The organism is Ruegeria sp. YTSA226, assembly GCF_059609905.1.
In genome coordinates this window covers 57,075-113,895 of the sequence record NZ_JBXWMQ010000007.1, presented here as the reverse complement: position 1 = coordinate 113,895, position 56,821 = coordinate 57,075, and the positions used below count along the sequence as shown (strand labels likewise).

The 56,821-nt window shown below is 55.8% G+C and carries 56 protein-coding genes, 1 tRNA gene and 1 pseudogene (2 of these 58 only partly in view); 19 read left to right on the top strand and 39 right to left on the bottom strand.

From position 1 onward, the window contains the following. The 3 genes from AC2FFF_RS11940 to AC2FFF_RS11930 form a co-directional block, all read right to left on the bottom strand. A protein-coding gene (locus tag AC2FFF_RS11940) for a lytic murein transglycosylase (protein ID WP_281973131.1) crosses the window boundary here: on the bottom strand, positions 1-377 show its 5' end (the start). It extends 754 nt beyond the left edge of the window; the window shows 377 of its 1,131 coding nt (coding positions 1-377); its start codon is at positions 375-377; its stop codon lies off the left edge, out of view. A gap of 111 nt (positions 378-488) precedes the next feature. After that, positions 489-1,136 carry a GntR family transcriptional regulator gene (locus AC2FFF_RS11935; protein ID WP_271950069.1) on the bottom strand — a complete coding sequence of 216 codons (648 nt, stop codon included), beginning with the start codon at positions 1,134-1,136 and terminating at the stop codon, positions 489-491. A 30-nt stretch (positions 1,137-1,166) separates the two neighbouring features. After that, a complete protein-coding gene (locus AC2FFF_RS11930; protein WP_142637879.1) occupies positions 1,167-1,862 on the bottom strand; it encodes a M48 family metallopeptidase in 696 nt (231 codons plus the stop codon). 100 nt (positions 1,863-1,962) lie between these two features. On the opposite strand from AC2FFF_RS11930, the gene AC2FFF_RS11925 reads away from it, so the two are divergent. After that, positions 1,963-2,289, top strand: a complete 327-nt coding sequence (locus AC2FFF_RS11925; protein WP_271950067.1) for a TIGR02300 family protein — start codon at positions 1,963-1,965, stop codon at positions 2,287-2,289. A gap of 141 nt (positions 2,290-2,430) precedes the next feature. Next, a tRNA-Ala gene (locus AC2FFF_RS11920) sits at positions 2,431-2,506 on the top strand. 566 nt (positions 2,507-3,072) lie between these two features. On the opposite strand, the gene AC2FFF_RS11915 is transcribed toward AC2FFF_RS11920, so the two are convergent. The 13 genes from AC2FFF_RS11915 to ehuR all read right to left on the bottom strand — a co-directional run bounded on the left by AC2FFF_RS11915 (position 3,073) and on the right by ehuR (position 16,487). Continuing rightward, on the bottom strand, positions 3,073-4,446 hold the full coding sequence (locus tag AC2FFF_RS11915; RefSeq protein WP_142637875.1) for an aspartate aminotransferase family protein: 1,374 nt from the start codon (positions 4,444-4,446) through the stop codon (positions 3,073-3,075). Between the two features lie 11 nt (positions 4,447-4,457). Next, complete coding sequence (locus AC2FFF_RS11910) at positions 4,458-5,933, bottom strand: NAD-dependent succinate-semialdehyde dehydrogenase (RefSeq protein WP_496693018.1); 1,476 nt, start codon at positions 5,931-5,933, stop codon at positions 4,458-4,460. A gap of 112 nt (positions 5,934-6,045) precedes the next feature. Next, on the bottom strand, positions 6,046-6,528 hold the full coding sequence (locus tag AC2FFF_RS11905) for an Lrp/AsnC family transcriptional regulator (RefSeq protein ID WP_142637871.1): 483 nt from the start codon (positions 6,526-6,528) through the stop codon (positions 6,046-6,048). A gap of 23 nt (positions 6,529-6,551) precedes the next feature. Then, complete coding sequence (gene doeB, locus AC2FFF_RS11900) at positions 6,552-7,544, bottom strand: N(2)-acetyl-L-2,4-diaminobutanoate deacetylase DoeB (protein ID WP_281973141.1); 993 nt, start codon at positions 7,542-7,544, stop codon at positions 6,552-6,554. A 3-nt stretch (positions 7,545-7,547) separates the two neighbouring features. Further along, positions 7,548-8,735 (bottom strand): ectoine hydrolase DoeA, encoded by a 1,188-nt coding sequence (doeA, locus tag AC2FFF_RS11895; protein ID WP_142637866.1) that lies wholly within the window; start codon positions 8,733-8,735, stop codon positions 7,548-7,550. Between the two features lie 15 nt (positions 8,736-8,750). Continuing rightward, entirely contained in the window at positions 8,751-9,743 is a 993-nt protein-coding gene (gene eutC / locus AC2FFF_RS11890) for an ectoine utilization protein EutC (protein ID WP_281973142.1), read from the bottom strand. A gap of 1 nt (position 9,744) precedes the next feature. Then, the gene (eutB, locus tag AC2FFF_RS11885; RefSeq protein WP_271950054.1) at positions 9,745-10,734 is read right to left on the bottom strand and encodes a hydroxyectoine utilization dehydratase EutB; all 990 of its coding nucleotides are present in this window, start codon (positions 10,732-10,734) and stop codon (positions 9,745-9,747) included. Positions 10,735-10,754: 20 nt separating this feature from the next. Further along, on the bottom strand, positions 10,755-11,519 hold the full coding sequence (eutA, locus tag AC2FFF_RS11880; protein WP_281973143.1) for an ectoine utilization protein EutA: 765 nt from the start codon (positions 11,517-11,519) through the stop codon (positions 10,755-10,757). Between the two features lie 8 nt (positions 11,520-11,527). Beyond that, positions 11,528-11,965 carry a universal stress protein gene (locus AC2FFF_RS11875; RefSeq protein WP_496693013.1) on the bottom strand — a complete coding sequence of 146 codons (438 nt, stop codon included), beginning with the start codon at positions 11,963-11,965 and terminating at the stop codon, positions 11,528-11,530. A gap of 12 nt (positions 11,966-11,977) precedes the next feature. After that, complete coding sequence (locus AC2FFF_RS11870; protein ID WP_496882949.1) at positions 11,978-13,264, bottom strand: TRAP transporter large permease; 1,287 nt, start codon at positions 13,262-13,264, stop codon at positions 11,978-11,980. Positions 13,265-13,266: 2 nt separating this feature from the next. Further along, positions 13,267-13,839: a TRAP transporter small permease gene (locus AC2FFF_RS11865; protein WP_281973146.1), complete on the bottom strand. Its 573-nt coding sequence runs from the start codon at positions 13,837-13,839 to the stop codon at positions 13,267-13,269. A 138-nt stretch (positions 13,840-13,977) separates the two neighbouring features. Then, positions 13,978-14,997 (bottom strand): TRAP transporter substrate-binding protein DctP, encoded by a 1,020-nt coding sequence (gene dctP, locus AC2FFF_RS11860; RefSeq protein WP_281973147.1) that lies wholly within the window; start codon positions 14,995-14,997, stop codon positions 13,978-13,980. 95 nt (positions 14,998-15,092) lie between these two features. Next, positions 15,093-16,487: a MocR-like ectoine utilization transcription factor EhuR gene (ehuR, locus tag AC2FFF_RS11855; protein ID WP_281973148.1), complete on the bottom strand. Its 1,395-nt coding sequence runs from the start codon at positions 16,485-16,487 to the stop codon at positions 15,093-15,095. Between the two features lie 143 nt (positions 16,488-16,630). Here ehuR and AC2FFF_RS11850 point away from each other — a divergent pair. Further along, positions 16,631-16,887, top strand: a pseudogene (locus tag AC2FFF_RS11850) (site-specific integrase); the annotation flags it as partial. A 160-nt stretch (positions 16,888-17,047) separates the two neighbouring features. Further along, positions 17,048-17,995 carry a DMT family transporter gene (locus AC2FFF_RS11845; RefSeq protein WP_345741812.1) on the top strand — a complete coding sequence of 316 codons (948 nt, stop codon included), beginning with the start codon at positions 17,048-17,050 and terminating at the stop codon, positions 17,993-17,995. 103 nt (positions 17,996-18,098) lie between these two features. Here AC2FFF_RS11845 and AC2FFF_RS11840 read toward each other — a convergent pair whose 3' ends face one another. Continuing rightward, complete coding sequence (locus AC2FFF_RS11840; protein ID WP_142637846.1) at positions 18,099-18,494, bottom strand: hypothetical protein; 396 nt, start codon at positions 18,492-18,494, stop codon at positions 18,099-18,101. A gap of 862 nt (positions 18,495-19,356) precedes the next feature. On the opposite strand from AC2FFF_RS11840, the gene AC2FFF_RS11835 reads away from it, so the two are divergent. The 4 genes from AC2FFF_RS11835 (at position 19,357) to AC2FFF_RS11820 (ending at position 21,455) form a co-directional block, all read left to right on the top strand. Then, on the top strand, positions 19,357-19,788 hold the full coding sequence (locus AC2FFF_RS11835) for a c-type cytochrome (RefSeq protein WP_142637844.1): 432 nt from the start codon (positions 19,357-19,359) through the stop codon (positions 19,786-19,788). A gap of 10 nt (positions 19,789-19,798) precedes the next feature. After that, positions 19,799-20,140, top strand: a complete 342-nt coding sequence (locus AC2FFF_RS11830) for a copper resistance CopC family protein (RefSeq protein ID WP_281973150.1) — start codon at positions 19,799-19,801, stop codon at positions 20,138-20,140. Beyond that, on the top strand, positions 20,137-21,009 hold the full coding sequence (locus AC2FFF_RS11825) for a CopD family protein (protein ID WP_281973151.1): 873 nt from the start codon (positions 20,137-20,139) through the stop codon (positions 21,007-21,009). The genes AC2FFF_RS11830 and AC2FFF_RS11825 overlap by 4 nt, the downstream gene beginning before the upstream one ends. A gap of 92 nt (positions 21,010-21,101) precedes the next feature. Continuing rightward, on the top strand, positions 21,102-21,455 hold the full coding sequence (locus AC2FFF_RS11820; protein WP_496882948.1) for a c-type cytochrome: 354 nt from the start codon (positions 21,102-21,104) through the stop codon (positions 21,453-21,455). 79 nt (positions 21,456-21,534) lie between these two features. On the opposite strand, the gene AC2FFF_RS11815 is transcribed toward AC2FFF_RS11820, so the two are convergent. After that, complete coding sequence (locus tag AC2FFF_RS11815; protein WP_142637838.1) at positions 21,535-22,626, bottom strand: NAD(P)/FAD-dependent oxidoreductase; 1,092 nt, start codon at positions 22,624-22,626, stop codon at positions 21,535-21,537. A gap of 87 nt (positions 22,627-22,713) precedes the next feature. Here AC2FFF_RS11815 and AC2FFF_RS11810 point away from each other — a divergent pair, with 87 nt between their 5' ends. Next, entirely contained in the window at positions 22,714-23,073 is a 360-nt protein-coding gene (locus AC2FFF_RS11810; protein WP_142637835.1) for a winged helix-turn-helix transcriptional regulator, read from the top strand. A gap of 53 nt (positions 23,074-23,126) precedes the next feature. Here the strand turns inward: AC2FFF_RS11810 and AC2FFF_RS11805 are convergent, their stop codons facing one another. The 5 genes from AC2FFF_RS11805 to AC2FFF_RS11785 all read right to left on the bottom strand — a co-directional run bounded on the left by AC2FFF_RS11805 (position 23,127) and on the right by AC2FFF_RS11785 (position 28,815). Then, complete coding sequence (locus tag AC2FFF_RS11805) at positions 23,127-24,437, bottom strand: TRAP transporter large permease (RefSeq protein WP_281973153.1); 1,311 nt, start codon at positions 24,435-24,437, stop codon at positions 23,127-23,129. Next, a complete protein-coding gene (locus tag AC2FFF_RS11800) occupies positions 24,434-24,973 on the bottom strand; it encodes a TRAP transporter small permease subunit (RefSeq protein ID WP_281973154.1) in 540 nt (179 codons plus the stop codon). The genes AC2FFF_RS11805 and AC2FFF_RS11800 overlap by 4 nt, the downstream gene beginning before the upstream one ends. A 65-nt stretch (positions 24,974-25,038) precedes the next feature. Next, on the bottom strand, positions 25,039-26,103 hold the full coding sequence (gene dctP / locus AC2FFF_RS11795; RefSeq protein ID WP_281973155.1) for a TRAP transporter substrate-binding protein DctP: 1,065 nt from the start codon (positions 26,101-26,103) through the stop codon (positions 25,039-25,041). A 198-nt stretch (positions 26,104-26,301) separates the two neighbouring features. After that, the gene (locus AC2FFF_RS11790; protein ID WP_281973156.1) at positions 26,302-27,840 is read right to left on the bottom strand and encodes an aldehyde dehydrogenase (NADP(+)); all 1,539 of its coding nucleotides are present in this window, start codon (positions 27,838-27,840) and stop codon (positions 26,302-26,304) included. Positions 27,841-27,849: 9 nt separating this feature from the next. Beyond that, entirely contained in the window at positions 27,850-28,815 is a 966-nt protein-coding gene (locus AC2FFF_RS11785; protein WP_425595600.1) for a dihydrodipicolinate synthase family protein, read from the bottom strand. A 256-nt stretch (positions 28,816-29,071) separates the two neighbouring features. On the opposite strand from AC2FFF_RS11785, the gene AC2FFF_RS11780 reads away from it, so the two are divergent. The 8 genes from AC2FFF_RS11780 (at position 29,072) to AC2FFF_RS11745 (ending at position 37,886) form a co-directional block, all read left to right on the top strand. Beyond that, entirely contained in the window at positions 29,072-29,773 is a 702-nt protein-coding gene (locus tag AC2FFF_RS11780) for a GntR family transcriptional regulator (protein WP_281973158.1), read from the top strand. Positions 29,774-29,931: 158 nt separating this feature from the next. Continuing rightward, on the top strand, positions 29,932-30,537 hold the full coding sequence (locus AC2FFF_RS11775; RefSeq protein WP_281973159.1) for a helix-turn-helix domain-containing protein: 606 nt from the start codon (positions 29,932-29,934) through the stop codon (positions 30,535-30,537). A 133-nt stretch (positions 30,538-30,670) separates the two neighbouring features. Next, positions 30,671-32,254 (top strand): ABC transporter substrate-binding protein, encoded by a 1,584-nt coding sequence (locus tag AC2FFF_RS11770; protein ID WP_281973160.1) that lies wholly within the window; start codon positions 30,671-30,673, stop codon positions 32,252-32,254. A 57-nt stretch (positions 32,255-32,311) separates the two neighbouring features. Next, positions 32,312-33,253 (top strand): ABC transporter permease, encoded by a 942-nt coding sequence (locus tag AC2FFF_RS11765; RefSeq protein ID WP_142637818.1) that lies wholly within the window; start codon positions 32,312-32,314, stop codon positions 33,251-33,253. Continuing rightward, positions 33,250-34,107, top strand: coding sequence for an ABC transporter permease (locus AC2FFF_RS11760; protein ID WP_281973161.1), 858 nt, complete (start codon positions 33,250-33,252; stop codon positions 34,105-34,107). The genes AC2FFF_RS11765 and AC2FFF_RS11760 overlap by 4 nt, the downstream gene beginning before the upstream one ends. Before the next feature lie 2 nt (positions 34,108-34,109). Continuing rightward, complete coding sequence (locus AC2FFF_RS11755; RefSeq protein WP_281973162.1) at positions 34,110-35,102, top strand: ABC transporter ATP-binding protein; 993 nt, start codon at positions 34,110-34,112, stop codon at positions 35,100-35,102. Next, positions 35,099-36,094 (top strand): ABC transporter ATP-binding protein, encoded by a 996-nt coding sequence (locus AC2FFF_RS11750; protein WP_142637811.1) that lies wholly within the window; start codon positions 35,099-35,101, stop codon positions 36,092-36,094. The genes AC2FFF_RS11755 and AC2FFF_RS11750 overlap by 4 nt, the downstream gene beginning before the upstream one ends. Further along, positions 36,087-37,886 (top strand): aminopeptidase P family protein, encoded by a 1,800-nt coding sequence (locus tag AC2FFF_RS11745; protein ID WP_281973164.1) that lies wholly within the window; start codon positions 36,087-36,089, stop codon positions 37,884-37,886. Before AC2FFF_RS11750 ends, AC2FFF_RS11745 begins: the two co-directional genes overlap by 8 nt. Positions 37,887-37,901: 15 nt before the next feature. Here AC2FFF_RS11745 and AC2FFF_RS11740 read toward each other — a convergent pair whose 3' ends face one another. The 14 genes from AC2FFF_RS11740 to AC2FFF_RS11675 form a co-directional block, all read right to left on the bottom strand. After that, positions 37,902-38,414: a hypothetical protein gene (locus tag AC2FFF_RS11740; protein WP_142637807.1), complete on the bottom strand. Its 513-nt coding sequence runs from the start codon at positions 38,412-38,414 to the stop codon at positions 37,902-37,904. Between the two features lie 309 nt (positions 38,415-38,723). After that, positions 38,724-39,119 carry a RidA family protein gene (locus AC2FFF_RS11735; protein WP_142637805.1) on the bottom strand — a complete coding sequence of 132 codons (396 nt, stop codon included), beginning with the start codon at positions 39,117-39,119 and terminating at the stop codon, positions 38,724-38,726. After that, positions 39,116-39,523, bottom strand: coding sequence for an acyl-CoA thioesterase (locus tag AC2FFF_RS11730; RefSeq protein WP_142637803.1), 408 nt, complete (start codon positions 39,521-39,523; stop codon positions 39,116-39,118). Before AC2FFF_RS11730 ends, AC2FFF_RS11735 begins: the two co-directional genes overlap by 4 nt. Beyond that, entirely contained in the window at positions 39,523-40,209 is a 687-nt protein-coding gene (locus AC2FFF_RS11725; protein WP_271950007.1) for an ABC transporter ATP-binding protein, read from the bottom strand. The genes AC2FFF_RS11730 and AC2FFF_RS11725 overlap by 1 nt, the downstream gene beginning before the upstream one ends. Continuing rightward, the gene (locus tag AC2FFF_RS11720; protein WP_496678003.1) at positions 40,206-40,955 is read right to left on the bottom strand and encodes an ABC transporter ATP-binding protein; all 750 of its coding nucleotides are present in this window, start codon (positions 40,953-40,955) and stop codon (positions 40,206-40,208) included. Before AC2FFF_RS11720 ends, AC2FFF_RS11725 begins: the two co-directional genes overlap by 4 nt. Beyond that, a complete protein-coding gene (locus tag AC2FFF_RS11715) occupies positions 40,948-41,928 on the bottom strand; it encodes a branched-chain amino acid ABC transporter permease (RefSeq protein ID WP_271950103.1) in 981 nt (326 codons plus the stop codon). The genes AC2FFF_RS11720 and AC2FFF_RS11715 overlap by 8 nt, the downstream gene beginning before the upstream one ends. A 2-nt stretch (positions 41,929-41,930) precedes the next feature. Beyond that, positions 41,931-42,851 (bottom strand): branched-chain amino acid ABC transporter permease, encoded by a 921-nt coding sequence (locus tag AC2FFF_RS11710; protein WP_281973167.1) that lies wholly within the window; start codon positions 42,849-42,851, stop codon positions 41,931-41,933. A gap of 51 nt (positions 42,852-42,902) precedes the next feature. Continuing rightward, positions 42,903-44,033, bottom strand: coding sequence for an ABC transporter substrate-binding protein (locus AC2FFF_RS11705; protein WP_281973168.1), 1,131 nt, complete (start codon positions 44,031-44,033; stop codon positions 42,903-42,905). Positions 44,034-44,159: 126 nt separating this feature from the next. Further along, positions 44,160-45,770 (bottom strand): AMP-binding protein, encoded by a 1,611-nt coding sequence (locus tag AC2FFF_RS11700; protein ID WP_281973169.1) that lies wholly within the window; start codon positions 45,768-45,770, stop codon positions 44,160-44,162. Next, a complete protein-coding gene (locus tag AC2FFF_RS11695) occupies positions 45,770-46,921 on the bottom strand; it encodes an acyl-CoA dehydrogenase family protein (RefSeq protein ID WP_281973170.1) in 1,152 nt (383 codons plus the stop codon). The genes AC2FFF_RS11700 and AC2FFF_RS11695 overlap by 1 nt, the downstream gene beginning before the upstream one ends. Continuing rightward, positions 46,921-47,721 (bottom strand): enoyl-CoA hydratase family protein, encoded by an 801-nt coding sequence (locus AC2FFF_RS11690; RefSeq protein ID WP_281973171.1) that lies wholly within the window; start codon positions 47,719-47,721, stop codon positions 46,921-46,923. The genes AC2FFF_RS11695 and AC2FFF_RS11690 overlap by 1 nt, the downstream gene beginning before the upstream one ends. Next, positions 47,714-48,178, bottom strand: coding sequence for a MarR family winged helix-turn-helix transcriptional regulator (locus tag AC2FFF_RS11685; protein WP_281973172.1), 465 nt, complete (start codon positions 48,176-48,178; stop codon positions 47,714-47,716). The genes AC2FFF_RS11690 and AC2FFF_RS11685 overlap by 8 nt, the downstream gene beginning before the upstream one ends. Next, positions 48,175-48,906 (bottom strand): SDR family NAD(P)-dependent oxidoreductase, encoded by a 732-nt coding sequence (locus AC2FFF_RS11680; protein WP_281973173.1) that lies wholly within the window; start codon positions 48,904-48,906, stop codon positions 48,175-48,177. The genes AC2FFF_RS11685 and AC2FFF_RS11680 overlap by 4 nt, the downstream gene beginning before the upstream one ends. Further along, positions 48,903-51,197, bottom strand: a complete 2,295-nt coding sequence (locus AC2FFF_RS11675; RefSeq protein ID WP_281973174.1) for a bifunctional salicylyl-CoA 5-hydroxylase/oxidoreductase — start codon at positions 51,195-51,197, stop codon at positions 48,903-48,905. Before AC2FFF_RS11675 ends, AC2FFF_RS11680 begins: the two co-directional genes overlap by 4 nt. A 262-nt stretch (positions 51,198-51,459) precedes the next feature. On the opposite strand from AC2FFF_RS11675, the gene AC2FFF_RS11670 reads away from it, so the two are divergent. Beyond that, complete coding sequence (locus tag AC2FFF_RS11670; RefSeq protein WP_281973175.1) at positions 51,460-52,479, top strand: LacI family DNA-binding transcriptional regulator; 1,020 nt, start codon at positions 51,460-51,462, stop codon at positions 52,477-52,479. Positions 52,480-52,481: 2 nt separating this feature from the next. Here the strand turns inward: AC2FFF_RS11670 and AC2FFF_RS11665 are convergent, their stop codons facing one another. Together AC2FFF_RS11665 and AC2FFF_RS11660 are read right to left on the bottom strand one after the other, a co-directional pair. Then, positions 52,482-53,453, bottom strand: a complete 972-nt coding sequence (locus AC2FFF_RS11665) for a LysR family transcriptional regulator (RefSeq protein WP_142637779.1) — start codon at positions 53,451-53,453, stop codon at positions 52,482-52,484. An 88-nt stretch (positions 53,454-53,541) separates the two neighbouring features. Further along, positions 53,542-55,977, bottom strand: a complete 2,436-nt coding sequence (locus tag AC2FFF_RS11660) for a GcvT family protein (protein ID WP_281973177.1) — start codon at positions 55,975-55,977, stop codon at positions 53,542-53,544. A 184-nt stretch (positions 55,978-56,161) separates the two neighbouring features. Between AC2FFF_RS11660 and AC2FFF_RS11655 the strand changes: the two genes are divergently transcribed. Further along, positions 56,162-56,821 carry the 5' end (the start) of a trimethylamine methyltransferase family protein gene (locus AC2FFF_RS11655; protein ID WP_281973178.1) on the top strand. The gene runs 858 nt beyond the window's last position, so only the first 660 of its 1,518 coding nucleotides appear in the window; the start codon lies at positions 56,162-56,164; its stop codon lies beyond the right edge, outside the window.

Sequence of the window (56,821 nt, the reverse complement as noted above, 5' to 3'; positions counted from 1 at the left end):
TCCACGCCGTACTGCGCCTCGATCTGAGACAGCGTTCCCGCATGACGCACCAGCATTTGCTTGCCGGTCGCGATCCGTTCATCCGAGGTTGCAATCGCCAGGTAGTCTTCAAGCGACCTCTTGAACTCGACCTGATTTCGGTCCCGCTCGATCACTCCGGGCAGATATCCCGCGCCCTGGAAGGCGCGGTTAATTGTGCTTTGCGAAATCCCCTGTGCGGCCGCGCGGCTTTTGAAGCCCGCCACCCAGGCGTCCCAGCCCGCGTTCCGAACCGGTTGCATGCGCGCGGCCGGCGCCGAAGAAGAAGGCACGCTGTCCGTACAGGCAACCAACAAGCCGGAGCCCAGCCCAAGGGAAAATAACCGTCGATCAATCATGGTTGAAAACTGCTCTTATTGTGATTTCTCACAGCCTAGCGCAGAGAAATCGCCGGGGCCAGAACAGCGATACCGAACCGGGCGATTTCGGCAGCTTCGGCAACAAGCCGCTTAGCTGACCAGCATCCGCAGGCCCTGTGTAACATCCGAGCGAACCGCAAGGCGCAGGCCCGGCTCATCCCCGGCCTTTAGCGCCGCAATTATCAGCTTGTGGTGATGCGGTGGTTCCGTTCGCCGCAGCCGCCCATAAAGCGCGCGCATCGTCGGCCCAAGCTGCAACCATACGGTTTCGGCAATCGCCAGCATCGCCGGGGCCTGCGCCCGCAGATACAGAGTTCGGTGAAACTCCAGATTGGTGCGAATATATCCAACGGCATCACGTTTGGTGACCATCTCGGCCACCGTCATGTTGATGCTCTGCAATCGGTCAATCAGGGCAATATGCGCACGGGGCAATGCCCGGCTGGCCAGCTCGACCTCAAGCAAGGCCCGCAGCGCAGCAAGCTCTTCGATCCGGTCATTGGTCAGCTCGGGCGTCGAGACGCGGCCCGAGGACGACAGAAACAGCGCCCCTTCAGCCGCAAGCCGACGCACCGCCTCGCGGGCCGGAGTCATCGAGACACCAAACTCTTTCCCAATTCCCCTTAAGGTCAGTGCCTGACCGGGGGCGATGTCGCCATGCATGATGCGGGATCGCAGGGCCCGGTACACCCGGTCATGCGTTGCGGTCTGCGTTTCCGAGGGGCGTGTGTTCAACATGTCTCTATGTGATCACAAACACCGCACAGGTCAACTCGCAGGCGCGTCAAATCTGAACTGATGCAACTGCGCCCCGTTGTCGCGCAGCCAGCGCCGCTGTTCTTTGTAATCTCCGAATAACCGCTCGACCTGGGCCCAAAAGGCTGGGGAATGGTTCATCTCGGCCAGATGCGCCACCTCATGTGCGGCAACATAATGCAGGACGTCTGGTGGAGCGAGAATCAGCCGCCAGGAAAACATCAACCCACCCTCAGAACTGCATGATCCCCAGCGCGATCGGGTATCCCGAATGGAGATGCTGGCATAAGCCCTACCCAACATCGCTGCGTAGTCATCACATGCGCCGGTCAGCCGGTCGCGTGCCAGTTCTTTCAAAAAGCGCGCCAAACGTCGCGCTTCAGCGCCTTCAGGTACTGAAATCTGGTCCGCCTGCAACAGAACGCGTCGGCCCGTTGCCCGGACAATGCGCCGTTGGGTGCCCTCAACAGGAATATGCTGCCCAAATTGAACCACCGAGGGGTCTGGCCGATCACTCAGGTGCTGCCGAATCCAGCTTTCTTTTTGGCGGGCAAAGTTCAACGCATCTGATTCAGCAACGCCATTTGGATAGGTCAGTGTAACACGCCCGTCCAACTGGGATATACGCAGACTGATCCGCCGTGCCCGCGCCGATTTGCGCAATGTCAGCGGCACCGGAGGCGATCCTGGCAGTGCGTGATCTCCCATAGGTCTGTTTCTCCTGCTCAAAGGCTTTGACAGTGCCCGCTGCTTGTGGCACCTGACCTGAATCGTCGATACGACTCACCTGATATCAAGGGGATTGGACATGCCCAAGGAAGAATGGGGTGTAAAGCGCGTTTGCCCGACCACCGGTAAACGGTTTTATGACCTGAACAAAGACCCGATCGTTAGCCCTTATACCGGCGAGATCGTGGAACTCGAAACCGGTAAAAGCCGGATGATCGCAGCAGATGCAGAAGATGCCGCATCGGCCAAGGCGCGCGAAAACGCGCCTGAGGAAGAACTGGTTCTGGATGACGACGACGATGTCGAAGTCGATCTGGATGATGATTTGCTGGATGACGATGATGACAGCAGTGATGAAGTTCCGCTGGACGACATCACTGACATTCCAGCAGAGGACGATAGCTGATCACGGTCAGAGGCGGCCTCGCGCCGCCTCGCGCCATTTGCAATCTGGTTGCAAAATTTTAACGGCGACGCCTGTTTTTGGACTTGCGCTTAGCGCCACTGTCTCATAAACGTCCGCCCACTGCTTCTGCAGTACCTGTATGGGGCCTTAGCTCAGTTGGGAGAGCGCTTGCATGGCATGCAAGAGGTCAGGGGTTCGACTCCCCTAGGCTCCACCAAAACCTCATTCAGATATTTTGCGTCACTTAAGAATCTGAATGGAAAAGATAATTCACCGGTTCGAAGATCCGATTTGGAAGAGTAACTTCCCTTCTGAACAAATAGCATTCTAAGCAGCACTCTCTTGCCCCTATAGTCGCTTTTTTTCCATACTTTCCAAGATTTTGACAGAATTTCGGCGACCGGTTCGAACATCTCTTCAAAATTCCTATGCGGAACTTCGAAATCTTCCAACTTCCGCTTGAGCTCTTCCTGCTTCATCGTCTGTCTGGCTACAGGAATGACAACCCACACGTTGCGGACTTTTCCGCCGCTCCACCCATGATTGATAATATCTGGTCTGTAGCACATTGCGACAATTGTGACGTGTGCTTGTTTCAAGTTTCAATCTTGGCCGCTTTGACCGGATTGGACCGTATAGTAAGGAATCTTGGAATTGCGGCCTGATCCAGGCAATATTGCCAAATCAAAGCGGTCTCAATCGAGTGCTGTGCCCACCCCGGAGTTTGATGCGGTAATGTCGACCACTATCCACTCAGCCAAGGGTGGGCGAGACAGACATCCCCTAGCCTAATACTGCTGTAACCGCGCGCAGAGTTGCGGCGACGACGGTATCAGCTTCTTCACGACTCAGGCAAAACGGTGGCGCGAAGCCCAAGATGTCGCCTTGCGGCATAGCGCGTGCGATGACCTTATCCTGTGCCAAAAGAGCGGCTGAGACTTGCGGGCCGATCTTGTCCGCGGAGTCAAAGAAGGTGCGGCTATCTTTATCCTTCACGAACTCGACCGCGCACAACATTCCTTCGCCGCGCACATCGCCGACATTGGCGTGTGCTGACAGTGCATCCTTCATCGACTGCTTCAGATAAGCGCCGACTTTGCCTGCGTTTTCGATCAGGTTCAGATCATCAATCAGTTTGAGGTTTGCCACACCGGCCGCCGCCCCGATCGGGTGTGCCGAATAGGTCCAGCCGTGGCCGATGGCGCCGTTTTCATCCGTGCCCTGTTCCAGCACCTTCCACACTTTTTCAGAAACAATCGAACCTGACAGTGGCGCGTAGGCCGAGGTGAGGCCTTTGGCGATGGTGATGATATCGGATTCCAAGCCGTAATGCTCCGACCCGAACATGCTGCCCAGGCGGCCAAACCCGGTCACAACTTCATCGGCAACCAACAGGATATCATGCTTGCGCAATACGCCCTGGATGGCGGCCCAGTAGCATTCGGGCGGGGGCACGATACCACCGGTTCCCAGCACCGGCTCGCCAATAAACGCGGCGATTGTATCAGCGCCTTCACGTTCAATCAGCGCCTCCAGTTCAGTAACGCAATGCGCGACGAATTCGGCTTCGCTTTGGTCCAGATTATCGCGGCGGAAATAATAGGGCGCTTCGGTATGAACCACCTGCGTGAGCGGCAGATCGAACTTTTTGTGGAATAGTTCCAGCCCAGTCAGCGACCCGGTGACAAGGCCCGAGCCATGATACCCTCGCCAGCGCGAGATGATCTTTTTCTTTTCGGGGCGGCCCAGGATATTGTTGTAATACCATATTAATTTGACGTTGGTCTCATTTGCATCTGAACCGCCCAGGCCGAAATAGACCTTGGACATATTCGAAGGCGCGCGATCAAGGATCATCTTGGACAGCGTGATGGAGGCTTCTGTGCCGTGGCCCACGTAGGAATGATAATAGGCCAACTCGCGGGCTTGATCCGCAATCGCTTCGGCAATTTCCTGACGGCCATAGCCCACATTCACGCAATAAAGTCCTGCAAAGGCGTCCAGCAATTTGGTACCATCACGGTCTTCGATATGGACCCCGCTTGCGGTTTTGATCACACGGGTCGCTGTTTCGCCCCGCGCGTGCTGGGCCAGATGAGTGGAGGGATGAAAAAAGTTCTCGCGGTCCCATTGGTCAAGTTGATCGTTCTTCAGCATCTTTTCACTCCTCATGCCCAGTCGCGGCAGACATATTTGATTTCGGTAAACTCTTCCATTCCCCGTCTTGCCCCCTCACGGCCCAGACCGGATTGTTTGGTGCCGCCAAAGGGGATCGGCGCGCCGGTGACCTTGGTGCGATTCACCGCCACCATGCCAAATTGCAATGCACGAGATACGCGGTAAATACGGCGTGGGTCATGGCTGTGCAGATACGCAACCAAACCGTATTCGGTGTCATTGGCCCGGGCGATCACCTCTTCTTCGGTATCAAAGGGCGCAATGGCCGCCACAGGGCCAAATGTTTCCTCTGACATAACCACGGCATCGGCAGTCACGTCGGTCAGAACCGTGGGCTGATAAAACAGCGGGCCGAGAGGATCCCTTGCACCTCCGCACGCCAGTTTGGCCCCCTTGGCCAGCGCATCGGCGACATGTTCTTCCTGCTTTTGAACCGCCTTTTCATTCATCAGAGGGCCGATGTCGGGGTCGTCCATACCGATACCAAGGGACAACCTGCGGGTCGCTTCGGTGAACTGCGAGCAGAATGCGTCGTAAATTGAGCGCTCCACAAATATCCGATTGGCGCCAAGACAGTCCTGCCCGGATGTGGCGAATTTGGCCTTGATCGTTTCAGAAACCGCAATTTCAAGATCGGCCCCTTTGAACACAATCACCGGTGCATGCCCGCCTAGTTCCATTACAAGTTTTTTCACTGTGTCGGCGGACTGACGGTAAAGTAACCGTCCGATTTCGGTGGAGCCTGTGAACGAGAGTGCCCGAACACGGGTGTCTTTCGTCCAAGGTTCGACCACGGTCGAGGCCTGGCCGGTGACCACGTTGAACACGCCCGCCGGAATACCCGCCTTTTCCGCCAGTTCAGCCAACGCGAGGGCCGAAAACGGGGTTTCACCTGAGGGGTGAGCCACAACCGTACACCCCACGGCCATGGCTGCTGCTGCTTTGCGGGTCAGCATGGCAGCAGGGAAATTCCACGGTGTGATCATTGCCACCACCCCGACCGGCTCTAGCCAAACCTCGACCTCGGCATCGGGCAGATGGCTGGTGACGCCTTCAATATTGGGTCGCTTGGCCTCTTCGGCGTAGAATTCTACAAAAGACGCAGCATAATCAATTTCACCGCGCGCCTCGGACAGGGGCTTGCCCTGTTCCAGTACCATGATCCGTGCCAGATCTTCTTTGTGGTGCAGCATCAGGTCGAACCAACGGCGCAGAATGGCGGATCGGTCTTGTGGCAAGAGGCCCGACCAGGTCGGAAAGGCAGCTTGTGCCGCATCCACGGCGGCAGAGGATTCCTCTGCCGAAAGGCTGGCGGCCTCACCGATAACATCGCCAGTTGCCGGATCGGTGACGCGGATGGTGTAACCCGACGAAGCTGCACACCATTTACCATTCACATAGGAAAAACTGCGCGCCAAAGATTTGTCAGCAATATCATCGCGCGCAGAAAGTGCAGTGTCTTTCATGGATACCTCTCCCTCGATGCCCGACAATGTCGGGCATTACAGGCAAAGGATGAGACCAAATTTCGGGTCCAAAGCAGAGTATTCTGCTGTAAATCATCTCTCAGGCAGAGGGTTACTCCTGCCATCCAGCAATGAGGGAAATCGGCGGAACGCCCTGCCCCTTCACTGGTTTGGTGACAATATAGGTAAAATATTTTTCCAGCCCTATGTCAGCATTGAGCATTTCATCAATCAGGCGTTGATAGGCATCGATATCGCGCGTCACTATTTGCAGGATGTAATCAAATCCTCCGCCAAGCGCCCAGCAGGCCAACACTTCTTCATAGCGTTGCATTGCGGCCTCAAAAGCCTGAAAGCTGGCAGCGGTATGATCGGACAGTTCGGCCGCAACAAAGACAGTTACATGTGGCCCAAGTTTGCGCAGGTTGATCTCGGCTCTATATCGCTTGATCAACCCGGCTTTTTCCAACTTTTTCAGCCGCTCCCAGCAGGGGGTGGGCGACAGGCCAACACGGTCGGCCAATGCCGTTTTTGTGATGCGCCCGTCGGTTGAAAGCACCCGTAGAATATCCAGATCGCGGGCGTCGAGCCGCATGGTCTCACCTCCGGGGAATAAAGTTATCCAACTTTCAACCCGATCACCGCCGCGCAATCGCCCGCTTTGATGAGACCGGGAAAGTGGCGACTGATCAAAAGGCCCGCAACTTTGGCACGGTATTCAATCGGGGCAATCCCGGTGCGATCAACGGGCCAAACGCGGGCCACAACATCGCCTTGGCTGACCTGTTCACCAAGATCAACCATCGGCTCGTAGAGGCCATCGTCTTCCGAGAAAACAAAGCAGTCACCATCGGGCATATCCAGGCGCACGGTTGGATCAATCTGCATCTCGCCCTTCAGAATTCCAGCGTGAATCAGCACATTGCGCAGGCCCTTTTTTGCAACAGCAATCGACTTGGCTGTTGCAGAGCCACCACCGCCCAATTCTGTTGAAACCAGAACCTTACCCATATCTTCGACCGCGGTGTCGTACATTCCGACATTGTCGATCTCCAGTAGCTGCACCGAATAGGGGGCGTTAAAGGCGGCCATCGCGGCGAAACAGGCCGCTTCATTGGCTTTATCTTCAAGGATATGGGCCGCCGCGAAGGGCACGAAATCCAGCGTTTTTCCGCCCGAGTGAAAATCCACCGCAATATCGGCCATTGGCAAAAGAACGCGCTGGAAATAGTCGGCAATCTTTTCGGTTGGGGTGCCATCTGGCCGGCCCGGAAAGGCACGGTTCATATTGCCTTTGTCGATGGGCGAGGTGCGTAAGCCGGCGCGATAAGCGGGATAATTGAAGGCAGGCACGATGATCACGCGTCCGGTGATGTCCTCGGGCTTTAGCGTAACCGTCAGTTCTTGCAACGCCACGGGCCCTTCATATTCATCGCCATGGTTGGCGCCGGTCAGCAAAGCTGTAGGCCCATCTCCGTTTTTGATAACCGTTAGCGGGATCATAATTGACCCCCAAGCACTGTCATCCCGGCTGTAAGGCAGCCGTAGGAAACCGTGGTGGATACCATCGCTATCCAGCGGGATCGTCGGGGAAATTGGGTTGGGTGTCATTACTCAGTCCTTCACAACCATTTTGCGGGGCACGTTGGCCAGGCACTCATGGCCAGATCTGGTGATGCGGATGCTTTCAGTAATCTCAAAACCCCAATCCTCCATCCAGAGGCCGGTCATGAAATGCAGGGTCATGTTCTCCTGCAGAACCGTCTTGTCGCCGGGACGAAGCGAGAAGGTCCGTTCGCCCCAGTCAGGCGGGTAGCTGACACCGATCGGGTAACCGGTGCGGTTATCTTTGGTGATCCCGTATTTCTTTAGCACGCTGAAGAAGGCAATGGCGACATCCTCGCAGAGGTTGCCCTCTTTTGCAGCTTCCAGCCCGGCCTCCATGCCCTCAAGCACAGCCTTTTCAGCGTCGAGGAATGTTTGCGTGGGCTTTCCAAGGAAGACCGTGCGCGACAGCGGGCAGTGGTACCGTTTGACGACGCCTGCGATCTCGAAAAACGTGCCTTCGCCGGATTTCATTGGCTGATCGTCCCATGTCAAATGCGGGGCTGAGGCATCCGCGCCTGAGGGCAAAAGTGGCACCAGCGCGGGATAGTCTCCGCCCGCACCGATCTGTGCGTCATAGCGTAGGGCCGCATCATAGATTTCCGCCACCAGATCGCATTTGCGGATGCCCGGCTCGACCTTTTCAAAGATACGTTCATGCATACGGCCCACAATGCGGCCTGCTTGGCGCATATATTCCAGCTCGGTTTCAGATTTTACCGCGCGCTGCCAGTTGACCAACGCAGTCGCATCGGAAAATTTGGCATTTGGCATGTGGTGCTGTAGCGCCGCAAAGGCCGCAGCTGTGAACCAGTAGTTGTCCATCTCAACGCCGATATGGCCCTTATCCAGCTTACGATCGGCCAGCTGTGCCGACAGGTAATCCATCGGGTGACGTTCGGTGGATTGTACATAATGGTCCGGGTAACCGATGATATTGGCGGGATCCATAAAGCAGGTGCGAAGCGCGCCATTGGCATCTTGTCCACGGCCGTACCAGACCGGCTCGCCAGTGAGACTCAGCACTACGCATTGATGCACGTAAAAAGACCAACCGTCATAGCCGGTCAACCAGTTCATGTTCGAAGGGTCCGTCACGATCAGAAGGTCAAGCCCACGTTCGGCCATGGCGGCGCGGGTTTTTGCAATGCGCTGGCTGAACTCATCGCGTGAGAAGTGGAGTTTTGGTTCTGGCATAGAATTAATCCGTTGTTAGCTTGAAAACGTGGTGCCTTTGCCTGAGTTTTCCGCGCGCTGGCGAGCAAGCGTGGCAATGGCGGTATCCTGGACACCCGTACCTGTCAGGTCAGCAATAATGATGTCACTGTCGGATTGTCGCCCCGGCGCCTTGTCGGAGGTGATATCACCCAGTTCAGCAAACCTGCCATCAGCCGGGAAAATGCCCACCGCAATGGCGCTGCGCAGTTCGCCTTTGAGGGCGCATTGGGCTTGGCTGTCGGGCACATAGAGCGTTGCCTTGGCAAGACAACCCGGGTCAAGCTCGACCTTGTGTTCCTGATCCGAACCCATCGCAATGATAAGCTGCCCCGGTTGCAGCCAGTCCGCTTTGATCAGCGGAATGTCCGAAGGGGTTGTCGTGACGATGATATCTGCCGAGGACACGGCACCCGCCCTATCAGTGCTGGCCGTGACGTCGACCCCAAGTTCTTCGCGAAGGCTGGAAGCCAATGTTTCGGCCTTGGCCGCATCCCGCGCCCAGATCACAGCGCTTTCGATGCCGCGCACAAGGGTCAGCGCCTTGAGTTGTAGCTTCGCCTGCACACCAGCACCGATGATACACGCGCGTGTCGCGTCCTCGCGCGCAAGGTGGCGCGCAGATACCGCTCCCGCAGCGGCGGTGCGCACATCCGTGAGATAACCATTATCCAGAAGCAAAGCTTCCAGAACGCCAGTGGTGCTTGAGAATAGCACCATCAAGCCTGATGTGCTGGGCAGGCCCAGCTTGGGATTATCGAAAAAGCCAGGACTCATCTTCATGGCAAAGCTGTCTATGCCGGGGACATAAGCAGACTTTACACATACCTCGCCATTATGATCGGGGACCATCAGTGTCATGATCGGCGGCATGATAACCTTGCCCCCGGCGAGCGTCGTAAAGCCCTGTTCGATGCAGTCCACCGCGTCCATATCCAGTGGCACCAGATCTCGCAGTTCGGCCTCGGTCAGTATTTTGATCTCCGGCATCCTACCCCTCCGCCGTTACATCTACATCTTCGCCGGAGATGATCCGGTGGTGCAGTTGCATGTCGATGTTTTGCCCCGAGATCAGCGCGACGCACCGACCTGGGTCTTTGATTTTTCCCGCCAGAAGCGCGGCAATGCCGACACTGCCGGACCCTTCAATGATCTGACGTTCCTGCCAATAGGCGTGGCGGATAGCAGCAGCGATCTCGGTCTCGGTCACAAGAATCAGATCATCAACAAAGGCACGAGTCATGGCAAAAGTGTGCTGGTTGTCCAATCCAACCCCACCGCCCAGCGAGTCGGCCAGTGTCGACAGTTCTTCGACCAGAACCGGTTTCCCCGCCTTCTGGCTTTCATACATAGCCGCCCCGCGCTCCATCGAAATTCCGATAACGCGGACCTGCGGATTAACCGCCTTCATCACCATCCCGACGCCGGAAATCAGCCCGCCGCCCGACAGCGGCACCAGAACCGTTTCAAGATCCGGGGATTGTTCCAGCATTTCCAGTGCAACGGTGCTTTGCCCGGCAATGATATCGCGATGATCAAACGGGGGAAGCATGACCATCCCATCGGCGACCAGCCTGTCAACTTCTACCTGTGCGTCATCCTGAGAACGCCCGACAATGCGCACCTCTGCGCCCTGCGCCTTGATCCCATCCACTTTGTTTTGTGGAACCAGCTCGGACATGCAGATGATACACCGCACCCCGGCCTGCTTTGCCGCATAGGCCAAACCGCGCCCGTGATTGCCCGTCGATACACCTACCACACCTTTGGCGCGCTGCGCATCGCTAAGTGACAACACAGCATTGGATGCCCCGCGCAGCTTGAAACTACCGGTGATCTGGCCTTGCTCCAGCTTGAGGCGAATATCACTGCCCGTGGTTTTGCTCAGCACGTCTGAAGACATCGTCGGTGTAACCCGGATCGACTGTGCGATCCGCGCGCGCGCAGCAAAACTATCCTGAAGTGTGATTTCAGAGCTCATCTCTTGTCCTGACTTTCTTCCTATTTACTGAACAACATACCGCCCGCGGGATAATTCGAAGTAATCCCAAGATGCCTCATGCAGCGCCAAACCATCGCCTGATTGGAGGTAACAACCGGTTTGCAAAGCCGGGCCTCCAATTGTGCGACACATGGGGCGGCACGCACCGCCGTACAGGAAATAAAAAGCGCATCAGCATCGGGATCGCACGCAGCAACACCACCTTCGATAATGCTGTCCATTGAGACGCGCGCCATGTCGCGATCATCGGACAATCCAAAGCAAACAGCGTTCACCACGTCGAGGCCGTGTTGCGAGAAATAGGTGACCAGAGAATCCGTCACATCCTGCGTATAGGGCGTAAGAACACTTACTTTTTTTACCCCCAAAGCCTCAAATGCATCAAAGGCTGCCGAGCTGGGTGTGACGCATGGCGTGCCTGGCTTTGCGCTGTTCATGTGCTCGGCCACTTTGTCGTTCCCCAACACTACCGAAGCTGCAGTGCATCCATAGACCAATACATCTAGCGCCTCGCCAGGCAGGATCTCTGCTGCGGCATCGGTCAGCAGCGGCCCTGTCTTCAAAAGGCTTTCATGTGTGGTTGGGTTTTCAAACCCGATCCGGTTTACATATACGCCCACATCATGCCCATGCAGAATGCGTGCGAAATCAGTTTCCGTCGTATGATCCGTGGCCAGCGTGACCAGCCCGATACGATGTGTGACAGGGCGAGCATCCAGCGCGAGAGCCACAGACGAAGTCGAAGATTGTATATCCAAAGCCATTGCCATCCTCACACCACCAGAACCGGGCATTGCGCAAGGCTGGTCACTTTGTGAGAGACGCTGCCCAGCAAATAGCCCTCAATCGATCCCAATCCCCGGCTGCCCATGACGATCAGGTCATTCTCATGTTCTTTGGAAAAGCTGACGATAGTCCGCGCCGTTGGCCCGCCTTTGACAAAGGCCCGGATGTTCTCGCACCCCGCCTCGCGCGCAATGGACGCGCCGCGTTCAGCAGTTATCTTTGCGTGATCGCGCATGATCCCGTCAATATCATCAGGCTTTTCTGCATCGATGACATACATCGATCCTTCCAGTATCGAATGATGACGGTAGAGCGTCAGTACCAACATTTCCGCATCACACAACCTAGCCAATTCAGCGGCTTTGCGAAGGGCGGCCTCTGATCCTTCAGACCCGTCAAAAGCAGCGAGTATTGATTTGAACATTTGTCGCTCCTTTTATTTGTTAAATGCGATGTCGCGCAAAAACAGTGCCACCTGCGGGAAGAAGATCATCAAGACCGAGACACTCAAAAGCATGATCACGAAAGGCGGCGTTCCTCTGATTACTTCCAGATAGGGACGTTTGAACACCGCTACCGCCGTGAAGATATCGCATCCGAACGGCGGGGTGGCCGAGCCGATGGCGGCCTGCAATGTGATCAAAGTGCCGACCAGAATTGGGTCCAGCCCGGTTTTCTCGACCACGGGCGCAAAGATCGGAACAAAGATCAAGATGACCACGATGGGATCCACGAACATACAGCCGATGAAGAACGCAATCGCGATTGTGAACAGGACGCCGATCTGCCCCATTTCATCAATGCCAAGAGCGCCCAAAATCTGTTGCGGTATCTGCGCGAATGACAGAACCCAGGCAAAGGCAGCACCTGCACCCACCAAAATAAAAACTACCGCCGTTACCATGCCCGTTGACAGGGCGACCTGGTATAGGCCGGTGATTTTCATTGTTTTGAAAATGAAGACTTCCAGCAACACCGCATAGGCCACGCTGATTGCTGCGGCTTCGGTCGGGCTGAAAATGCCGAAGAAGATGCCGCCGATGATCAGAACCGGGAAACCCAGCGGCCACAAGGCCCGTCTAACCGCTACCGCGCGTTCGCACCATGTGGCGGCCGGTTCAGTGGGGACGTCATTTATTTTGGCGTAGATCATACTGTAGACCGAGAACATGAACAGGATTAACAATCCGGGCCCGATGCCCGCGATGAACAGTTCAGGGATGGAGGCCTTGGCAACTACACCGTAGATGATCATACCAATACTGGGCGGGATCAGGAACGCGATGTCACTTGAGTTGACGATCAGGGCCAAAATGAAAGAATCCTTGTAGCCACCTTTCAGCATTCGGGGCCTGAGTGGCGTTCCCACCGCAACGACCGTGGCTTGGGTGGACCCGGACACGGCACCGAACAATGCGCAAGCCGCAGCTGTACTGACGGCCAACCCCCCTCGAACATGGCGAACAAAGGCCATGACCATATCAATCAGCCGCCCTGCGGACTGGCCACGTGTCATGATATCCGCTGCCAGAATGAACATAGGCACGGCGATCAATGAAGAGGGCCGGATACCACCCAACATTTGCTGAATCATAAACTCAGTTTTGTCGATTGTGCCAAACAACTCGATCACGCCGATGAACGCGCCGGCAATGAGGGGTACCATCATCGGGAAACCCATAAACAGCAGGACAACCATTGCGGAAAACATTAAGAGTGCCATGGTTAAAGCTCCACTTCCAGTTCCCGCGCATCTGCTTCTCGCAGATCAGTTGACAGGTAGATTTCAGGTTCCTGAAGATTTTTGATGAAAGTGAGCGCGTATTGAACCCCGGTCACAAACAGCCCAATCGGCACCCAGATGTAGCTGAGATAAACAGGGAATCCGAGGGCAGGATAGACCCGCCCCTTGGCGTACATGCTGATGATGTATTGCACAGCGTACCACGCCAAGAGCAGCAACAGCACAGCGGTGACTCCCGTGACTACAACCATCAAGATTTTTCTGACCCGTTCGGGTAACGCGTCTGAGATGGCGGACATGCGGATATGCCGACCATGGCGCGCGGCGTAGCCGATACCAGCAAATGTCACCAACAATATGAATATACTGTTCAACTCTTCGGCGAATATAATGGAGTGGTTGAAAACAAACCGGCTGATGACATTTGCGATGGTGTTGACTGCCATCAGAATGACGCCTGTGGCCATGATCACCCGCTCAAGCGCAGCGATCCCCTTGTCAATGCCATCAACAATTCCGGCAAGGCCCGACTTTTTCTTCGTCGTTTCGCTCATATTCCCCCCGAACATTCGCAATATAGGCTGATCGCCGGTTTACTATTTCCAAATTGCAGGCCCGAACTATGGTTCTGGGCCTGCACCGATTTTTCAGATGAACACATCGCAAACGTGATGGATGCCTGTGGCAAAGCGCTACTGCTGCGCAGCCGCTAGATCCTTCTTCATTTGCTCGAGGATGGCAGCGCCACGTTCGCCCGCTCTTTCGACAAAGGCTGCTTCGACCGCTTTTGCACGTTCTTTAAAGGGTGCACGCTCTTCCTCGGTTAGCCGGTTTATTGTGTAGCCCGGATTGCTCTCCTGAATTTTTGCCAGACCGGTTGCATCCAGTTCGACGGCAACATCAAGAATATAATCGAGTGCGACTTGCGACGCATTCTGAACAAGTTCTTTGTCCGCATCGCCTAGCGCGTCGTAAAACTCTGCGTTTGCCATCACAGCAGTCGTGTACTGACCATGTCCGGTATAAGTCATCACATTAGTCAGGTTATCCAGATCATAGGCCTCGATCCAAATTGCCGGGTTTTCTTGCCCGTCAACCATTTTAGTTTTCAGTCCGCCGATCAACTCGCCCCAAGGCATGGCAATCGGGGAAGCGCCAAAGGCCGTGTAAGTCTCCAAAAGCAATGGTGAGGTCATGGTCCGAATTTTCATACCTTCCAAATCGGCAGGTGTCCGAAATTCCTCCATTGTGGTGACCACCATTTCACCTTCCGGGAACACCGACAACAATTCCAATCCCTGTTCGCGATAGATATCGTGGAACATCTCGTTTACAGCGACGCCTTCTTTGAAAAACTTGCGCACGACTTGAGGGTCCGTCGGCTGGATATATGGCACCAGAAAGGCTTCGGCCTCTGGGATCAACGCACCGGTGAAACCTGGAGATTGATCAATGAACTGCAGCAATCCAGCCTGGGCCTGCTCCATGGCGTCGGCCGATTCACCAAGCGTACCCACAGGATAAATCTGGACTGTGTGATCCGAGTTGGCTTCGATTTCCTCTTTGAACTTGGTGGCGTACAGGCCTTGCGGATCTGTCAGCCCCTCTTCCATAGCATAGCGCCAATTGTCCGCATAAGCGGCAGTTGAGGTTAGCAATGCAGCAGCAAGGGGTGCGCAGACGCGCAGGGTAAAACGTGCAGTCTTGGTCATCATATCCTCCCAGATATCACCTTCTTTGTTAGTGATGTTCCACCACATCCCGAAGATTGTACTGCGAGTCAATTATTATATTGTTGCGCTACATTCTAATAAGCGAATTGCGGCAAAGGCTCGCGTGGGCGCAAAAGTAAACCGGCCAGAAGCTTCAGAGCTTGGCGAAAACGTTCGATTTCGCGAATGCTTCCCACCGAAATGCGCACTGCATTTGTTGGGGTAGCCTTGGGAGAAAGGAATGGGCTTTCAGGGGACACCGCAACATTTAGTTCGCGGGCATGGGCGACAAAACTGTTGGAATCCCAATCTGGAGGGAGCTGCAACCAAAGATGCAAACTGGCCGGATGGCCCGTCCATTTAAAACCAGCAAGCTCTTGCGTTGCTATGTGATACCGCTTGACTATTTCTGCGCGCTGCCAATCCGCCAGCGCTTGTGCTGTGCCATCTTCCACCCAGCGTGAGGCAAGTTCGCAGATCAGCGGCGTTGCCATCCAACCAAATACGATCAGTCTCGCTGTCAATGCAGGAAGCAAATGGTCCGGAGCAACGGCATAACCCGCACGCAACCCGCTGACCGTGCATTTGGTGAACGTTGTCAGGTAGACCGACAGTTCTGGTGCGAACATCGAAACAGGCGGCTGGCGATCCGCTGCGACCGGACCAAACGCATCGTTTTCAATAATATGCAGCTTATGTTTGCGGGCGATTGCAGCAATTTGGCGCCGACGTTCCTCTGGCATCATGTGTACATTAGGGTTGGCAAGAGATGGTAATAAATACAATGCTTTAGGAGACTTATCAACGCACGCCCTTTCCAATGCATCGGGCAGGATTCCGTGCTCATCAGTTTCAAGGCCAACATGTCGGTATCCGAAATATGCGACACTCGAAACCAAGAGGTGATGCGTGACCATATCTGACAGAATGACGTCGCCAGGACGCAATATCGCAGACATTGCTGCCGACATTCCATGCGTTACCCCGTTCGTCATGAGGACTGAATCTGCATTTGTCTCAAGGCCGCAATGTGAAAGCCATTTGACTCCCGTTTTTCGGTGAGTTTCGTGGCCTACATTCGGGCGTGTAGAAAGATATATTGCCGGGTCGAGCCCGGCATGCAAAGTCCTCAGCGTTGATTGCATCGCCTCAACATGCAGGCCATTAAACAAGGGGCGCGAAATCGACATGTCGAACAAGTTTCGAGGTTCTGACTCTAACTTGAATGGCTGTCCGTCGGTTTTGTCAGTGTCGACAACATAGCTGCCACGCCCAATCTGACCATCGATCAGGTTTTGGCGACGCAGAATGTCGTAAGCTTTGCTGACGGTATTAACGCTCAACCTCAGGTCATCAGCCAGTTTCCGGTGTGTTGGTAATTTCTGTCCCGGTGACAAACTGCCGTCTTCGATCGCGCCTGCAATCATCGTGGCAAGGCTCGTATGCAGCGGTGAACTCAGCGTATCTCGGGATGGTTTCCAATTTGTCATGCGACAATAGTAACCAATTCGAATTCGCGAACAAGCAGATCGATCACCAAGAGCTTCACAGGGGTCGGAATTACAGCTTTTTGTATGTGTCTCCCTTGGGAAGAAAGAAGTTGCTGTGACCGCGGATCTATCACTTGGTTTTCCTACACATCTCAACACGCCAGTATGCGCGGATTGTCCGGGACTGGATGAAGCCCATTGGCTTTGGGGCCAGCGCCTACGGAACTCCCTCAATGCGCCGAACCAAAGTCACGCAGTTCGACAAGAAAAGACAGGAAATCTTCGGGCGATTCAGTTGCTCTTGGGTCATGCAAAGATGGTAAGCACGGTTCGGCATCTGAGCGTCGAGCTTGAAGACGCCTTTGCCATCGCAGCAGCAATCGAGATCAAGAGCTTGTAGACCAATTTTGAACCGGCCATCTGCTGCTGCGCATCTCATCGAACCTGATGTTCGTTGTTAGCGCAAATTCGAACCCACCCCCAACTCGCAAGTTGAGGGATTTTTGCTCCGCGTCGCATAGAGAACAGACACGCGTTTAGCGACGTTTCTACAAGATGAGATGTCCTCGGCTGATTCCATACCTCAATCTACGGATCGCATTCTTGCGGGAGTTGCACTGATGCTTGGATTTTGCCTCACCGCTCCTTTGCTGGACGTAGCTGCAAAACTCGCGTCGGCTAGCGTACCAGTTGGGCAGATTACGGCTGCTCGCTTTGTAGTGCAGTGCGTGTTGATGGCCCCGTTCGTCTGGATAATGGGGCTGTCGTTGCATGTAGCGCGAGGCAAATTGATCGTACTCGCATTCCGCTCATTACTTTTGCTGTTCGCAACTTTTTGCTTCATTGCTGCCATCCGTGTGATGCCACTCGCCGATGCGTTGGCAATCGTGTTTGTGGCCCCGTTCATTGTCTTGTTGGTTGGTAAGTTTTACCTTGGTGAAGACGTAGGTCCGCGTCGTGTCGGGGCAGCTCTTGTCGGGTTTGTTGGGGTAATGTTCGTCATCCAGCCCAGTTTCGCGGCCTTCGGCGCGGTTGCAATAATTCCGCTTGGTACGGCAGTTGCTTTCGCTTTCTACATTCTTGTGACGCGAGGATTGTCACGTCGGATGCATCCCGTGGCTCTGCAATTCCACACTGGCCTGATTGCCAGCCTGTTTTCCATTCCAATCTTAATATTTGCGCAAGGCTCTGGTTCGGAGCTGTTCGATCCTGTTTGGCCGAAAGACATCGCTTTGTTGTGGCTTTTGGGAGCTGGTTTTTTTGCAACGGTGAGCCACATGATGATGACCTATGCGCTTTCGTTCGCGCCTTCAGCCACATTGGCACCTTTGCAGTACTTTGAGCTGCCAGTTGCGACCCTGTTCGGCTATCTTGTCTTCAATGACTTCCCGAACACGCTTAGCCTACTTGGTATTGCAATCATCATCAGTGCAGGGCTGTACATGATTCATCGCGAAAGAGTCGTAGCCAGACAATTGGTCACAGAACGTGCGGCACCTCCAATCTAAAACTACTCTCGCTCTCGGCCAAATTTCAGACATTTGAGCAAAGCAGAATTTCGGATGACCGCTTCCGCCGAGTTAGCCCCGTACATTGAACAACATCGGGCGGCTACGGCCCTTCGCAAACCAGCGGGAAGGCACCGATTTCCGGAATCGTGAGCGTGCCTACAGTGACGGATTCGTCTCCTTCGACAGCGGTTATCAATCGAACAGAGGCAACGATCCGACTGTATTCGGGATCGGCGAAGTCGATTACAGTACGCATATCGACATCGGCCCCCTGTGCCACGATGATTGGTATCGCACCATCGACTTCAGTAAGGCTCCAGTGTTTGCCGTCTGCGTGAATGGTCGCGCTTACGACTGCGAGACCAGGGACAGTTCCCAATCCGACATCAAATACAGCGCCTGATCCATCAGGGGCCTCGCAATACAGCCCAACAGTTGCGAATGCCGAGGTAGCCGAAAGGAGCGCTAGGAGCGCCAGTGCAGTAGTTCTGATCATGAACTTTCCTTTTCGTTCGCAATCCGGTCAAAATATATCTTTGGTTCAAAGTTCTCAATAAGCGCGTCTGAACGCGGGTCAAAGAAGCAGAAACACCAGCACCCTCAGACCACTACGTTGCCCCAAATTATTGGCACCGCACGGCTGGAACTTGGCTGGTTCCAGTGAGATTCTGCGCGTTGACAATGTTGCGACCTGTGTTGCCGTTTGGCCGCTAATCAGTTGCTAGGCTCGACTGATAGAAATCAAAATAGACCCGGACTCTCTGCATTTGATGAGAATCGCGCGCCGGACAAGAGCGGGGAATGCCCCATCACGAAAATCAGCGTCGTAATTTCCTTTAGAACGGCGTGGGGCATAATGAAACTGCAGGCGTTGTCTTGTGTGTTCCGCTGCATTAGCGTCCGGAATCATGGTCATCCGACGAAACACATTTGCGCTATTGACGAGTCTTCTGGTCATTCTGGCCGGATTTGGTGGCGAGTCTCATGCCTGCGTCGGGCTTCACTGCGGGGACCATATGCAATCGGCGGGACACTCCGCCGCGGTGAAAAGCATCCCTGACATCTCGGCCCAAAGCAGCCATCACGACACGGATAATGCCGGAACCGGAGAGTGTAACCCTTCGCTTTGCCAAGCCGTCGTACTGATCTCGCAGAACAGCCAAGTCGTGTGGAATCAATATCAGCTTGACCGAGAGTTCCAGATTGGATCCCAATCCAAGTTGACTGAACCAGATAGCCCCTACAGACCCCCTGACCTTCGAAGCTGCCAAAATCCGCGCGCGCCTAAGTGACCGGCCCTTGCGGCTGTTTGCGATGTGCCGCAGCACTTCCAGCTTCTACAAAGTCAGGTTCAACCCATGAAGAAAAGTCACGTGTTAATCGGCGCTTGCGTCGTCTCGGCTGTTGCCGCTTTCATAGTTTTTCGTTCAGACCCAATCGAAGAAGCCAGCCCCCAGGCGACAGTTTCAAGAGACGGCCTAGTCGCAATTCAGATGCCGCCTATTGAGGGCAATGCAGCAATCGGCCAGCGGGTCTTTGATGCCTCCTGTGCCACTTGCCACGGTGTCAATGCGGTCGGAATTGACGGCGCAGGACCGCCACTGATCCACAAGATATACGAACCTAGTCACCACGCTGATGAAGCGTTTCAGAGGGCGGTTTCACAGGGTGTAAGAAGTCACCATTGGCAGTTTGGAGACATGCCGCCCGTCGACGGCTTGACGCGAGGTGACGTCGCTATGGTGATCGCCTACATTCGTGAAATCCAGCGCGCCAATGGAATAAATTGAGGATAGCCCCATGAAGAAGATTGTAATGCTTATACTCTTGGCTGCGCTCCCTAGTTTTGCGCTGGCGCATTCCAAGGTCACAGAAACAACACCTGCAGACGGAACCACAGTAACGACTGTGCCTGCTGAAGTTGGCCTCAATTTCTCGAAAGACATCCGGCTGACCCGGATAGAGATGGCACACGAAGAACACGGGGCAGTACGACTGGATTTGGGCGACCAGGCAAGATTTGCTCAGAAGTTCAAAATTCCACTGCCAGGCAATGGCGCGGGCACCTATGTCATCGAGTGGCGCGGTTTAGGTGAGGACGGTCATGCGATGCAGGGCGCGTTTACCTTTACTGTGGAATGAGCATGCCAGACATCTGGGGAATTGCTGCAATCCTCGCAAAGCTAGCACTCTATATCGGCTTTGCGGGGGCCACTGGCCTTGTGGTCGTTAAGTGTCTCTATTCCAGCTTGGTCACACCGATAAGCCTGGCGATGAAACGCCAATCCATGGCCTTGGCATGGCTTGCTCTCATTGCGACGGCACTGGGGTTCATGCTTCGTGGTGCCCTCCTGACAGGTGGAGCGGATGGGCTGGTCGACCCCGAGATGCTTGGATTACTCTGGCAGACATCCGTAGGCGATGTATTTGTTTATCGAGTGATAGGCGCAGCAATGATCCTTGTCGGATTGTCTGTTCCGCGCTTTGGTTTAGGGATCGCACTTGTGGGTGGCACGATGGCTCTGTGGTCCTTTGCACAGATCGGGCACCTATCGGATCTAGAGAATTTTGGTACCCAACTCTTGTTACTAGCACACCTGCTCTGTGTAGCTTTCTGGGTAGGCATCTTCAGCCCGCTGCGGAGTATGGCTCTTCAACCTGAGAAAATTGCAGACGCTGCTGCACTTGGGCATAGGTATGGCCAAGCTGCGGCACTGATGGTACCCGCATTGATCGTCGCAGGTTTCTGGATGGCTTGGCTGCTTGTTGGTGATCTCCGAGCGCTCATTTCCACTGGTTATGGGCAGGCCCTGTTGCTCAAAGTACTATTTGTAGGGCTGCTATTGATCCTAGCCGCCGCGAACAAGCTTCGATTTGTTCCGGCAATGCTGGACGGAGATACCAAGGCAGCGCAGCACCTCGCCCGATCCATCGAAGTTGAGGCGCTGATCGTTCTAGCGGTGCTGACAACTACGGCGACACTAACAACCGTTCTGACGCTTCCGAATTGAGGTGGGTGGAGATGACCAGGCACTTATTTATTTTGGTCCTATGCAGCATTTATTCCAGCGTTGCCGCGGATCATACGTTTACAGACAGAGACGTGGCGAATGGACAGAGGCTCTACGTAGATCAATGCGCCGCGTGCCACGGCGTTAACCTGGAAGGCCAACCCAACTGGCAAACACCGGGTGAAGACGGTGTGTTGCCTGCTCCACCACATGACGTGACCGGGCACACATGGCACCATGATAGCCTGCTTTTGTTTGACTACACCAAATTCGGCGGTGCAAAGACACTGGCCGCACGCGGCTTCAAGAATTTCAACAGTGGCATGCCAGGTTTCGAAGGCACTTTGACTGATGACGGTATTTGGGATGTTCTGGCCTATATCCGTTCCACATGGCCGAAAGATATTCAGCAGGTACAAGCCAGTCGCAACCTCGCACACGACTAGAGGCAGGCCAACACGATTATCACAGACATCATCTGTGCGGGATACCTGAACGTTAGCAAATCGCAATGTTCAGGAGGAACTATTTTCCGGAGCTCGAAATCCCAAAAGCCTTTCGATATTTGGGAATGAAAATATCTTTCCCCTTTATCTTGCGTGTGATCCAGTCACCCACTGTCACAAAAAGCCAACTGCTGCCGATGACTGGGCCAAGGGGCACCAGAATGGGTGCTTTTTTCCAGGGCGCGTAGGGTTTTTGACTTTCAACGGGTGCGCCCTCGATTACTTTCTTAAGCGTTTTGATCAGCCACGGATTCTGCCGTGCCGTTGCTACGATTGTCATTCCGTCGCCAATGTCGGCAATGTCACCGCCGACGAAGACATTCGGATAGCTTGACGGTCGCAACCATTTGTCGGTTTTGACCCTACCCAATGCATCAGCCGACACGCCCGGAAGACTTTGAACCAAAGACGATTGGGGTTTCGATCCAACCACCGGAAATACCAGATCGGCCGCAATCACCCTACCGTCGGTCAAGCTCACGGATCCTTCGTAGGGCCGATCCAAATGGCGTAAATCCTGCGCCCTCTGGCCGAGAATGACAGTGACCCCCAGCCGTTCCAACTTACCTTTGAGCTGCGCGCCTAGCTTGGCCGGGTACTTGGGAAACAAGGTATCATCCGACGAAACCAGGGTGATGGATTTACCCGGATGTGCCGAGGCTGTTTCGCCCGCAAGCTCTGTACCGACAGCGCCTGCCCCTACGATCACAACTGAATTCGCCTTGGCCAGTTGCGCGCTGACGTCTTTGCTCGCTTGCTGAAAATCCGCAATGCTGTCACCCGACGGCTTGAACGGCGCTGCATAGGATGATCCGGTGGCGATCAGGATATAGTCCGCCGGAAAGACAGCTCCAGATTCCAAAGTGACCTCGGTTTCAGAAACCGAAACGGCGCGCCCGCGCACGACCTTACCCGATTGCAGCAGATTGTCGTATGGCAGGATGATCTGGTCCAGCAAGGCGGGTTCAACCAGCGCGCGGATCGCTGCAGGCGGATGCACGAACGCTTCGCGTTGCTCAATCAGGGTGACGTCTGCGCAAGCGTCCAGTTCCCGGGCAACTTCAAACCCGACATAGCCCCCGCCAATGATCACAATTTTCTTCTTCGCCATAGGGTCCCCCCGTTGCGGCATAACGTTCTGACCCCTATCTAAAAATGCACGTTCACACGAACAAGTACGGTCATCTAGGATACTGCCTTGAAACATGATGAGTTAGAGGATCATTGTCAGATCGAAGCATTGATCTCGGCGATCTCAGGTCGATGGAAGCTGTTGATCATCTACTGGCTTTCGCAGGGGGACTGCCGGTTCAACCAGCTTCAGCGAAACCTCGGGCGCATCACGCATCGAACGTTAACGCGCCAGCTGACCGAGTTGCAGACGACGGGCTTTGTCTCTCGCAAAGACTTCAAGACCATACCGCCGCATGTCGAATACAGCCTCACACCTCTGGGTCAAAGCCTGCTTCCACTGCTGTATGAGATGCATCAATGGGCGGCGCAGAATGCGGACAAGTTACCGGAACCGAAAGATCTTTCGAAACAACTAGGGCGATGACCTAGCCCATTGAACAGGGCCAGGCATCTGAAGGGGCAAGACCAAGATCTATGTCAAAGCCCGACCAATATCTCTGGCAACCATGTCGCCACTTCGGGGATCAGGATGATAACCACAAGAACCAGCATTTGCGCCCCTACAAAGGGCAACACGCCGCGATACATCTGCCCATAGCTCATGTCACGCGGAGCGATTGAGCGAAGATAGAAAATCGACGGTGCCATTGGCGGTGTCAGATACGAAGTCTGAATCACCACTAGAACCATCATGGCAAACCAGATCGGATCGATTCCGGCGGATTTCACGATCGGGGCAAAGATCGGAATGAAAATCAGAACGATCGACACCCAGTCCAGTACAAAGCCCGCGAAAAAGACCACCAACAAAAAGAATGCGATGATACCGGCATTGCCATACCCGATCCCGGCAACGGTATCGCGCACCAGCTGTCCGCCTCCGGTGACCGCAAAGATGCTGGTGAACATCGTGCCTCCGGCCACGATCAACATGATCATAGCGGTGATGCGCAGGGTCACATTCAGTGCCTCGGACATCAGTTTCAGGTTTAGTTCCCGAAACATCAAAGCCAGCAGGATCGTACCGGCGGCCCCGACTGCGGCAGCTTCGGTAGCCGAGGCAACACCGGCCAGAAGCGAGCCCAGCACCAGGACAATCAATGCCAGCGGGGGCAACAATGCTGTCAACGTCACCTTCATCTTACGGCCGGTTGGCATCGCGCGCTCTGCCTGTGGCAACGGAGGAGCGTCAGCAGGTCGGACCATGCTGCGCACCAAAATATAAATCACGAAGAACACCACCATCAGCAAGCCGGGCAGGATAGATGCGGCAAACAGCTTGCCAATCGACAGCTGCGCAATCGACGCATAGACGACCACAATGACCGAGGGTGGAATTATTGTCCCCAGTGAGCCCCCTGCACAGATTGTTCCCGCGATGAGGTCATTACGATAACCCGCTTTGGTCATGGCTGGGATGGCCATCAACCCCACAACTATCTCGACCGCACCTACAACACCGGATGCGGCGGCGAAAACTGCGCACATTGCAATCGTCGACAGCGCCAATCCACCGGGCAAGCCGCCCAGCCACAACTGCAATGCAAAGAACAGACGTTTCGCGATCCCCGAACGCTCAAGTATCGCCCCCATGAAAATGAACAGAGGGATTGCTGCCAGTACGAAATTCGAAGCCGTATGAAGCAGCGGACCATAAAGCTGCAAAAAGATCAGCTCACCGAACACCATGTAGCCAAAGGCGACGGAGATGATGATGAGCGAAAAGGCCACCGGCACTCCGGCAAAGACCAGCACAAAAAGGGCTGCAAACATCAGTAATGGTGTCATTGGTTTTCTTCCATGCCGTCCAGTTCGCCGGGCGCCTCACCAGGGTTCTTGCGCCCCGAAAGCAACTTGATCGCCTCAGCCAGGAATTGCAGCGCCAAGGCCGCCAGACCAACGGCGATGACCGTGTAAAACGGCCAGACAACCGGCGCCCAGGGGCTGACGCTTTCGACCTCTCCGGTGATCAGTGCTTTCCCGGCTTTTTTGCTTGCAACCCAGGCAAAAATGGTCGTGATCGGTGTCATGACCAACAGAAAGACAGCACCGTTCAACAGCTGCTGCGCCCGCATTGGCATACGCTGCGACAGAAAGTCGATCCTGACATGCACGTCACAGCGCAGGGCATAAGCCGCCCCAAGCAGAAAAACCGAACCGTTCAGCATGTACGAGATATCAAACGCCCAAAGCGTCGGCGCACCAAACGCATAGCGAGCAACAACCTCGTACAGCATTGCCACGATCAGGGCAAAAATTACGCATCGACCCAGCAGGGCCAGCGCCCCAGCAATCGCGTCGATGACTCTGAGAATAGTGGTCATGTATGTCCCCGGAAACGGATGACCGGCACGAATATCCGGTCATCCAACCAATGTCAGGGCAGAGCCTATTCGGCGCTGTCGCGAACCAAATAACCCGAATTCTCGGCCCAGTTCGCTTGATAGGTGAGGTAGCTGTCCAGAACCTCTTGCATCCGGGCGCTTCCGTCTTCGGCTTTTTTGGCAGCCTGGCTACGGGCCCAATCGCGCCCGGCGGCGCGGATCTTTTCGGATTCCGCTGGTACCATGTTGATGATTTCAACTTTGGTATCGCGGAAGGCAGCCATGGCTTGAATGTCCGCGTGACCGAAATGTGTGAAGCTTTCGTATGTTGTCAGCTTGGCCGCTGCGGTAACCTGAAGCTTGATATCCTCGGGCAGAGCATCCCAGGTTTCCTGTTTGACGAAGACTTCCCACAGAAAGGACGGCTGATGCACGCCGGGCATGATCATATAGGGCGCAACCTCGTGGAAACCTTCTGAGATATTGCCTCCTGGTGTCGACCATTCGACCGCGTCCACACCCTTACGCTGCAGCAAAGTGTAGATTTCATTTCCCGGGACAACCGTCGGAACGCCGCCAAAGCTGTCCTGTAGAACAGCGGCCCATGCGCCCGAGGTCCGGTATTTGACGCCCTTCAGATCGTTGGTTGTTTCGATCTTGACGTTCGAATGCGCCATCACTTCAGACGTACCGATCCCAACGACCAGCGTGTGCAGACCCATTTCTTCGCGGCGGAAATCCTGCAGCATCTGCTCACCGCCGCCTTCATAGATCCAGTGCAGGGTCGCCTCGCCGGACATTCCACCGGGGAAGCTGGCGAAAACGGCATTGGTCGGGTCCTGGTTTACCAGATAAGACGGCGTGGAATGTCCGGCTTCGACGATGCCGTCCTGAACTACTTCATATGCCTTGAAGGCCGGGGCCAGAACGCCTGCGCCAAAAGGTTGGACATGCATGCGTCCCGCGGTCAGTGTGTCCACATTAGCCGCAAATCGTTCCATGAAGTTCTGGTAAAAGAATGAACCTTCACCAATCGCTGCGGTCATCTTCCATTCAATTTCTGCGGCGCTTGCGGGCATTGCAAGCGTGGCTGTTACCGCCAGGGCGGCAAAGTTCGAGAAGAGTTTCATCTTGTCCTCCTGTTATGGGCCAAAGCCCGATTTTGCACGTCGATTGACGCGGAATTTCCGGTGATCTGCTTCTATGGCAGAGTGTTGCGGATGATACGGGACAGCCGATCTGGGTGTCCCTGCCCGGCCCCGTTCACCGGGGCCAAAGCCTTTGATATGGCCGAAGGAATTTCTTGCCTCAGCCCTGTGGTTCACCGCTTATTGCGTCGAGCCTTCCAGATCTTCGGGGCTGAGTGCGGCGGGCATGTTTTGATATGCTACGGGTCGCAGCCAACGGCGGATGGCCATTGTGCCGACGCTTGTCGCGCCGAAATTCGTGCTGGCAGGATAAGGCCCCCCGTGGACCATGGACCCTACCACCTCGACGCCGGTTGGGAAGCCGTTGAACAGCAACCGCCCGGCCTTGCGCTCCAGAATCGGGAAGAGTTGCTGCGCCAGCGCGGTGTCGCTGTCATCCATCTGGATCGTGGCCGTAAGTTGCCCGTCCAGCTGGGCTGACAAGGCAACCATCTCTTTTTCCGAGCCCACGCGCACAATCAGCGATGCGGGCCCAAACACTTCTTCGCTGAGGCTGGGATCAGCCAGAAACGCTTCGGCATCGGTTTCGAATAGCGCCGGTTCAGCTGAACGGCCTGCCGTGGAACCTTGATGGATCGTGCGCACGGCGGGATGTTCGGCCAAATGCGATTGGCCGGATCGAAATGCCTCGGCAATCCCATCGGTCAGCATGGTCTGTGATGGTACTGTACTCAGGGCACTCGCAGCAGCATCGATAAATTGGTCAGCATCATCGCCTGTGATCATCACGGCAACGCCCGGATTGGTGCAAAACTGCCCTGCCCCCATGGTCATCGACCCCGCCCAGGCTTTGCCGATCTCTTCACCTCTGGCGGCCATAGCGTTTGGAAGAACAAACATCGGATTGACCGAGCCCAATTCACCAAAGAACGGGATCGGGTCTGGGCGCGTTGCGCAGAGGTCAAACAGTGCCCTGCCTCCGGCCAGCCCACCGGTAAAGCCCACGGCACGGATTGCCGGATGCTTTACCAATGCTTCTCCAATGCTGCGGTCCCCTCCTTGCACCAATGAGAATACGCCGTCGGGCATACCGGTCGCCTTGGCCGCTGCTTGGATGGCATCAGCGACGATTTCGCCGGTGCCCGGATGGGCGGGGTGGCCTTTGACCACGACCGGGCAACCTGCAGCCAGTGCCGATGCGGTGTCACCTCCGGCAACCGAAAATGCCAAGGGGAAGTTCGAGGCGCCAAAAACAGCCACCGGGCCAACCGGGCGTTGCATCATCTTGATGTCAGGACGTGGGGCGGGTTGGCGTTCCGGCATCGCCAGATCATGGCGGCGCTCTAGATACGCACCATCCTGGACGAAATCGGCAAACATGCGCAACTGACCAACCGTGCGTCCCCGCTCGCCTTGAAGACGCATCTCGGGCAGACCGGTTTCTGCACTGCCAATGCTGGTGATGGCCTCGGCACGGGCCTCGATCTCATCCGCGATAGCATTCAGGAACTTGGCCCGATCCGCTCGGCTGCGATTGGCGTAATCTCCAAAGGCGGCCTCGGCTAGGGTACAGGCCTGATCAACCAACTCAGGCGTTCCCGCAGCAAAGTTGCTCCCCTCACCCGAGACGGGGCTGGAGGCAAAGCTTTCATCAGCTCCAACCCACTGACCGCCAATCAAGTGCTGACCGCGAAAAACATATCCATTATTCAACGACATACCCAATCCTCACGCTGCATTTTGCGCCGAAGAATCGGCCTGACTAGCCCAGTTCTCGTACCAGGTACGGAACAGTCTGAACTGTTGTTCAACATAGCCGCGCTGGCTGTCAGTAAGGGCATCTGTTTCGTTGAAATGATGCGTGTATTCGGGATGACCCGTCATAACCATCAAGTGTTTGTAGTAGAGCACAAGATCGGTGCCTTCGTCGAAGGACGACAAAACGCCCAAAGCCGCCTCAAGCTCCAACGCCCGGGCACGCGCGTTGGCATCGCCCTTGGCCGCCGCCTGACACAAATCCACCAGATGCAGAATCTCATCGGGCAGCACATTCCCGATCCCAGTGATGGCGCCGGTTGCGCCACAATTCACGATTCCGTGGAACACCGCGGTATCCACGCCGACCATCAGGGAAACATTGTCATCACCGCTGGTGATGTTTTCGGAGGCATACCGCAGATCTTCGGCGCCGCCGAATTCCTTGTATCCAATCAGGTTCGGGTGGTCCTTGCGCAGATTAAAAAACAGGTCCGCGCGGGTGGTAAATCCGTAATAAGGGCTGTTGTAGATCACTGCGGGAAGATCCGGTGCCGCGGCCAGAATACCTTTGAAGTGGTGCCGCTGCGCAGTCATGGACGCGCCGCGTGACAGTACACGGGGAATGACCATCAAGCCGCTGGCGCCCACTTTCTGTGCGTGTGCCGCATGCTGGATTGCCAGGGCCGAATTGATCGCGCCTGTTCCCACGATCACAGGGATACCAGCCCCGACCAACGCCTCGACGCCCTGCATACGCTGCGCATCGGTCAAAAGGGGCCAATCACCCATCGAGCCACAATAGACAACCGCGGACATGCCCGTCTCGATCAGCTCAAGACCTTTACGCACAAGCGCCTCAAAGTCAGGACTGCGATCCGCGCGACAGGGCGTCATCAGGGCCGGGATACATCCGGAAAAGACATTCGGGTTCACGATTTGGGTCTCCGTAATTTTTTTCCCGGGCCGGTGGATTGCCCCACCGGGTTAGGGATTTGCGTAATCTTGCCGTCAGTCTACTTTAAATATTTTGTTTGTCGACTAATTTTCGACAATAAGGAATAAGGCCCTAAAATATGTGAAAAACAACTGGTTTTTGGCTGGGATTAACACTCGACTTAGCACCGGTACGTGTGGCAAAATTGATGTGCGAACGCAGATGGACCGCGATCCAGCGGCTAGGGAATGCTCTGACATGGAAAAACGAAAGCCGGTCGAAGCCGGCCGCAAACGTGGATCAGGCGTTCAGTTCGTCTATGAAACCCTGCGGGACGAAATCATCGACCTCGCCCTTGCGCCCGGCAGCGCCATAGACGAGGCCAAGCTGAGCAAGCGGTTCTCGATGTCGCGCACCCCGATCCGTGAAGCCCTTGTCAGGCTGACGTCGGAAGGGTTGGTGGCGACACTGCCGAACCGCGCGAGCATCGTGGCGCCCATAGACTTTTTGAATCTTCACACATTCTTTGATGCGATGACCCTGATGTATCGCGTTACAACCCGGCTGGCCGCCGAATACCGAAAGGACCAGGATCTGTGCGACATTCGCATGCGGCAGCAGGAATTTTCGGATGCAGCTGCCAAAAATGACGTTCTGACCATGATCGCAAAAAATGCAGAGCTTCATAATGCAATCGCCAAAGCAGGGCGCAACCCATATTACGAAAGCCTGACGCGCAGATTGCTGAACGAAGGGCAACGGATCATGCGGCCCTATTATTCGTCCTTTGGGGATCGGTTGCCGGATCGGTATTCCCTGGAGCATGACGACATAATCGCAGCTATAGCGGCGCAGGACATCACCGAGGCCGACCGATTGGCGAGCGCCCATGCGGAACAAATCGTCCAGAACATCCGCGACATGATCTCGGCGGATCGGCGTCACTCAATCAAACTCTGATTCTGTTTCGCTAGATACTAAGCCGTTGGAAAAATTGAGGGGTTTGAAGGTTTACACCCGGATCTTCCCAAAAAAATTTACCTCTGCTAAAAAAATTTTGATATTTCCTCTGCGATCCGGTTGAATGCGCGGCAACCCACTATTCCGGGAGACAGGGAATGAACGCAGCAAACGCGCGCGACAAATCAAAGCCGAAGGGCACGCCGACCGAGCTGGGGCAGGCAATTCGCAGGCGGCGCAAGGCGATGGGCCTGACTTTGGACAAGGTCGCACAGACCTCTGATCTGACAACGGGCTTTCTGTCTCAGGTCGAGCGCGGCCTGAGCTCACCCTCGCTGACCTCGCTGATGGCGATTGCCGCGGCACTTCAAACCAGCATCGAAAAGCTGCTCAGCGTACCCGAGGTGTTCAGCGAATATGTGGCAAAGGACAACCGCCAGACATATTCCTTGGGTATGCGGGGCAGGTTTTATGAGAAGCTGGGCCCTGGTTTTACCGGTGCATTGTTCAACCCACAGATCGTTCATCGCCCCCCGGGGCACGTTTCCGAAAAGATGCGGCATGAGGGCGAGGCGTTTTGCTATCTGATCTCGGGACGGCTTGAATATCACCTTGGTGACAAGGTTTTCATTATGTCGCCAGGTGACGTCGTTCACCACGACACATCTACCCGTCATTTCTCAGTCGTATTGGGGGACGTAGAAGCCGTAGAGCTTTGGGTAACAACCTCTCCGATCAATGATTCCGGCTTTGTGGCAAGTTAAATTGACCAACCGAACAGAGGTCAGTCTAAATACATTTGGCCATTTTTCACCCACCACTAAAAAAAGCTTTAGTATTGTTAAGAATCGGATATGGTCGCCCCGAGCATGAATTCATTCTGCGGGAGGACTGATTATGAAATTGAAGACGGTTTTGGGACTAACCGTTGCCGCTACCCTGGCCATGCCTGCTTTGGCACAGGAAAGAGGCGGCACACTCAACTTTGCACGCTATGACGGGTCGCGCCTGATTGATCCGATCTATGCGGATCGCAACCCTGATATCTGGATGGTCGGCAGCCTGTTCGACACCCTGCTGCGCAGCAGTGCCGACGGCAATTCCGTCGAACCCGGCCTTGCTGAGACCTATACAGTCTCTGACGATGGTAAAACGGTTTCGCTGACCCTGCGCGAGGGGATCAAATTCGCAAACGGTACGCCCATGTCAGGTGACGACGTAGTCTTTTCCCTCGATCGAGCGCGCAATCCCGACCTGAGCCCCTGGGCTGGCTTGCTGGGTTCGATCGACGCGGTTACCGCAGATGGAAACGCGATCACGGTTGCCCTTGGCGGCCCGGATCCAACCATCCTGTCCATGCTGGCCACATTCAACACGGCAATCGTGTCCAAAGCGGCCTTTGAGGCCGCAGAAGGTGCAACAGATCAGGAAAAATCCGCTGCGATATTTGCCGCCACAGCCGCCGGAGTAGGCTCTGGCCCCTTCTATCTGTGTGGCTTTGAACAAGGAGCATCGATGGATTTCTGCGCCAATGAAAACTATTGGCGCATGGGCGCAGACGGCAAAGCTCTGCCGTATCTGGATGCCGTACATTTTGAGATCATCCCGGATGACGCTACCCGCATTCTGAGTTTGCAGGCCGGAGAAGTTGATGCCGCAGAATTCATCCCGTTCAGCCGTGTGGCCGAGCTGGAGCAGGATTCTAACATCAACATGAACCTCTATCCGTCCACGCGGATCATCTATTCGCCAATCAATACGCGCGATAACCGAGCCGATGGTTCTGCCAACCCACTGGCCGACGCCCGCGTCCGGCAGGCGCTGAACTATGGCACCAACAAAGAAGCGTTGATCGGGCTGGTACTGCATGGCGCGGGTCAACCGATGAGCTCGCCGTTGATGGCCAAGGCTACCCAATATGCCGCCGACATGACCCCGCTCTATGGCTATGACGTGGACAAGGCCAAGGCATTGTTGGCCGAGGCCGGGTTTGCCGATGGAACCGAAATCACCTTTACCACGCTGGCAGGTTCTGCGGACGATGCAACCATCTTTGCGGCGCTTCAGCAGATGTGGGCTCCTCTGGGCGTCGATCTTGTGGTCGAGCAAGTGGACGGCGCAACACGCGGCGCTAAGAACCGATCAGGTGAGTTTGACATTCACACCTATGGCTGGGTCAACGATGTAAATGATCCCAGTCAGGTGGTGGGCTGGCTGGGCCACACACCCACGGCCAAGGCAGTAGGAACCGGCTGGGAAAACGCCGAGTTTAACACCCTGTTCGACGAAGCCGCCGGTGAAATGGACGCCGAGGCGCGCAAAGCGAAATTCGCCCGAATGCAAGAGCTCTATGCCGAAGCAGCCCCCCTGCTGTTCATGTATGAGACCCCCTTTGCCGTTGCAGTTGGCTCGGCTGTCGAAGGCTATGTCCAGACCCCTCTGGGCAACAATATCTTCGATCAAGCAACCGTCAGCCGCTAAGGTAAGACCCCTGGTCCCGCCGCTTTCAGGCGGCGGGACAAATTTGCGGAGCTCGCTTTGTCCAGCCTGTCCTATATCTTCAAACGACTCCTGATGATGATCCCGACCTTTTTTCTGGTCATGATCATTATTTTTCTTCTTGTTCGATTGCTACCGGGAGACCCTGCCATTGCGATGGCCGGTGATCGTGCCTCGGACGCCGACATCCAGGCCATCCGTGAACGGCTTGGGTTGACCGAACCTATGCTGGTGCAATTCTGGCTGTTCCTTACCAATACCGTGCAGGGCGATCTGGGTCGGTCTATCCTGATGCGCTCGGATGTGATCAATGTGATTTCTGACCGTCTTCCTATCACTGTCTTCCTGACCGTGTATTCGGTGGTTTTGTCGCTGCTGATTGCCGGTCCGCTGGCCTTTGTTGCTGCGCTCAACCGGGGCCGCTGGCCTGATGCGGTGATCCGCACCGTCTTTCAGATCGGGCTGTCGATGCCGGTGTTCTATATTGGCCTCGTTCTGTTGACCTTTCTGGCAGCACAGCTGCGCCTGTTTCCGGTCGGAGGATATGGCGACACCTTTACCGAGCGGCTCTATCACCTGTTCCTGCCTTCAGTGACCGTAGCGCTTTACACCTCGGCCATCATCATGCGGAACCTGCGCAGCGCGATTATCGAGGTTCTGGACGCCGAATATGTTCAGTTCGCGCGTGCCAAAGGCCTGCCGCCTCGTTTGGTTCTGGGTCGCCACGTCCTGCGCAATGCGCTGATTTCCACGGTAACCCTGCTGGGCCTGTCCATCGGCAATCTGATGAGCGGGACATTGGTCACCGAAACCGTATTCGCCGTGCCCGGAATGGGGCGCCTGATGCTCGAGGCTATCTTTGCCCGCGACTACCCCCTGATTCAGGGGCTGACCCTGACATTTGCTGTTCTGGTTTCCGTGGTTTTCCTGATGACCGACCTGTTTCAGAGTCGCCTTGACCCAAGGATGCGCCTGCAATGAGTGACGCGACCTTCAACAGCACCTCGCAGCGCCCCACCTTCATGCAGCGGGCCTTGCGCAAACCTGGGTTCGTGGCCGGGTGCATCATCATCGGGTTTTCGGTGCTGCTTGCCCTGTTTCCCGGCGTATTCGCGCCCTATGACCCAAGCGCAATCGACTATCTGGCCCTGCGCCAACCACCATCCTGGGCACATCCGTTCGGCACAGATCTGTTAGGGCGCGACAGCCTATCCCGCGTCATCTGGGCCTATCAGGTCAACATGCAGATGGCAATTTTCGGGACTGTATTCGCATTGGTCACCGGTATAACGGTTGGCGCGCTGGTCGGGTATTATCGCGGCATCGCGGACATGATCTTTGGCCGCATCGTTGACGCTGTAATCACCTTTCCTTTCCTGGTTCTTGTCATTGCCGTGGTTGCGGTTCTAGGGCCGGGCCTGATCAACATGTATATCGCGATTTCAGTTGTTTACTGGGTCTATTATGCGCGCCTGATGCGGGCCGAGGTGATCGCTCAAATGGGGAATGACTATGCCTCGGCCGGGGTGGTGATGGGATATTCCGACAGCCGCATCATCTTCCGCCACCTGCTGCCAAACGCGATAACGCCGGTTATCGTCTATTGGATGACCGACATGGCGCTGGTGATCTTGCTGGGGTCATCCCTTGGCTATCTGGGGTTGGGGGCGCAACCACCGCAGGCCGAATGGGGCGTGCTGATCGCCGAAGGGCGCAACTTTATCTCGACCGCCTGGTGGCTGAGCCTGATGCCCGGCATCGCCATCGTTCTGACCGGCCTTGGCTTTTCGCTTTTGGGCGATGGGCTTGCCGATCTGCTGAGACCGCGGGGATAGCGATGCAGGACCAAACGAAACTTCTAAAAGTAACCGGGCTATGCACAACCTTTCACAAGAACGGTCGCGCGTTGCCTGCGCTGCGCAATGTCAGTTTCGGCGTGAACCGGGGTGAGGTTTTGGGGCTGGTCGGCGAAAGCGGGTCGGGCAAGAGCGTCACGTTGCGCTCGATCATGGGGCTGGCGCGCCGCTATGGCGACGTGACCGGCCAGGTGCGCTGGAATGGGCGTGATCTGATATCCATGTCAGACAGGGCTCTTCGTCGGTTTCAGGGTCGCGAAATCGCGATGATTTTTCAGGAACCGATGACCTCGCTGAACCCGCTGCTGACAGTCGGACTGCAACTGGAAGAGACCCTGCGTGCCCATACCGACCTGCCCCGCGCCGCGCGCTTGGATCGGGCAATCGAAATGCTGGACCTTGTCGGCATCCCCTCGGCAGCGCAACGCTTGAAGGATTATCCTCACCAATTTTCCGGCGGAATGCGCCAGCGGGTCATGATCGCAATAGCGCTTGCCGCAGAACCCAAACTGTTGCTGGCGGATGAACCCACCACAGCTCTGGACGTGACCATTCAGGCCCAGATCCTCGATCTGATCCTGCGACTAGCGCAGGATATGGATATGGGGGTTGTGCTGGTCACCCATGATCTTGGCGTGGTTGCCCAGACTTGCGACAACGTGGCCGTTATGTATGCGGGACGGATCGTCGAACAAGGGCCGGTCCGCGATGTGCTGCGGGCACCGCATCACCCCTACACTGTGGGTCTGATGCGGTCTGTGCCCGAAAACATCGCTCCTCGCACGCCGCTATATTCTGTTCCCGGAGTGCCGCCCGCACTGGATGCCCTGCCTGCCGGATGCGCGTTTGCACCGCGCTGTGCCGCATGCATAGACGCCTGCGCGCAAGAGCGCCCAGCGATGACCCTGATCACCGATCAAAGACAGGTCGCCTGTTTCAACCCGATAACCAAAACCCAAGGGAACGCCGCATGACTGCCCTGATGCAAATCCGCGACCTGCATCTGCGGTTCCCAATGGGCCGCAGCATCGGCGATGTCATTTCGCGGCGTCCTGGTCGCGAAGTACGGGCGCTGAATGGTGTCAGCCTAGATCTGACCCGCGGCGAAACTCTGGGCGTCGTCGGAGAGTCCGGGTGTGGAAAGTCCACACTAGCCCGGTGTATCGTGCGCCTTCATAAGCCCAGCGACGGTTCAATCTACTTTGAAGGTCAGGACATATTCGACGGCGAAATCAAAGCTGACCGCACCTATAACCGCCGGGTTCAGATGATGTTCCAGGACCCCTATTCATCGCTCAATCCCCGGATGACGACAGAGCAAATTCTGGCCGAAGCCCTGAGCGTTCACAACATGCGCCCAGAAGCAGAAATTCCCGACCGTGTGGCCGAGTTGCTTGATCTGGTCCGCCTTCCGAAGGACGCGCAAGACAAGCTGCCGCACGAATTCTCCGGAGGTCAGCGTCAGCGGATCGCCATTGCGCGCGCATTGGCGGTCGAACCCGAAGTTCTGATTGCGGACGAACTGGTCTCGGCACTAGATGTTTCGGTTCAGGCGCAGGTGGTAAACCTGTTGCTGGACCTGCAGCGGGAACTTGATCTGACAATCCTGTTTGTGGCCCATGACCTGCGGCTTGTCCGTCATGTTTCAAACCGGGTCGCGGTAATCTACCTTGGGCGGATCGTTGAAATCGGCGACAGCGAAACTTTGTTTTCCGCCCCCTCCCACCCTTACAGCCAAGCTCTGCTTTCAGCCGCCCCTTCGCTGGACCCCGACAACCGCGGTGCCGTCAAGCGGCTTGAGGGAGAGCTGCCTTCACCACTGAACATGCCCTCAGGGTGTCCGTTCCATGTCCGGTGCCCTCACGCCAGCAACATATGCGAAACCAAAGTGCCTGCCCTGATGCCTTTTGAAAATCGTGGCGAGGTCGCCTGTCACCATGTTGAAGAGATAAATGCCGATGCTTGATGCCCCCGGAACCGACCGATCCGCGATTGTTTCGGCCTTGCGCGCAGAGCTTAAAGCACAAGGTCTGGATGCCTTTATCGTGCCCCGCTACGACGCACATCAGGGCGAATATGTTGCCCCTCATGATGAACGCCTCGCCTTTGTAACTGGCTTCAGCGGCTCGGCAGGCATGGCCATCGTCACACCCGAAACTGTCGCTTTGTTTGTCGATGGCCGCTATGTGGTACAGGCTGCAAACCAGTGTGCCGAGGCTGTTTTCTCGCACCATCATCTGTTTAACGAGCCGCCCGAATACTGGCTGGCCGCCGTTGCACAGAAAGGATGGAAAATCGGCTTTGACTCGATGCACCTACCGCCGGTCTGGTTTGACCGATTTGAGCGCGGGCTGGAAGGCAGCGGTGCCACGATGGTGGCGACAGCTTCAAATCCGGTCGATGCAATCTGGACCGACCAACCCGCTGCCCCCCAAGGACAGATCGAGCCATTTCCACTTCAGTTTTCGGGCCGGGCGGCGGGTGAAAAGATCTCGGATCTGGCCACTGAGCTAACACGCCGAGAGGCCGACTTGCTGGTGGAAACTCAGCCCGACAACATCGCCTGGCTGCTTAATGTGCGTGGCTCAGACGTGGCTTTCAACCCTGTTCCCAACTCTTTCCTTCTGTTGCAAAGCTCGGGCCAGGTTCACTGGTTCGTGTCTGACCAAAAACTGGATGCCGATGTCACTGACCACATGCCGGAAAATGTTTCGGTTCAGGCGCCGGATGGTTTTCTGTCTACACTCAGTGATCTTACAGCGCCCGGCCAAGCTGTGATTTTCGACCCCGATTTTTCGCCGACGGCGGTCAAACAAGTGCTGGAGCGTACCGGAGCAAAGGGCGTGCCGGTCAACGGATTGTTAAGCAAAACCAAAGCCCGCAAGAATACAACGGAACTGGAAGGGTTGCGCGCTTGCCATATCCGGGACGGGATCGCCTGGACCGAATTCTGCGCCTGGCTGGCGGCTCAGGTACAGAAACAGGCTGAACCGGTGACCGAGCGCGAAGCAGAACAGCGGGTATTGGCCTTCCGCAGCGTTCAGGATGGGTTCATCCACGAAAGCTTCAACACAATCTCGGCCGCCGATGGCAATGCCGCGATGTGTCATTACGCTACCGAGGTCGACAATACCGTTCCGATCCAACCGCGGGGCACATACCTGCTGGATTCCGGGGGGCAGTACGACACCGGCACAACGGATGCCACGCGCAGCTTTTCGTTCGGGCCTCAGCGGCCTGATGGATATGACCGGGCCTATACCGCAGTGTTCAAGGCCTTTCACGCTCTGGCCACGCTGCGCTTTCCTGCAGGCACACAGGGCCATCACATTGATGCAATCTGTCGCCGCCCGCTGTGGGATCTGGGATTGGATTATGACCACGGAACGGGTCATGGAATTGGCCACCGGTTGTCTGTCCATGAACATCCGCAGCGCATTGGCAAACCTTACAACCCGGTCGACCTGATGCCTGGCATGGTTATGTCGATCGAGCCGGGATATTACGAGGCCGGCAGGTTCGGCATTCGCATCGAAAACCTGTTCGAAATTGTCGAGGCAGATGACGGATTTCTGGAGTTCTCGAACATGACCTGGATCCCGATCCAGACGGATATGTTGATGCCAGATATGCTGAATCAGTCAGAAATTGACTGGATCAATGACTATCATGTCAAGGTTCTCAGACAGGTCGGGCCGCATCTTTCGCCTCTGGCCCTTAGATGGGCCCAGACGGCCTGTGCAACGCTGACCAAATAAACCAGAGTTTTGCCATCAGACCACCGTTCGAGGCGTCTTTCCTGCAAATACCGGCTGGACCCGGGCACCCTGATATTCGCAGGCGTTATCCAACCAGGCCAGAAACAGACGCGTGTTTCCAACAATGTGAGGGACAAAGCCGAAATCCGGTCGATTACCGGCCAGCTTTTGAACCAAAGAACCCGTTTGCAACACGAAGATCGCGCCCCCTACCACAACGGCGGCGCTGATTGTGGGCGAGGCTGCGATCTCATGGCTTTGGGTTCCGGCCACCCAAAGAGCAAATGCCAGACGCGTCATCGCCACCGTATCCGTGACGCGGCGCAAGCCAGGAAGGAAATAGGTGGATAGAGCCGTCGCGCATACAATGACAGCCATATAGATCAGGCCGATAACAACCGGGACGGGTAATCCGAAACGCGTTGCCTCTATATGTGAGTAAAGAGTGAAACCCGAGGCAAAAGCCAGAGCCGCAATCAGCGACAACCGCCGTCTTTCGAGACTTAGATGCCTTGTGACTCTTTTCACTGCGTCGACCCTCATGTTTTGTTGAGGATCTGTTTGAGATATGAATTTGTGATTGATCTGACGAAATAGCGGCGGAAGTTTGTCTTTGTCTCCCCTCACCATTCAATCGGTCGCCCAAATGACTTGGTTACGCCCTGCACGTTGGCCTTTTCACTCTGGTACGAGCGCAAAATCCAGCCCGGTTTAGGCCGCTGCAACCCGCTTCGGCGGCCCTGTGATTTCAGAAAAGAGGTTTGGCAGAATTCTCACCTCCTATGGTGAAAATCGCTCAAATTCATTCCGCTGGGCCCGTTTCAATGTCGCTTGCCTTCAGGATAAATGTGCTGTCGCTTCAATTTCCAACAAGGCCTCGTCTTCGACCAAACCCGCCACGATGATCATTGACATCGCAGGAAAATGCCTGCCGAAAACCTCACGATAGGCGGCCCCAACTTCGGCTTGCAGAGACAGATATTCGCGTTTGTCTGTTACGAACCAGGTCAGGCGGGTCACATCGCGGGCCGAGCCACCAGCGGCCTCGACAATATCAACGATATTCTGCAGCGCCTGTTTCATCTGTCCGATGAACCCGCCGCTGACAAATTTCTTGTTCGCGTCCCATCCTATTTGCCCGCCGATATGTAACGTTCCATCTTTGGTCAAAACGCCATTGGCATATCCTTTGGCAGGCAACCAGCCGTCGGGGTGAATTGTCTTGTGGCTCATAGCGCGTCGTCCCTGAATGCCTCGAGTTTTTTACGGATGTCTGCGGGCCAGGCCGTTGGACCGCCCTTTGAATCTACATGAACAAGCGTTGCTACGCTTGTCAGTCGCTCCTCTTGCGCACAACTGGCCACGACCGAGTATTCGGCTGAACTGCGTCCGATCTTTGTGATCTTCATCCGGAATATCAAATGGTCACCGTGACGGCTGGGCGCTGAAAATCGGGTTTGTATCTGTGCGGTAGGCACTGCGCCAACAGGATGAATCTCTTCAAACGGTTTGCACAGCACCTGATCGAAATAGGTCTCAACGCAATCATTGATCATCTCGAAATAGCGCGGGAAAAAGACAATCCCCGCCGGGTCGCAATGTTTGAACAGAACCTTTTGGTGGAATTCAAAAGTCATCAGACCCCCACATATTTTTCTGTGATGTCATGACCGAGATCCACCATCGCGCCAGACCAGACTGTTTTACCGCGCTCAAGAATGACCGCGCGGTCAGACACCAGCGCCAACTCTTTCAGAGACTTGTCGATCAACAGGATCGAAACATTGGTTTCCTGTTTCAGGCGATGCAAGACCGACCAGATTTCCTGTCGCACGATCGGAGCCAGCCCTTCGGTTGCTTCATCGAGGATCAAGAGCTGCGGATTTGTCATCAGGGCGCGCCCGATAGCCAGCATCTGTTGTTCTCCGCCGGATAGTGAGGCTGCCCTTTGGCCCTGACGTTCCTCTAACCGTGGGAACAGTTCAGCCACCTTCTGCAATGTCCAGGCACCGGGTCTGGCAGCGGCGATCAGATTCTCGCGCACCGTCAGGTCGGCAAAGCACCGGCGCCCCTCGGGTACCAGCCCGACACCAAGACGCGCGACCTTATAGCTGGGCAAAGCGTGCAGATTCTGATTGTTCAGCGACAGGGTGCCCTCGGACCGGATCATCCGGCAAATGGCTTTGACAGTCGTGGTCTTGCCCATCCCATTGCGCCCCATAAGGGCTGTAACCTCGCCCTGCGCCAGAGAAAGATCGACACCAAATAAAGCCTGACTGACGCCATATGTCGCGGTCAGGTTTTCTACCCGCAACAAAGTCATGCCTCATCCCCCAGATAGGCATCGCGCACCTCACGGCTTGCGCGGATTTCATCTGCCGTCCCGGTTGCAATCACCTTGCCATAGACCAATACGCTGATCCGATCAGCCAGCGCAAAAACGGCGTCCATATCATGTTCGACAAGCAGGATGGGCGCCTCTTCCCGCAGACCGTCAAGAAACCCGGTCAACCGCTTGGACCCTCCAGCGCCAAGCCCGGCCATCGGTTCATCCATGACAAAGACCCGAGGTGACAAAGTCAAAGCCACGGCGACTTCAAGCTGGCGGCGTTGACCATGGCTGAGATTTGCGCAACGCGTTTCGCGTTCATCGCCCAGGCCCACCCTTTCCAGCGCAGCCTCGGCCCTTTCGAGCAGCTCTGACCGTTTCAAGGCAGGTTTCCAGAACCGCCATACGAGGTTTTCCGCCCCCATGGCGCTCAACACGACATTTTCCAGAACCGTATCTTCCATGCACAGTTCAGATATTTGGAACGTCCGCCCCATCCCTGCCCTTGCCCGCTTTTGCGTGCCCAGGTCCGACACATCCTGTCCGCACAGCAAAACACGCCCCGAATCCGGTTGCAAACCTCCGCAAATCTGCTGGATCAACGTGGATTTTCCCGCTCCATTCGGACCAATGATGGCGTGGATCTCTCCTCGCCTGAGATCAATCGAGACGTTATCCGTAGCCTTTAACGCACCAAAGCTTTTGTTCAGACTCTCGGTGGCAAGGACGGGATCAGACATGTGCCCCCTCTTTCCCGGTTAGCAGCCCAATCAGGCCACCGCGACCAAACAGAACGATGCACAGCAGAACAATACCCAAATATACATGCCAGAAATCGGTTAGTTCACCCAGAAAATGCTCGAGCGCGACAAACACGCAAGCCCCAATTACCGGACCCATCAGGCGTCCGACACCTCCGATGATTATCAGCACAATCAATTCGCCCGAAAGCTGCCAACTGAACATAGACGGCGAAACGAACCGGTTGAGATCGGCAAACAGCGCCCCGGCCAGACCAGTGACAGCGCCGGACAGAACAAAGGCCAGAAGTTTCAGCCGCATGGGGTTCAATCCCACAGTCTCGACTCGCGCCGTAGATTGCCGTGTCGCATTAAGAGCCAGCCCGAATGGCGCGGCTTGCATCCGCGCAAACAGGAACAGGACGAGACATAGCAGCGCGAAACAGATGCCGTAAAACTGGATCGGATCCAATGTGTTGAGGCCGGGAAAACCGTTGCGAACATAGATGGATAATCCGTCTTCGCCCCCGTATTGCGCCCAAGAAATCGCGAAGTAGTAAAACATCTGTCCGAAGGCCAGCGTAATCATGATGAAATAAACGCCTGACGTTCTTAGGGACAGAAGACCGACGAAAAAGGCAGCAATGCCCGAAGTAAGCATCGCAACTATCCAGATCACGGGCATGGATTTACTGCCTTCGATAGAAATCAAGCCCAGATCCAGTGCCGTGTAGGTCTGCGCGTGATAGGTCAGAATGCCCATCGCATAGCCGCCGATCCCGAAGAAAACAGCATGGCCAAAGCTGACCAACCCCCCGATTCCCAGGATGACATTCAGACCAACCGCTGCAAGCGCCAAGATCACCGCCCGCGTCACAAGCGTGATTGTGAAGGGCTGGTCCGCGGCCAGCGCCCAAAGGGGCAGCGCCAGCAGGCCGGCGATCATCAGGCCATTGATGTATCTTTCATTCATTCTCATGCGCGGGCTCCGAACAGACCTGTTGGGCGCCAGATCAGGACCAATCCCATCAGAACATAGATTCCCATTGACGCCAGAGCCGAGCCGCTTTTCTGAGCGGCTCCCGGTTCCATGAACAGTTTGAACAGCTCGGGCAGGAAAACCCCGCCCAGCGTGTCGGTTAGCCCAACCAACAGCGCCCCGATGAACGCCCCCCGAACTGAGCCTATGCCACCGATTACGATAACCACGAAGGCCAGGATCAGAACAGGTTCACCCATGCCCACCTGTACCGACTGAATTGCCCCAACCAAAGCACCGGCAAGCCCCGCCAGCCCCGCCCCTAGTGCAAAGACCAACGTGTAAAGTTTCGAGATGTCGATGCCCAGTGCGGCAATCATTTCCCGGTCGTTCTTACCGGCCCGTATCTGCACACCCAAACGCGTGCGTTCGATCAGGGCCCACAAACCTACAGCAACAGCAAGACCAATCCCGATCAGGGTTAGGCGATAGAGGGGATATTCAATCCCGCCCTGCAGCGTGATCGGACCCGAAAGTGCAGCTGGAATATCCAGGAACAATGGGAAAGACCCAAAGACCCACCTTGTCCCTTCGGAAAAGATCAGGATCAGTGCAAAGGTGGCCAGAACCTGATCCAAATGTGGTGCCTGATAAAGCCGCCGGATAACGAGCATTTCTACGATCACCCCTGCCAGTGCGGCCGCAGCCAGAGCAGCAATCAAAGCAAGCAGAAATGACCCGGTCGCCCCTGCAACTGCTGCAGCGGCAAATGCACCCACCATGTACAAAGAGCCATGGGCCAGGTTGATCAGGCCCATCACCCCGAAGATCAGCGTCAGGCCAGCAGCCATCAAAAACAACATGACGCCGAACTGCAGCCCGTTCAGGATCTGCTCGATAATCAGGATCGAGGACATGGAAACTCCGGTGATCTGCCCGCCCACTTTTAGGGGCAGGCAGAAATTCAGTTACATTTTGCACTCGGCCGCGTAGGCATCAGAGTGGTTTTCAAGAGCTACGCCAAGGATCTTATTGGTAAATACATCACCTTCTTTGATCACTTCGCGCGCATAGATGGTCTGAACCGGATGATGGTTCGGGCCAAAGCTGAAATCCCCTCGTGTGCTGTTGAAATCCGCCGCCCTCAGCGCTTCGCGGAAGGCATCCACATCTGACGGGTCAGCCTTGTTAAGCGCGGCAAGCAACAGGTTGGCGGTATCGAATCCCTGACTGGCGTAAAGCGAGGGAAGACGTCCGTATTTTGCCTGAAAGCTTTCAACAAAGGCAGCGTTGGTCGGGTTGTCGATATCCTTGTTCCACTGCGAAGTGTTCACCACGCCCAGCGCCGCATCGCCTACCGCCTGCAGAATGCCCTGATCAAAGCTGAAGGCTGGGCCAACAACTGGAAGATCGATCCCGCTGTCGGCATATTGCTTCAGAAACGAAATCCCCATCCCGCCGGGCAGGAAGAAAAATACGCTATCCGCATCGCTTGCGCGGATTTGCGCGATTTCAGCTGCATAATCAGTCTGGCCAAGCTCGGTATAGATCTCACCGGCCAGATCACCTTCGAAAAAGCGTTTATAGCCAGTCAGCGCGTCGACGCCCGCCGGGTAATTCGGAGCAAGTATGAAGCTGCTCTTGTAACCCGCACCATTGGCGTATGCGCCCGCGGCCTCGTGCAGGTTGTCGTTCTGCCAGGCGACGTTGAAATAGTTCTGGTGACAGCCCTTCCCCGCCAGAGGTGACGGGCCCGCATTGGGTGACAGATAGAAAACGTCCTGGTTCACGGCGGCTGGCACAACCGCCATCGCCAGGTTTGACCAGATGATACCGGTCATCACATCTACACGTTCGGATTGGATCATCTTGTCTGACAGCTGTACCGCGATATCCGGTTTGCGCTGGTCGTCTTCGATCACCACCTCGATATCATCCCGCCCCGATTGAGCAATCGCAAGCATGAACCCATCCCGTACGTCGATGCCCAAACCGGCCCCGCCGCCTGAAAGCGTTGTGATCATCCCCACCTTAACTTCCGCTGTAACACCCGTCGCGCACAGCGCGGTGATCGCTGCAGCCGCCAATAGTCTCTTCATCGTCTTCTCCCTTCGTTGGCCCTATGAACGCGATTTATGTCATTATTCTCAACGTTCGGTCTATGCCTTTGGCAATTCGGTCTTTTTCTTACATTCTTTCTGCCCGCTATATTCTACATACATTGATCATGATTTCAGGCGGAAACGCTGGATTTTTCCGGTCGCGGTTTTGGGCAAATCATCGCAGAACCGGATCGAGCGCGGGTATTTATACGGGGCAATCATAGATTTCACATGAGCCTGAAGGGCTTCGCGCATAGCGTCATCAGCCGTGCCTGAAGCCAGAACAACATGTGCTTGGACAATTTGACCCCTCTCAGTATCTGGGACGCCGATCACCGCGCATTCCGCAACGGCCTCATGCGCCAGAAGTGCGGCTTCGACTTCGGGTCCGGCGATGTTGTATCCGGCCGAGATAATCATGTCGTCATTGCGCGCAGAAAAATGAAAATACCCCTCCGCGTCCCGATAAAAGCTGTCACCAGTGATATTCCATCCATCTGTTACATAACCCGACTGCCGCTTATCATTCAGATACCGGCACCCTGTCGGACCACGTACAGCCAGGCGTCCGATATCCCCAACTGCAGCTTCGGTACCGTCTGGGTTTAACACTTTGGCCTCATATCCGGTAACCGGCCTGCCGGTACTGGCCGGGCGGTGATCGTCAAACCGGTTTGAAATAAAGATGTGCAACATCTCGGTCGCGCCGATCCCGTCGAGCATTGGTTTGCCTGTCTTGGAAATCCACTCGTCATAGATTGGCTGCGGTAAGGTCTCGCCCGCCGACACGGCCGCACGCAGACTAGACAGATCAACACCGTCATCCATCGCCTGCAGCATGACCCGATAGGCGGTTGGCGCAGTGAAACAGACAGTCGCTTTGTATTTTTCGATTATCTCGATCATGCCCGCAGGCGAGGCTTGTTCTAACAGGGTTGCAGTCGCGCCGAACCGCAACGGAAACACCGCCAAACCACCCAACCCGAATGTGAAGGCCAAAGGTGGAGAACCAACAAAAACGTCCTCTGGAACGACCTGCAACACCTCACGCGCATAGCTGTCGGCAATGATCAGAATATCTCTGTGAAAATGCATGGTGGCCTTGGGTTCACCTGTCGAGCCGGAGGTGAAACCCAACAAGGCCACGTCGTCGCGCCCGGTTTTAACGCAATCGAACTGTACCGGCTTTTCAAGTGCAAGACGATCAAGCTCGGCATCGTGGTTTGAAGTTCCGTCGAACCCGACGACCCGCTGCAGGAACCGGCTATCACTGGCGCAGGACTGCATTTCGTCGATCAGCCGGGTATCACATAATGCAAACTGGATTTCCGCCTTATCGACAGTTTTCGTCAGTTCTGCAGCGCGCAACATCGGCATAGTATTGACGACGACCGCACCCACCTTGGTTGCGGCAAGCCAGCACGCAACCATTGCCGGATTGTTAGCCGATCGGATCAGCACCCGGTTTCCCGGCTCGACCCCCAAGTCATCGACCAATACATGTGCCAGCCTGTTGGTCCAGTCGCTGAGCTCTTTATATGTTCGTTGCCGACCATTGCCGATCAAAGCGGTATGATCACCAAAGCCCTTGGCAACCATGGCATCGGTCAGCTCATATGCTGCATTCACATGATCGGAATATGCAAAACCCGCCAACAGGAAGTCGGGCCACTGATCCTGGGGGGGCAGGTTATCGCGGCTGAACGTGTCGGTATGTGCAGACGGTCCAAGCATCACCTTCCCTCCATGTGTGCGGCCATCGTCTGACGTGCAATAATTACTTTTTGAACGTCCGAGGCGCCCTCGTAGATGCGCAAGGCACGGATTTCTCGGTACAGAGATTCAACCGCCATCCCAGAACGCACCCCGTCGCCACCAAACAACTGAACCGCCTTGTCGATAATCAACTGCGCCTGATCGGTAGCAAACAGCTTGGCCATCGCCGCCTCACGTGTAATGCGCGCCGCTCCGCTGTCCTTGGCCCACGCTGCCCGATAGATCAAAAGCGCCGAAGCATCGACATCTAATGCCATCTCGGCGATGTGCCCCTGCACCATCTGCAAATCAAACAACGGGGCGCCTTGCACCTGCCGTTCCGATACCCGTGTCAGCGCCTCATCCAGCGCGCGTCGTGCAAATCCCAGCGCAGCGGCGGCCACCGTCGGGCGGAACAGGTCCAGCACAGACATTGCAATACGAAATCCTGCGCCAGCTTGACCGATCATCGCACTAGCCGGCACACGCACATCATTGAAACGCAAAGTCGCCAATGGGTGTGGCGCGATTGTGTCCAGTCGCCCGACAACTTCGAAACCCTTCAGATCAGGAGTGATGATAAAAGCTGACAACCCTTTGGCCCCGGGTGCCTCGCCAGTACGGGCGAACAGGGTGTAGACATCTGCGATACCCCCGTTCGATATCCATGTCTTTTCACCGTTCAGGACAAAGTCGTTGCCATCACGGATAGCCGTCATTGTCGAATTTGCCACATCCGACCCCGATTGAGGTTCAGTCAATGCAAAGGCCGCGATAGCCTGACCAGAGCGCGTTTGCGGCAGCCAATGCGCCTTTTGGCCTTTTGAGCCGAACAACGAGATCGCACCGGTTCCAAGCCCCTGCATTGCAAAGGCGAAATCGGCCAACCCATCATGGCGGGCAAGTGTTTCACGGCTGAGGCACAGCGTCCTGACATCCAATTGGCCATTTTCGTCCGAAGTAGGCTGCAGCAGCCCGGCGTCGCCCAGCTGGCGGACCAGATCGCGACAAGCCTGGTCCGGGTCGCAATGGTCAATAGCTAGTCCCCGAGCAATCTCTTGCACCCGATCCGCCCAGCCCCGGTGATGAGGGTCAAAGAATGGCCACGAAAGAAAGCTCTGATCTGCCATCAATCGCCCTCGAATACTGGTTTGTCTTTTGCAACAAAGGCCTTGTAGGCGCGTTCAAAATCTCCGGTTTGCATACAGATCGCCTGGGCCTGCGCCTCTGCTTCGATTGCCTGTTCGATCGACATAGACCACTCCTGCGCCAGCATGGTCTTGGTCATCATATGCGCAAAATTGGGGCCAGCCACGATACGGTCAGCCAGAGATTGCGTGGTAGCGTCAAGCTCGGATGGATCAACCACCGCATTGTAGAACCCCCAGGAAAGCCCCTCATCAGCGGTCATGCTGCGTCCGGTATAGAGCAGTTCGGCCGTACGCCCCTGCCCGATGATACGGGGCAGGATGGCGCAGGCCCCCATATCGCACCCTGCCAGCCCCACCCGCGTGAACAGGAATGCACATTTGGCCTGCGGGGTGGCGATACGCAAATCCGCAGCCATAGCGATGATGGCCCCGGCCCCCACGCAAATACCGTCCACCGCAGCAATCACCGGCTTGCCACAATTCACAATCGCCTTGACGAGATCTCCGGTCATTCGCGTGAAGAGCAACAGGTCCTTCATCTTCATGCGCGTTAGCGGACCGATGATATCGTGCACATCTCCGCCCGAGCTGAAATTGCCACCATTTGAGGCGAACACCACTGCATCTACCTCTTCTGAATAGACCAAATCCCTGAACCAATCGCGCAGTTCGGCATAGCTGTCGAAGGTCAAAGGGTTCTTACGCTCTGGTCGGTTCAGTGCAATCGTTGCAACCCGGTTCCGGATTTCGCAGCGAAAATGTTTGACTTCACTAGTCATCGATTTCCTCCGAAATAGTGAGTTCGGTTGTCAGAGTGCGGGCGTCCTCGGCGGAAAACTGGCCAAGAATATCGGATATCCACGCCTCATGCGCCGCGGCCTGACGTGCGAATTCCTCGCATCCTTTTTGTGTCATGCGTACGCGATGGGCGCGGCGATCCCCAGGCACAGGTACACGCACTAGCAGGCCGTCATCAGCCAGCCGATCCACGATTCCGGTCACATTCCCGTTCGAAACGCGCAGCGCACCCGAGATTTCGCTCATCTTCAACCCATCTTCGAACCGCGACAGGGCTGCCATCACGTCGAAACGCGGCAGTGTCGTGTCGAACTCTACCCTGAGGTTCTCTCTTAGCGCCGCCTCGATGCCACGCGTGGTCTTGAGCAGCCGCAGCCATAACCGCAATCTCTCTTTGGAAGGGTCTTCCAATGGTGCTTGAAGCGGGTTTGGGTTCATATCTCGCCTCCGGACAGGCTAAGCGCGTGGCCATTGACTGAGTTTGCCGCATCCGAGCACAACCACCTCACGGCACCTGCTACGTCTTCGACCTGGATGAAACGGCCCTGTGGATTTATCTTTTTCAGGCTTTTCACCGCATTTTCCGCGCTCATTCCCGTCTTCTCGACGATGTTCGCAATCGAGCGATCCAGCATCGGCGTTTCCACAAACCCCGGGCAAACCGCATTGACGGTGATGCCCGTCGCCGCAAGTTCGACCGCCAGAGACCGCGTCAGCCCGACCACCGCATGTTTTGTCGCACAATAGCCGGAAACATATGGATAGCCCTTCAAACCGGCGGTGGACGCGATGGCAATCAGACGGCCCGCTCCTGCGGCTTGCATGTCAGGCAAAGCCGCCTGCCATAGATTGAAAACACCCACCAGATTCACATCCGTCAGGGTCCGCAGATCATCGGCGGTCATCCGATGAAACGGAAGCGAATGAGCCGCGCCGGCATTCGCAATCGCTATTGAAATCGGGCCGCGTTCTGCCCGTGCTGTTTCAATAGCAGCTAGGACCTGCTTGTCATCGGTCACATCACAAAGGACATACGGCAAGGCTTGCTGCTGCAGCTTGGCCTCTGTACGGCCCAAAATGGTAACGGCTGCTCCGCCATTCGCGAAATCTTGGGCTATAGCCGCACCAACGCCGGTGCCGCCGCCGGTTATGACGACATGTTTCATACTTCACCCGCCGTTTCCGCCATGCGATCTGCCAGGCGCCAGGCCTGATCCCGCCCGGCTTCATAGGGGCGGGGCCAAGTTTCCTGCCGGTCCCCCAACGCCGTAGCCGCGTGCAAGGTCCAGTACGGATCGTTCAGATGAGGCCGGGCAAGGCACACCAGATCCGCACGACCGGCCATGAGAATCGAATTTACGTGATCGGCTTCATAGATGTTCCCCACCGCCATAGTACTGATGCCGCATTCGTTTCTAATGCGGTCCGCGAAAGGGGTCTGGAACATACGGCCGTAAACCGGGTTAGCATCGGTCGAAGTCTGCCCGGCGGAAACATCCACTATATCTGCACCCGCCGCATCGAACATCGCCGCTATATCCACAGCTTGTTGCGGCGTCACGCCAGTAGGTCCGACCCAGTCATTGGCAGAAATGCGCGCCGCCATCGGCTTATCTTTGGGCCAGGTCGTCCGCATAGCTGAAAAAACTTCAAGCGGATAACGCATACGGTTTTCAAGACTGCCCCCATACATGTCGTCGCGCGTGTTCGACAAAGGAGAGATAAAGGACGAGATGAGGTAGCCATGCGCCGCATGCAGTTCGATCATGTCAAACCCAGCACGATCTGCCATCCGGGTTGCGGTCACAAATTGGGACGTGACCCTATCCATATCTGCACGATCCATCGCGCTGGGCACAGCGTTACCGTCGGACCAAGGGATCGCCGAAGCTGATATCAAAGGCCAGTTTCCTTCCTTCAGCGGCTGGTCCATTCCTTCCCACCCGATGCAGGTTGAACCTTTGCGGCCCGAATGGCCGATTTGACAGCATATTTTGGCGTCGGTTTCCGCATGGACAAATTCGGTGAGTCGAGCCCATGCGGCCTCGTGTTCGGGCTCATAAAGCCCCGGGCATCCTGGGGTGATCCGGCCTTCGGCGCTGACACAGGTCATTTCGGTGTATACCAGCCCGGCGCCACCTTTGGCCCTTTCACCGTAATGGATCAGGTGCCAGTCAACCGGGCACCCATCAACCGCCTTGTACTGTGCCATGGGTGACACTACGATCCGGTTCTTCAACTGCATCCCCCGCAGGCGAAATGGCGCAAACATCGGGGGCCGGGCCATACCATCAACAGCGCCCCCAGACTGCTGCATGAACCAGGCCTCGGCATGCCCCAGCCAGTTGGCATCGCGTTGGCGCAGGTTCTCGTGGCTGATCCGCTGAGACCGTGTCAGCATCGCGTAATTCAACTGAACCGAATCCTGATCGAGGTAACGTTCGACATTCTCGAACCATTCGACCGAGTTCCGCGCTGCCGATTGCAGGCGCAACACTTCAAGACGACGCTCGTCCTCATACCGCGCGAAAGCCGCTTCAGGCGTATCTTCTTTATGGACGAAGTCAGCCAGCGCAATAGCGCTTTCCAGTGCCAGCTTTGTTCCCGAGCCAATGGAAAAATGTGCGGTCGCTGCGGCATCTCCCAGCAATACCAGGTTTTTGTAACTCCATTTTTCGCACAAGACCCTAGGAAACCGCAGCCAGGCCGAGCCGCGGATATGACTGGCATTGCTCATCAAGGGATGGCCGCCCAAATGATCTTTGAAAATGTCTTCGCACAAAGCGATGGACTCTTGCTTGGTCATCTCACCGAACCCAAAAGCATCGAAGGTCTGTTGTGAGCATTCCACGATGAAAGTCGCCGTATCCCGGTCGAACTGATAGGCATGTGCCCAGACCCAGCCCTTTGGCGTTTCCTCAAAAATAAAAGTGAAGGCGTCGTCAAACTTCTGATGCGTACCCAGCCAGACGAACTGACACCGTCGTTGGTCTATATCGGGTCGAAAAACATCTGCGAACTCGGCCCGTGACTTGGAGTTCAGCCCGTCCGAAGCCACAACGACGTCGTAGCTCATCATATAGTCCGAGGCTGATGCCGCCTCGGTCTCAAAGCGCATCTCGACACCAAGCTCGCGCGCTCGGTCTTGCAAAATGAGCAGCAGTTGCTTGCGTCCGATCCCGCAAAATCCGTGGCCGCTGGACACGGTGCGCTGACCTTTATGCACAAGTGCTACGTCATCCCAATAGGCAAAGTGTTTACGTATCACCGTCGCGCTGGCTGCGTCATTGGCGGCAAGATTATCCAGCGTCTCATCAGACAACACGACGCCCCAGCCAAATGTGTCATCCGGGCGGTTTCGCTCGATAACAACCACTTCGGCATCCGGATCGCGGAGCTTCATTGAAATCCCGAAATAGAGGCCAGCCGGCCCGCCGCCGAGACATGCAACACGCATCGTTACCTTCCCCCATTCGCAGCTTTACCTGAAACGCTAGACCAGGTGGCCCATCCCTTCAAGTAAAAATATTTTATACTTGAAGTTTCTACGCTCTGAATATCCATCCACAAATTCGCGACGGGTTGGTATTTTCCTGAGCCAAGCCAGCACCGGTTTGCCTGCGACAAAGCAATCAATCTCTGTAAGCGGTTACAATTCGCTTTCACCTGAACGGCGCAGAGCTTACACATATTTGCAAAATCAAATTTCAGGTTTGACAATGCCAAAGGCAAAAACTGCACCGACCCTGGAGGATGTTGCGAAACTCGCGGGCGTATCGACCGCCACGGTTTCACGTTGCCTCAATTCTCCGAACCTGGTGGTGCAGGCTACGCGTGATCGGGTTCAGTCTGCCGTTGACGCTTTGGGATACACGCCGAATTTTGCCGCGCGTGTTATGGCTGCCAGACGGTCGCACACCATCGGCGCCATCATTCCCACCATGGAAAACGCGATCTTTGCGCGTGGACTTCAGGCCTTTCAGGAAGAGCTGCGCCAGCATGGCTATACCCTGCTTGTCTCTAGTTCGGCCTATCAGCCTGAGATCGAAGAAGAGCAGATACGCAACCTGGTCGCACGGGGGGCGGATGGGTTGCTGCTGATCGGGCATGATCGAGACTCGCGGATCTATGACTATCTCGCAAAACGCAGGATTCCGGTTCTGATAGCGTGGTCGTTTCAGGCAGACGCACCAGTCCCTTCGGTCGGATTTGACAACCGTGCGGCCATGGCCGAACTGGCAAATCAAGTGATCAAGCTGGGTCACCGGACCCTGGGTATGATTTCTGGTGTCAGCACCGGAAACGACCGTGCCCGCCTGAGGATCGAAGGGGTGCAAGAAGCAATGCGCCGCAACAATATCCCAAATGACCGGCTGACGATCGTAGAAACGCCATATGAAATCGAAAACGGGGCAGAGGCGTTTTCCCGTCTGATGTCTCGGCAAGATCGACCAACAGCGGTGCTGTGCGGGAACGATGTTCTGGCTATCGGTGCGTCGCGCCGGGCCAAGGAGATGGGGCTTAGAGTTCCTCAAGACGTATCCGTCACAGGGTTTGACGATATCGAACTGGCGCAGATCACCGATCCAGGTTTGACGACCGTGCATGTCCCACATCGCGAGATGGGTCGACGGGCTGCGCTGGAACTGGTTGGGTTGATCGAAAAGCCCACCGAAAGTTGCAATGTACAGTTGCGAACCAATTTGGTCGAACGCCAATCGCTGGGGCGCCCCGGCTGACTTCAGGCGGCCTCGTTTTCCATGGTGCGAAACTCACCTTTCAGCCAGGCGTGACTTGCGCACATCGGGTCGGTAAAATGTTGACGGATGAGCTTTCCCATCGCTCTTTGGATTAGCTTCGAAGTGGTCTCGGGGTATACGTCGGTCGTGAATAAAGACACTGTTCTTACAAAGTTTCGGCCGGGAAATGGCACCACCCGAACTTGGTCGTGAAATCTGTGGGCCCTATGAAAACTTGCGGCCGTGGTAATGGTCCAACCGGTGCCTTCAGCGACCAATCCTATGATCGACTGATTGCATTCCAGTTCGAACCTGTTGGGCAGATCAAATTTACCTCGCCTGAGCTGTATCTCAATTTGCTTGCCGATCACGTAATCACGCGAATAGCGCAGCAACGGCAATTCTGCGTTTGATGAAAACATCTCCTCGGGCATGCCACTGAACCCTCCGGGCAAAACAACGATAAAAGGGTCGCGCATCAACGGGTATTCGATCAGGCCCTCGGTCCGTTCGAACGGTCGGGTCGCCACCCCTGCATCCAGCTTGTGTTCCTGTAACTTGGCAATGATCTCATGGCTGGGGCGTGTGAAATGCCGAAAACTGCAGCGCGGCAAAGCATGCGCAAGAAACCGAAACAAGTCTGGCGAGATTTGATTGTCGAAATCATCAATCAGTGCCAGCCTCAAATCCGTCGCATGGCGCCAGTTACCCGACCGGATCTCCGCCTCGGCCTTTTTCAAAACGATCAGCCCATCGCGGACATGGCGCGCATAGACTTCACCGGCAGGTGTCAGACCCATTGGACGACGCCCGTGATCCACCAAATCAATGCCCAACGCGGTCTCAAGGCTTCGTAGGTGATTGGAAACTGTGCTGATGGACAAACCGGTTTCCGATGCAACCTGTTGGATCGATCCTGACTTTGCGACCAACTGAAAAACTTCCAGCCAGCGGAGGCTTAGCGACTTTGGCACATTTACAGTCCGTTGTTTCGATTACATCAAAACTAGCGAAACAAAGAACGCCCCTCATTGCAATGATGAACTTGCAACCCGTTCTGCGTCAAGCCCGGAGCCTGCTATGGTCCGGGTCATAGGGCGAAGGTGCGATCACCGTTGCGTTGACCCGTTTTCCACAGTGATCCAACTCTATCTTGCACCCGATTTCTGCAAGTGACGGATCGACAAATCCATGGGCAAGATTGAGGCCGGTGCGGTGCCCCCACTCGCCCGAGGTGATTGTCCCGACAACCGTGTCACCCATCATAAGCGAAGCCCCGGCATGGGCAGGTCCCTGTCCGGTTTCCAACCGGAGCGGCACGAGTTTTCTCCGCGGCCCATCAGCATCACGGTTCAGCAGGGCATCGCGCCCGATGAAGTCACCCTTTTCCAACCTCACAAACCGATTCAGACCTGTTTCAAAAGGATCAAACTCGGTGATCAAATCAGCCTTCCAGTGCAGGAACGTCTTTTCCATCCGCATGGAGTCGATCGCCCGAGCGCCAAACAACTTGAGGCCGAAGCGCTCTCCAGCCCGCCGTAGCGCCAGATATGCGCTATAAAGCGAAGGGTTGGGAACGTGGATTTCATATGCCAGTTCGCCAGAAAAACTTACCGCAATCACCGTTGCCGGAGCGAAGCCAACAAAGCACTCCCTGACGCTCAGCCATGGAAAAGCTGCCGGGGACCAATCACCGCGCGCGCAGGACGCCAGCACATCACGTGATTTCGGGCCGGCAAGGATCAGAATGGTGTAGTCGTTGGTCAGACTGCGCAGATGCACGTCTTCATCGGGGTGGCGGTTCTGCTTTAGCCAATCCATATCGTGGAATTCACTTGCCGCCGCCGAGCCATACCAGACCCGGGCAGGGCCGCGATCGCTGGCGGGCAGGTTCGCCACAGTCGCTTCGGCTTTGACCATTCCGTGGTGGTTCAAAAGATAGCCCAGCCCAATCCTGCCGTCGCGGCGCGTGACAGCACCACAAAACAGCCGGTCCAGAAAAGCATGCCGATCCGCGCCGGTAATCTCGATACGGTTGAAACCATTCACCTCGGACAATCCGACATTGGACTGAACATTTGCCACCTCGGCCCCGACCAGATCATAGGTTTCGTCAAAATCAAAACTGAGGGTCGGTTCAAAGCTGGGGTCAGGCTTGATGTAATCCACCCTTTCCCATCCATTGACGACAGTGAATTCGGCGCCCTCGGCCGCCAGAACCGGGGTCAAAGCAGTGGTCTTAGCAGGCCTCCCCGCGGGGCGGTGTTCATGCGGGAGATGAAAGCGAAATTCGTTTTGATAATCCTCAACCGCCTTCAGTGCCGTCAGTTCGACATTCGCATGGTCGGTGAACCTGCGCGGGTCCAGACACCAGGTGTCATAACATGCCTCTCCATGCACAATCTGCTGGGCCAACAGCCAACCATGGCCACCGCCCTCACCCAATCCAGCCCGCAGGCCGATAATACAGAAGGCGTTGCGCTTGCCCGGGATCGGCCCGACAAGTGGTGCACCATCAATCGTATAGGTTATCGGCCCGTTGACGACCGTGTGAATCCCGGCCTCTAACAGCGCAGGCATCCGAGCAAAAGCGCCTTCCAGCACGTCCGACACGCGGTCCAGATCGTCCGGGCAAAGCGCATTTACAAAATTTGGATCGATCCCGTCCATGCCCCAGGTCTTGCAGCCCTGTTCATAGAACCCCAGCAAGAGGCCGTTCTTTTCTTGTCGACAGTAGAAATCGCTGATCGGACATCGCAGCAAAGGCATTCGGTGGCTAGCATCGCGGATTGCAGGAATTTCTTCCGTCAGAAAATACTGATGCTCCATCGAGGCCACGGGGTGGTGCACCCCCATCAAGGCGCCCACTTCGTTCACACGATATCCGCAGGCATTCACCACGATGTCACAGTCGATATCACCGTGTTCGGTCTGCACCGTCCAGGTGTCATCCTTGTGTTGGGTCAACCCGACAACCGGGGTATTCCGGTACACCTCGGCCCCGGCCAAACGTGCAGCCCGGGCCAACGCCTGACACAGCTGAGCCGGATCAATATCCCCGTCCAAAGGATCCCACAGCCCGCCAATTAGGTTTTCGGTCGAGATCAGAGGGTGCCGCCGAGCGCATTCTTCGGCATCAATAACCTCGAAATGGACATCCATCCCCCGGGCCATCGACGCGAAATGGCGGTATCCCTGCATCTGCGCTTCGGTATTCGCCAGCCTGATCCCGCCATCGCCGTGGTGATAGTTGATGGGATAGTCCGGATTGGCAGCCAGGTCTTGGTACAGCTTGATCGAATGGGATTTCAGCCCAACCATGGTTTGGTTTGTTCCGAAATTCGTCACCTGCGCCGCGGAATGCCATGTGGTGCCCGAGGTCAGCTCGTCCCGCTCGACTAGGACAACATCTGTCCATCCCTCTTGCGTCAGGTGATACAGCGTCGAACACCCAGCGATCCCGCCACCAATTACCACTACTTTTGTCCGCGACTTCATCGGCTTTGCTCCTCTGAACCCCAATAGGTTTTGCTGAAAACGGGTCTTCGCAACAGCTTACGAATGGCTTGTGCTGAAAAATCGAAACTACGATTGAGGATTCTGAAAGGCGCATTTCCCTTTTGCAGAGACCCCGCATCGCCCTTTACGGTTCCGGGAATTCTGACATGAAAAGGATTGGGCGTTGTCAAAGGGCAGTAAAAGAAGCGGTCGAAATGCGCGTCTTGCGCAACGCGCAGCAGAGCCCGCCATAGATCCGTGCCCCCCCGGTCAAGCCGGTGGTCGCTTTCAACCTTTGACACAGTCCGAAGTCAAACAAATATACAATACCGCCTTAAGGCTTCTGGAAACTCTCGGCATGGGCGAGGTCCCGGACAGGCTGGCCAACGATCTGCGGTCAGCCGGTGCACAATCCGGACAGCAAGGGCGGCTGCTATTTCCTCGAAACATGGTTGAAGACGCTATTGGGTCCGCTGCCAAGACTTTCTCGTTTCATGGCCGGGACGAAGCGCGCTCGATCGAAGTGGGCGGAAATCGTGTGTTCTTTGGCACCGGCGGTGCGGCTGTGCAAACGCTCGATCTGGAGAGCGGCCACTATCGCCCATCCACGCTGGCCGATCTGCATGATTTCACGCGGCTTCAGGATACGCTGGCCAATGTCAGCTGGTTTACGCGCTGCTGTGTCGCGACTGATCTGCCAGATGTTTTCGATCTGGACGTGAACACGGTTTACGCTCTGGTTCGCAATACCACCAAACCGATTGCCACGTCGTTTACCCTTGCCGAACATGTGGCCCCGATCGTCGAAATGCTCGACATCGTTGCAGGCGGGCCGGGTGAGTTC

Excerpts from the sequence above, each read along its gene's own strand:
- AC2FFF_RS11875 (WP_496693013.1), bottom strand. The coding sequence starts at position 11,965 with ATGTTCAAATCAATACTCGCTGCTTTTGACGGGTCTGAAGGATCAGAG.
- AC2FFF_RS11700 (WP_281973169.1), bottom strand. The coding sequence starts at position 45,770 with ATGCTTGGACCGTCTGCACATACCGACACGTTCAGCCGCGATAACCTG.
- AC2FFF_RS11830 (WP_281973150.1), top strand. The coding sequence starts at position 19,799 with ATGAAGAAGATTGTAATGCTTATACTCTTGGCTGCGCTCCCTAGTTTT.
- AC2FFF_RS11835 (WP_142637844.1), top strand. The coding sequence starts at position 19,357 with ATGAAGAAAAGTCACGTGTTAATCGGCGCTTGCGTCGTCTCGGCTGTT.
- AC2FFF_RS11745 (WP_281973164.1), top strand. The coding sequence starts at position 36,087 with ATGCTTGATGCCCCCGGAACCGACCGATCCGCGATTGTTTCGGCCTTG.
- eutA (WP_281973143.1), bottom strand. The coding sequence starts at position 11,519 with ATGGCTTTGGATATACAATCTTCGACTTCGTCTGTGGCTCTCGCGCTG.
- AC2FFF_RS11925 (WP_271950067.1), top strand. The coding sequence starts at position 1,963 with ATGCCCAAGGAAGAATGGGGTGTAAAGCGCGTTTGCCCGACCACCGGT.
- AC2FFF_RS11790 (WP_281973156.1), bottom strand. The coding sequence starts at position 27,840 with ATGTCGTTGAATAATGGATATGTTTTTCGCGGTCAGCACTTGATTGGC.
- eutC (WP_281973142.1), bottom strand. The coding sequence starts at position 9,743 with ATGCCGGAGATCAAAATACTGACCGAGGCCGAACTGCGAGATCTGGTG.
- AC2FFF_RS11905 (WP_142637871.1), bottom strand. The coding sequence starts at position 6,528 with ATGCGGCTCGACGCCCGCGATCTGGATATTCTACGGGTGCTTTCAACC.
- AC2FFF_RS11675 (WP_281973174.1), bottom strand. The coding sequence starts at position 51,197 with ATGCGTGTTGCATGTCTCGGCGGCGGGCCGGCTGGCCTCTATTTCGGG.
- ehuR (WP_281973148.1), bottom strand. The coding sequence starts at position 16,487 with ATGACAAATTGGAAACCATCCCGAGATACGCTGAGTTCACCGCTGCAT.
- AC2FFF_RS11735 (WP_142637805.1), bottom strand. The coding sequence starts at position 39,119 with ATGAGCCACAAGACAATTCACCCCGACGGCTGGTTGCCTGCCAAAGGA.
- AC2FFF_RS11815 (WP_142637838.1), bottom strand. The coding sequence starts at position 22,626 with ATGGCGAAGAAGAAAATTGTGATCATTGGCGGGGGCTATGTCGGGTTT.
- AC2FFF_RS11870 (WP_496882949.1), bottom strand. The coding sequence starts at position 13,264 with ATGGCACTCTTAATGTTTTCCGCAATGGTTGTCCTGCTGTTTATGGGT.
- dctP (WP_281973155.1), bottom strand. The coding sequence starts at position 26,103 with ATGAAACTCTTCTCGAACTTTGCCGCCCTGGCGGTAACAGCCACGCTT.
- AC2FFF_RS11775 (WP_281973159.1), top strand. The coding sequence starts at position 29,932 with ATGAACGCAGCAAACGCGCGCGACAAATCAAAGCCGAAGGGCACGCCG.
- AC2FFF_RS11720 (WP_496678003.1), bottom strand. The coding sequence starts at position 40,955 with ATGTCTGATCCCGTCCTTGCCACCGAGAGTCTGAACAAAAGCTTTGGT.
- AC2FFF_RS11695 (WP_281973170.1), bottom strand. The coding sequence starts at position 46,921 with ATGGCAGATCAGAGCTTTCTTTCGTGGCCATTCTTTGACCCTCATCAC.
- AC2FFF_RS11935 (WP_271950069.1), bottom strand. The coding sequence starts at position 1,136 with ATGTTGAACACACGCCCCTCGGAAACGCAGACCGCAACGCATGACCGG.
- AC2FFF_RS11725 (WP_271950007.1), bottom strand. The coding sequence starts at position 40,209 with ATGACTTTGTTGCGGGTAGAAAACCTGACCGCGACATATGGCGTCAGT.
- AC2FFF_RS11715 (WP_271950103.1), bottom strand. The coding sequence starts at position 41,928 with ATGAATGAAAGATACATCAATGGCCTGATGATCGCCGGCCTGCTGGCG.
- AC2FFF_RS11780 (WP_281973158.1), top strand. The coding sequence starts at position 29,072 with ATGGAAAAACGAAAGCCGGTCGAAGCCGGCCGCAAACGTGGATCAGGC.
- AC2FFF_RS11845 (WP_345741812.1), top strand. The coding sequence starts at position 17,048 with ATGTCCTCGGCTGATTCCATACCTCAATCTACGGATCGCATTCTTGCG.
- AC2FFF_RS11825 (WP_281973151.1), top strand. The coding sequence starts at position 20,137 with ATGAGCATGCCAGACATCTGGGGAATTGCTGCAATCCTCGCAAAGCTA.
- eutB (WP_271950054.1), bottom strand. The coding sequence starts at position 10,734 with ATGAGCTCTGAAATCACACTTCAGGATAGTTTTGCTGCGCGCGCGCGG.
- AC2FFF_RS11660 (WP_281973177.1), bottom strand. The coding sequence starts at position 55,977 with ATGAAGTCGCGGACAAAAGTAGTGGTAATTGGTGGCGGGATCGCTGGG.
- AC2FFF_RS11705 (WP_281973168.1), bottom strand. The coding sequence starts at position 44,033 with ATGAAGAGACTATTGGCGGCTGCAGCGATCACCGCGCTGTGCGCGACG.
- AC2FFF_RS11690 (WP_281973171.1), bottom strand. The coding sequence starts at position 47,721 with ATGACTAGTGAAGTCAAACATTTTCGCTGCGAAATCCGGAACCGGGTT.
- AC2FFF_RS11910 (WP_496693018.1), bottom strand. The coding sequence starts at position 5,933 with ATGAAAGACACTGCACTTTCTGCGCGCGATGATATTGCTGACAAATCT.
- AC2FFF_RS11750 (WP_142637811.1), top strand. The coding sequence starts at position 35,099 with ATGACTGCCCTGATGCAAATCCGCGACCTGCATCTGCGGTTCCCAATG.
- AC2FFF_RS11770 (WP_281973160.1), top strand. The coding sequence starts at position 30,671 with ATGAAATTGAAGACGGTTTTGGGACTAACCGTTGCCGCTACCCTGGCC.
- dctP (WP_281973147.1), bottom strand. The coding sequence starts at position 14,997 with ATGACCAAGACTGCACGTTTTACCCTGCGCGTCTGCGCACCCCTTGCT.
- doeA (WP_142637866.1), bottom strand. The coding sequence starts at position 8,735 with ATGCCAGAACCAAAACTCCACTTCTCACGCGATGAGTTCAGCCAGCGC.
- AC2FFF_RS11805 (WP_281973153.1), bottom strand. The coding sequence starts at position 24,437 with ATGACACCATTACTGATGTTTGCAGCCCTTTTTGTGCTGGTCTTTGCC.
- AC2FFF_RS11755 (WP_281973162.1), top strand. The coding sequence starts at position 34,110 with ATGCAGGACCAAACGAAACTTCTAAAAGTAACCGGGCTATGCACAACC.
- AC2FFF_RS11865 (WP_281973146.1), bottom strand. The coding sequence starts at position 13,839 with ATGAGCGAAACGACGAAGAAAAAGTCGGGCCTTGCCGGAATTGTTGAT.
- AC2FFF_RS11840 (WP_142637846.1), bottom strand. The coding sequence starts at position 18,494 with ATGATCAGAACTACTGCACTGGCGCTCCTAGCGCTCCTTTCGGCTACC.
- doeB (WP_281973141.1), bottom strand. The coding sequence starts at position 7,544 with ATGACACCCAACCCAATTTCCCCGACGATCCCGCTGGATAGCGATGGT.
- AC2FFF_RS11710 (WP_281973167.1), bottom strand. The coding sequence starts at position 42,851 with ATGTCCTCGATCCTGATTATCGAGCAGATCCTGAACGGGCTGCAGTTC.
- AC2FFF_RS11680 (WP_281973173.1), bottom strand. The coding sequence starts at position 48,906 with ATGAAACATGTCGTCATAACCGGCGGCGGCACCGGCGTTGGTGCGGCT.
- AC2FFF_RS11670 (WP_281973175.1), top strand. The coding sequence starts at position 51,460 with ATGCCAAAGGCAAAAACTGCACCGACCCTGGAGGATGTTGCGAAACTC.
- AC2FFF_RS11800 (WP_281973154.1), bottom strand. The coding sequence starts at position 24,973 with ATGACCACTATTCTCAGAGTCATCGACGCGATTGCTGGGGCGCTGGCC.
- AC2FFF_RS11930 (WP_142637879.1), bottom strand. The coding sequence starts at position 1,862 with ATGGGAGATCACGCACTGCCAGGATCGCCTCCGGTGCCGCTGACATTG.
- AC2FFF_RS11760 (WP_281973161.1), top strand. The coding sequence starts at position 33,250 with ATGAGTGACGCGACCTTCAACAGCACCTCGCAGCGCCCCACCTTCATG.
- AC2FFF_RS11730 (WP_142637803.1), bottom strand. The coding sequence starts at position 39,523 with ATGACTTTTGAATTCCACCAAAAGGTTCTGTTCAAACATTGCGACCCG.
- AC2FFF_RS11915 (WP_142637875.1), bottom strand. The coding sequence starts at position 4,446 with ATGCTGAAGAACGATCAACTTGACCAATGGGACCGCGAGAACTTTTTT.
- AC2FFF_RS11685 (WP_281973172.1), bottom strand. The coding sequence starts at position 48,178 with ATGAACCCAAACCCGCTTCAAGCACCATTGGAAGACCCTTCCAAAGAG.